The sequence below is a fragment of the Caulobacter sp. GW822-FHT07D08 genome (assembly GCF_058798735.1).
Genome location: NZ_JBXAKU010000001.1, coordinates 787613 through 841711 on the forward strand (window position 1 = coordinate 787613; position 54099 = coordinate 841711).

At 67.8% G+C, this 54099-nt stretch carries 55 protein-coding genes and 1 riboswitch (2 of these 56 only partly in view); of the genes, 35 read left to right on the forward strand and 20 right to left on the reverse strand.

Going from position 1 to position 54099, the window contains the following annotated elements:
- From AC1RJ9_RS03545 to AC1RJ9_RS03560, 4 genes are all read left to right on the forward strand, one after another.
- Window positions 1-1116: the final stretch of an ATP-dependent DNA helicase gene (locus tag AC1RJ9_RS03545; RefSeq protein ID WP_492834655.1), read on the forward strand. 1713 nt of this gene lie to the left of the window's left edge; the window shows 1116 of its 2829 coding nt (coding positions 1714-2829); its start codon lies off the left edge, out of view; it ends in the stop codon at window positions 1114-1116.
- Between the two features lie 88 nt (window positions 1117-1204).
- Window positions 1205-1468: a helix-turn-helix domain-containing protein gene (locus AC1RJ9_RS03550; RefSeq protein WP_492834653.1), complete on the forward strand. Its 264-nt coding sequence runs from the start codon at window positions 1205-1207 to the stop codon at window positions 1466-1468.
- 50 nt (window positions 1469-1518) lie between these two features.
- Window positions 1519-2094, forward strand: a complete 576-nt coding sequence (locus AC1RJ9_RS03555) for an SRPBCC family protein (RefSeq protein ID WP_492834651.1) — start codon at window positions 1519-1521, stop codon at window positions 2092-2094.
- 203 nt (window positions 2095-2297) lie between these two features.
- Window positions 2298-3047, forward strand: a complete 750-nt coding sequence (locus AC1RJ9_RS03560) for a hypothetical protein (RefSeq protein ID WP_492834649.1) — start codon at window positions 2298-2300, stop codon at window positions 3045-3047.
- Here the strand turns inward: AC1RJ9_RS03560 and AC1RJ9_RS03565 are convergent.
- Window positions 3044-4687 carry a pectate lyase gene (locus AC1RJ9_RS03565; RefSeq protein WP_492834647.1) on the reverse strand — a complete coding sequence of 548 codons (1644 nt, stop codon included), beginning with the start codon at window positions 4685-4687 and terminating at the stop codon, window positions 3044-3046. The genes AC1RJ9_RS03560 and AC1RJ9_RS03565 overlap by 4 nt on opposite strands.
- Window positions 4688-5311: 624 nt before the next feature.
- On the opposite strand from AC1RJ9_RS03565, the gene AC1RJ9_RS03570 reads away from it, so the two are divergent.
- Window positions 5312-5494 (forward strand): hypothetical protein, encoded by a 183-nt coding sequence (locus tag AC1RJ9_RS03570; protein WP_492834645.1) that lies wholly within the window; start codon window positions 5312-5314, stop codon window positions 5492-5494.
- Here the strand turns inward: AC1RJ9_RS03570 and cuyB are convergent.
- A complete protein-coding gene (cuyB, locus tag AC1RJ9_RS03575; protein ID WP_492834643.1) occupies window positions 5484-6176 on the reverse strand; it encodes a cysteate racemase in 693 nt (230 codons plus the stop codon). The genes AC1RJ9_RS03570 and cuyB overlap by 11 nt on opposite strands.
- Entirely contained in the window at window positions 6176-7174 is a 999-nt protein-coding gene (gene cuyA, locus AC1RJ9_RS03580; protein ID WP_492834641.1) for a D-cysteate sulfo-lyase, read from the reverse strand. The genes cuyB and cuyA overlap by 1 nt, the downstream gene beginning before the upstream one ends.
- Window positions 7175-7319: 145 nt before the next feature.
- Here cuyA and AC1RJ9_RS03585 point away from each other — a divergent pair, with 145 nt between their 5' ends.
- The 3 genes from AC1RJ9_RS03585 to ypfJ are packed head-to-tail and all read left to right on the forward strand — an operon-like array spanning window position 7320 to window position 9148.
- Window positions 7320-7877 carry a tetratricopeptide repeat protein gene (locus tag AC1RJ9_RS03585; RefSeq protein ID WP_492834639.1) on the forward strand — a complete coding sequence of 186 codons (558 nt, stop codon included), beginning with the start codon at window positions 7320-7322 and terminating at the stop codon, window positions 7875-7877.
- A 45-nt stretch (window positions 7878-7922) separates the two neighbouring features.
- On the forward strand, window positions 7923-8288 hold the full coding sequence (locus tag AC1RJ9_RS03590; protein WP_492834637.1) for a hypothetical protein: 366 nt from the start codon (window positions 7923-7925) through the stop codon (window positions 8286-8288).
- A gap of 11 nt (window positions 8289-8299) precedes the next feature.
- Window positions 8300-9148: a KPN_02809 family neutral zinc metallopeptidase gene (ypfJ, locus tag AC1RJ9_RS03595; RefSeq protein WP_492834635.1), complete on the forward strand. Its 849-nt coding sequence runs from the start codon at window positions 8300-8302 to the stop codon at window positions 9146-9148.
- On the opposite strand, the gene AC1RJ9_RS03600 is transcribed toward ypfJ, so the two are convergent.
- On the reverse strand, window positions 9145-9675 hold the full coding sequence (locus tag AC1RJ9_RS03600) for a RidA family protein (RefSeq protein WP_492834633.1): 531 nt from the start codon (window positions 9673-9675) through the stop codon (window positions 9145-9147). The genes ypfJ and AC1RJ9_RS03600 overlap by 4 nt on opposite strands.
- 69 nt (window positions 9676-9744) lie before the next feature.
- Window positions 9745-10497: an alpha/beta fold hydrolase gene (locus tag AC1RJ9_RS03605; RefSeq protein WP_492834631.1), complete on the reverse strand. Its 753-nt coding sequence runs from the start codon at window positions 10495-10497 to the stop codon at window positions 9745-9747.
- Window positions 10498-10637: 140 nt separating this feature from the next.
- Window positions 10638-10743, forward strand: a riboswitch (TPP riboswitch).
- Window positions 10744-10814: 71 nt separating this feature from the next.
- On the opposite strand from AC1RJ9_RS03605, the gene thiC reads away from it, so the two are divergent.
- The 8 genes from thiC (at window position 10815) to AC1RJ9_RS03645 (ending at window position 20252) form a co-directional block, all read left to right on the forward strand.
- Complete coding sequence (gene thiC, locus AC1RJ9_RS03610; protein ID WP_492834629.1) at window positions 10815-12653, forward strand: phosphomethylpyrimidine synthase ThiC; 1839 nt, start codon at window positions 10815-10817, stop codon at window positions 12651-12653.
- A 70-nt stretch (window positions 12654-12723) separates the two neighbouring features.
- Complete coding sequence (locus AC1RJ9_RS03615) at window positions 12724-13794, forward strand: Acg family FMN-binding oxidoreductase (protein WP_492834626.1); 1071 nt, start codon at window positions 12724-12726, stop codon at window positions 13792-13794.
- Between the two features lie 60 nt (window positions 13795-13854).
- Window positions 13855-15243 (forward strand): S41 family peptidase, encoded by a 1389-nt coding sequence (locus AC1RJ9_RS03620; protein ID WP_492834624.1) that lies wholly within the window; start codon window positions 13855-13857, stop codon window positions 15241-15243.
- Window positions 15244-15287: 44 nt separating this feature from the next.
- Window positions 15288-15641, forward strand: coding sequence for a DUF1428 domain-containing protein (locus tag AC1RJ9_RS03625; protein WP_492834622.1), 354 nt, complete (start codon window positions 15288-15290; stop codon window positions 15639-15641).
- Between the two features lie 331 nt (window positions 15642-15972).
- The gene (locus AC1RJ9_RS03630) at window positions 15973-18714 is read left to right on the forward strand and encodes a TonB-dependent receptor (protein WP_492834620.1); all 2742 of its coding nucleotides are present in this window, start codon (window positions 15973-15975) and stop codon (window positions 18712-18714) included.
- A 176-nt stretch (window positions 18715-18890) separates the two neighbouring features.
- Window positions 18891-19277, forward strand: coding sequence for a hypothetical protein (locus tag AC1RJ9_RS03635; protein ID WP_492834618.1), 387 nt, complete (start codon window positions 18891-18893; stop codon window positions 19275-19277).
- 76 nt (window positions 19278-19353) lie between these two features.
- Window positions 19354-19689, forward strand: coding sequence for a GIY-YIG nuclease family protein (locus AC1RJ9_RS03640; protein WP_492834616.1), 336 nt, complete (start codon window positions 19354-19356; stop codon window positions 19687-19689).
- Window positions 19689-20252: a DUF2239 family protein gene (locus AC1RJ9_RS03645; protein WP_492834614.1), complete on the forward strand. Its 564-nt coding sequence runs from the start codon at window positions 19689-19691 to the stop codon at window positions 20250-20252. The genes AC1RJ9_RS03640 and AC1RJ9_RS03645 overlap by 1 nt, the downstream gene beginning before the upstream one ends.
- Here the strand turns inward: AC1RJ9_RS03645 and AC1RJ9_RS03650 are convergent.
- From AC1RJ9_RS03650 to AC1RJ9_RS03660, 3 genes are all read right to left on the reverse strand, one after another.
- Window positions 20241-21182, reverse strand: a complete 942-nt coding sequence (locus AC1RJ9_RS03650; RefSeq protein WP_492834612.1) for a ThuA domain-containing protein — start codon at window positions 21180-21182, stop codon at window positions 20241-20243. The two genes, AC1RJ9_RS03645 and AC1RJ9_RS03650, sit on opposite strands and share 12 nt — an antisense overlap.
- Window positions 21183-21315: 133 nt before the next feature.
- The gene (locus AC1RJ9_RS03655) at window positions 21316-21702 is read right to left on the reverse strand and encodes a VOC family protein (RefSeq protein ID WP_492834610.1); all 387 of its coding nucleotides are present in this window, start codon (window positions 21700-21702) and stop codon (window positions 21316-21318) included.
- A 148-nt stretch (window positions 21703-21850) separates the two neighbouring features.
- The gene (locus AC1RJ9_RS03660; RefSeq protein WP_492834608.1) at window positions 21851-22870 is read right to left on the reverse strand and encodes an SDR family oxidoreductase; all 1020 of its coding nucleotides are present in this window, start codon (window positions 22868-22870) and stop codon (window positions 21851-21853) included.
- Between the two features lie 148 nt (window positions 22871-23018).
- Between AC1RJ9_RS03660 and AC1RJ9_RS03665 the strand changes: the two genes are divergently transcribed.
- On the forward strand, window positions 23019-24413 hold the full coding sequence (locus AC1RJ9_RS03665; protein WP_492834606.1) for an MATE family efflux transporter: 1395 nt from the start codon (window positions 23019-23021) through the stop codon (window positions 24411-24413).
- A gap of 121 nt (window positions 24414-24534) precedes the next feature.
- Here the strand turns inward: AC1RJ9_RS03665 and AC1RJ9_RS03670 are convergent, their stop codons facing one another.
- The 4 genes from AC1RJ9_RS03670 to AC1RJ9_RS03685 form a co-directional block, all read right to left on the reverse strand.
- On the reverse strand, window positions 24535-25431 hold the full coding sequence (locus AC1RJ9_RS03670; RefSeq protein WP_492834604.1) for a cobalamin biosynthesis protein CbiG: 897 nt from the start codon (window positions 25429-25431) through the stop codon (window positions 24535-24537).
- Window positions 25432-25564: 133 nt separating this feature from the next.
- Window positions 25565-27556, reverse strand: coding sequence for a glucans biosynthesis glucosyltransferase MdoH (gene mdoH / locus AC1RJ9_RS03675; protein WP_492834602.1), 1992 nt, complete (start codon window positions 27554-27556; stop codon window positions 25565-25567).
- 369 nt (window positions 27557-27925) lie between these two features.
- Window positions 27926-28777 (reverse strand): 3-deoxy-8-phosphooctulonate synthase, encoded by an 852-nt coding sequence (kdsA, locus tag AC1RJ9_RS03680; RefSeq protein ID WP_492834600.1) that lies wholly within the window; start codon window positions 28775-28777, stop codon window positions 27926-27928.
- Between the two features lie 53 nt (window positions 28778-28830).
- Entirely contained in the window at window positions 28831-29856 is a 1026-nt protein-coding gene (locus AC1RJ9_RS03685; protein WP_492834598.1) for an NADP-dependent oxidoreductase, read from the reverse strand.
- A 115-nt stretch (window positions 29857-29971) separates the two neighbouring features.
- On the opposite strand from AC1RJ9_RS03685, the gene AC1RJ9_RS03690 reads away from it, so the two are divergent.
- Entirely contained in the window at window positions 29972-30907 is a 936-nt protein-coding gene (locus tag AC1RJ9_RS03690; protein WP_492834596.1) for a Gfo/Idh/MocA family protein, read from the forward strand.
- Window positions 30908-30916: 9 nt separating this feature from the next.
- Here AC1RJ9_RS03690 and AC1RJ9_RS03695 read toward each other — a convergent pair whose 3' ends face one another.
- From AC1RJ9_RS03695 to xth, 3 genes are all read right to left on the reverse strand, one after another.
- Window positions 30917-32884, reverse strand: a complete 1968-nt coding sequence (locus tag AC1RJ9_RS03695; protein WP_492834594.1) for a potassium transporter Kup — start codon at window positions 32882-32884, stop codon at window positions 30917-30919.
- A gap of 115 nt (window positions 32885-32999) precedes the next feature.
- On the reverse strand, window positions 33000-33926 hold the full coding sequence (locus AC1RJ9_RS03700; RefSeq protein ID WP_492834592.1) for a hypothetical protein: 927 nt from the start codon (window positions 33924-33926) through the stop codon (window positions 33000-33002).
- A 55-nt stretch (window positions 33927-33981) separates the two neighbouring features.
- Window positions 33982-34770, reverse strand: a complete 789-nt coding sequence (gene xth / locus AC1RJ9_RS03705; protein ID WP_492834590.1) for an exodeoxyribonuclease III — start codon at window positions 34768-34770, stop codon at window positions 33982-33984.
- Here xth and AC1RJ9_RS03710 point away from each other — a divergent pair.
- Complete coding sequence (locus tag AC1RJ9_RS03710) at window positions 34770-35144, forward strand: hypothetical protein (protein WP_492834588.1); 375 nt, start codon at window positions 34770-34772, stop codon at window positions 35142-35144. The two genes, xth and AC1RJ9_RS03710, sit on opposite strands and share 1 nt — an antisense overlap.
- On the opposite strand, the gene erpA is transcribed toward AC1RJ9_RS03710, so the two are convergent.
- Window positions 35141-35473: an iron-sulfur cluster insertion protein ErpA gene (erpA, locus tag AC1RJ9_RS03715; RefSeq protein WP_125156543.1), complete on the reverse strand. Its 333-nt coding sequence runs from the start codon at window positions 35471-35473 to the stop codon at window positions 35141-35143. The genes AC1RJ9_RS03710 and erpA overlap by 4 nt on opposite strands.
- 88 nt (window positions 35474-35561) lie before the next feature.
- On the opposite strand from erpA, the gene AC1RJ9_RS03720 reads away from it, so the two are divergent.
- The 5 genes from AC1RJ9_RS03720 (at window position 35562) to scpB (ending at window position 40400) form a co-directional block, all read left to right on the forward strand.
- Complete coding sequence (locus tag AC1RJ9_RS03720; protein WP_492834586.1) at window positions 35562-36746, forward strand: deoxyguanosinetriphosphate triphosphohydrolase; 1185 nt, start codon at window positions 35562-35564, stop codon at window positions 36744-36746.
- Between the two features lie 180 nt (window positions 36747-36926).
- On the forward strand, window positions 36927-37712 hold the full coding sequence (gene ftsN, locus AC1RJ9_RS03725) for a cell division protein FtsN (protein ID WP_492834584.1): 786 nt from the start codon (window positions 36927-36929) through the stop codon (window positions 37710-37712).
- Window positions 37713-37724: 12 nt separating this feature from the next.
- Window positions 37725-38750 (forward strand): beta-N-acetylhexosaminidase, encoded by a 1026-nt coding sequence (gene nagZ, locus AC1RJ9_RS03730; RefSeq protein WP_492834583.1) that lies wholly within the window; start codon window positions 37725-37727, stop codon window positions 38748-38750.
- Window positions 38747-39571: a segregation and condensation protein A gene (locus AC1RJ9_RS03735; protein WP_492834581.1), complete on the forward strand. Its 825-nt coding sequence runs from the start codon at window positions 38747-38749 to the stop codon at window positions 39569-39571. Before nagZ ends, AC1RJ9_RS03735 begins: the two co-directional genes overlap by 4 nt.
- A 157-nt stretch (window positions 39572-39728) precedes the next feature.
- Window positions 39729-40400 carry an SMC-Scp complex subunit ScpB gene (gene scpB, locus AC1RJ9_RS03740; RefSeq protein ID WP_492834579.1) on the forward strand — a complete coding sequence of 224 codons (672 nt, stop codon included), beginning with the start codon at window positions 39729-39731 and terminating at the stop codon, window positions 40398-40400.
- 99 nt (window positions 40401-40499) lie between these two features.
- Here the strand turns inward: scpB and AC1RJ9_RS03745 are convergent, their stop codons facing one another.
- Entirely contained in the window at window positions 40500-40811 is a 312-nt protein-coding gene (locus AC1RJ9_RS03745) for a hypothetical protein (RefSeq protein ID WP_492834577.1), read from the reverse strand.
- 280 nt (window positions 40812-41091) lie between these two features.
- Between AC1RJ9_RS03745 and tatA the strand changes: the two genes are divergently transcribed.
- The 3 genes from tatA to tatC all read left to right on the forward strand — a co-directional run bounded on the left by tatA (window position 41092) and on the right by tatC (window position 42913).
- Window positions 41092-41316 (forward strand): twin-arginine translocase TatA/TatE family subunit, encoded by a 225-nt coding sequence (gene tatA / locus AC1RJ9_RS03750; RefSeq protein WP_099579690.1) that lies wholly within the window; start codon window positions 41092-41094, stop codon window positions 41314-41316.
- Window positions 41317-41405: 89 nt separating this feature from the next.
- Window positions 41406-41996, forward strand: a complete 591-nt coding sequence (tatB, locus tag AC1RJ9_RS03755; RefSeq protein WP_492834575.1) for a Sec-independent protein translocase protein TatB — start codon at window positions 41406-41408, stop codon at window positions 41994-41996.
- Window positions 41993-42913: a twin-arginine translocase subunit TatC gene (gene tatC, locus AC1RJ9_RS03760; protein WP_492834573.1), complete on the forward strand. Its 921-nt coding sequence runs from the start codon at window positions 41993-41995 to the stop codon at window positions 42911-42913. The genes tatB and tatC overlap by 4 nt, the downstream gene beginning before the upstream one ends.
- Before the next feature lie 204 nt (window positions 42914-43117).
- On the opposite strand, the gene AC1RJ9_RS03765 is transcribed toward tatC, so the two are convergent.
- Entirely contained in the window at window positions 43118-43573 is a 456-nt protein-coding gene (locus AC1RJ9_RS03765) for a UrcA family protein (RefSeq protein ID WP_492834571.1), read from the reverse strand.
- Window positions 43574-43943: 370 nt separating this feature from the next.
- On the opposite strand from AC1RJ9_RS03765, the gene serS reads away from it, so the two are divergent.
- From serS to dipM, 4 genes are all read left to right on the forward strand, one after another.
- The gene (serS, locus tag AC1RJ9_RS03770; RefSeq protein WP_492834569.1) at window positions 43944-45512 is read left to right on the forward strand and encodes a serine--tRNA ligase; all 1569 of its coding nucleotides are present in this window, start codon (window positions 43944-43946) and stop codon (window positions 45510-45512) included.
- Window positions 45513-45673: 161 nt separating this feature from the next.
- Window positions 45674-46468 carry a 5'/3'-nucleotidase SurE gene (gene surE / locus AC1RJ9_RS03775; RefSeq protein WP_492834567.1) on the forward strand — a complete coding sequence of 265 codons (795 nt, stop codon included), beginning with the start codon at window positions 45674-45676 and terminating at the stop codon, window positions 46466-46468.
- Complete coding sequence (locus tag AC1RJ9_RS03780) at window positions 46465-47133, forward strand: protein-L-isoaspartate(D-aspartate) O-methyltransferase (RefSeq protein ID WP_395443123.1); 669 nt, start codon at window positions 46465-46467, stop codon at window positions 47131-47133. The genes surE and AC1RJ9_RS03780 overlap by 4 nt, the downstream gene beginning before the upstream one ends.
- Before the next feature lie 94 nt (window positions 47134-47227).
- Entirely contained in the window at window positions 47228-49105 is a 1878-nt protein-coding gene (gene dipM / locus AC1RJ9_RS03785) for a cell division endopeptidase DipM (RefSeq protein ID WP_492834565.1), read from the forward strand.
- Window positions 49106-49166: 61 nt separating this feature from the next.
- Here dipM and AC1RJ9_RS03790 read toward each other — a convergent pair whose 3' ends face one another.
- On the reverse strand, window positions 49167-50018 hold the full coding sequence (locus AC1RJ9_RS03790; RefSeq protein ID WP_492834563.1) for an ATP-binding protein: 852 nt from the start codon (window positions 50016-50018) through the stop codon (window positions 49167-49169).
- 132 nt (window positions 50019-50150) lie between these two features.
- On the opposite strand from AC1RJ9_RS03790, the gene yajC reads away from it, so the two are divergent.
- The 4 genes from yajC to AC1RJ9_RS03810 are packed head-to-tail and all read left to right on the forward strand — an operon-like array spanning window position 50151 to window position 53426.
- Window positions 50151-50456 carry a preprotein translocase subunit YajC gene (gene yajC, locus AC1RJ9_RS03795; protein WP_492834561.1) on the forward strand — a complete coding sequence of 102 codons (306 nt, stop codon included), beginning with the start codon at window positions 50151-50153 and terminating at the stop codon, window positions 50454-50456.
- Between the two features lie 59 nt (window positions 50457-50515).
- Window positions 50516-52114: a protein translocase subunit SecD gene (gene secD / locus AC1RJ9_RS03800; RefSeq protein ID WP_492834559.1), complete on the forward strand. Its 1599-nt coding sequence runs from the start codon at window positions 50516-50518 to the stop codon at window positions 52112-52114.
- A gap of 11 nt (window positions 52115-52125) precedes the next feature.
- Entirely contained in the window at window positions 52126-53073 is a 948-nt protein-coding gene (gene secF / locus AC1RJ9_RS03805; protein ID WP_492834557.1) for a protein translocase subunit SecF, read from the forward strand.
- Window positions 53073-53426, forward strand: a complete 354-nt coding sequence (locus AC1RJ9_RS03810) for an Mth938-like domain-containing protein (protein WP_492834555.1) — start codon at window positions 53073-53075, stop codon at window positions 53424-53426. Before secF ends, AC1RJ9_RS03810 begins: the two co-directional genes overlap by 1 nt.
- Here AC1RJ9_RS03810 and AC1RJ9_RS03815 read toward each other — a convergent pair.
- On the reverse strand, window positions 53423-54099 hold the 3' portion of the coding sequence (locus AC1RJ9_RS03815; RefSeq protein ID WP_492834553.1) for a hypothetical protein. Its footprint extends 31 nt past the window's final position; 677 of the gene's 708 nt are visible here — the last part of the coding sequence; its start codon lies beyond the right edge, outside the window — the gene reads right to left on this strand; the stop codon is at window positions 53423-53425. The two genes, AC1RJ9_RS03810 and AC1RJ9_RS03815, sit on opposite strands and share 4 nt — an antisense overlap.

Consider the following 54099-nt stretch of genomic DNA (forward strand, 5'->3'; position numbering starts at 1 on the left):
GATCTCGTCCGCGAGCGCGCGCCGGAAGCCGCCAAGGCCCTGGCCGCCATCGAAGCGCCTTTGCTCGCCCTGGCCCGCGCCCTGGAAGACGTTCTGGACGAGGACGCCGAACACCTGGGCCCGTCCGAACGCGCCCGGATCGAAGGCGCGCTGCGGGGCCTGGACCGTCGCGCCCGCATGACCCTGCCGGCCTGGCGCTCGATCCTGAAGGCGATCGAGGATGACGACGTCGAGCCCAGCGAGACCGATCCGGACTTCGTCGACTGGTTCGAGGCGACGTTCCTGTATGGACGGGTCGTCGACGCCGCCTGCCGCCGCCACTGGGTGGACCCGACCGAGCCGCTGCGCGCGGCGGTGCTGTCGCCAGCCCACGGGGTGCTGGTGACCAGCGCCACCCTGGTCGATCCGGCGCTGGAGGATCCGTTCGCCCTGGCCGAGATGCGCACCGGCGCCGCGCGCCTGCCGACCGCGCCCAAGGTGCTGCGGCTGGTCTCGCCGTTCGACTATGAGCACAACGCCAAGGCCTATGTCGTCACCGACGTGAACAAGGAGGACCCGCGCCAGGTCTCGGCCGCCATGCGCGAGCTGTTCCTGGCGTCCGGGGGCGGGGGGCTTGGCCTGTTCACCGCCATCCGCCGGCTGAAGGCCGTGCACGAGCGCATCGCCGCGCCCCTGGCCGACCAGGGCTTGGCTCTGTACGCCCAGCACGTCGATCCGCTGGAGGTGGGGGCGCTGGTCGACATCTTCCGGGCCGAGGAGGACGCCTGCCTGCTGGGCACCGACGCCATCCGCGACGGTGTCGACGTGCCGGGCCGGTCCCTGCGCCTGCTGGTCTTCGACCGGGTGCCGTGGCCGCGTCCGGACGTGCTGCACAAGGCCCGCCGCCTGCGTTTCGGCGGCAAGGGCTACGACGACGCCGTGGCGCGGGCCCGCATCAGCCAGGCCTTCGGCCGCCTGATCCGCCGCGCTGACGACCGGGGCGTGTTCGTCATGCTGGACGCCGCCGCGCCGACCCGGCTGTTCTCCAGCCTGCCCGAGGGCGTGACCCTGGAGCGGGTCAGCCTGGTCGAAGCCATCGAGGCCACGGGAGCGTTCCTCGCCAAACAAGGCGCCTGAAGACTTCGCCCTGACTCAAAGCCGTCGAATTTCTGCAATCGACGGAGCCTAGAAGCTCTCCTTGGGGATAGGCCGTAGGAGCGTAACGATGATCAGACCCGCCGACCCCGCGATCGATGAAGCCGCCGCTCCGTCGCGTTCGCGTTCCGCCCGCGCCCTGGTTCAGGCCGTGCGCTGGCGCACGGGGCTCAGCCAGGCGGACTTCGCCCGCGTCTTCCACATCGACCGGACGCTGCTGGAAGACCTGGAGCACGGCGACGCCCGCCCCGACGCCGCCCTGACCGCTTACCTCCGCGTGATCGATCATGCCCCCGATGTGGTGCGCGAAGCGCTGGCCGTAGCGCGACCGTAGCGTCCAGAGGCCCGTCGCCGCCGTAGCTGCTGCAGGCAAGGAGCGGACGCATGCGGCGATGGATGGTGGCGGCGACGATGGTGTGGGCCCTGAGCGGGTCCGCCCACGCCTTCGAATTGACGGCCAAGGCCCAGGCGGCCCTGGCCAGGGGCGAGGCCTATGCCGAGGTCTCGCCTGATCCCGACGGCGTCTCCGGCCGCGTTCGGGCGGTGGTCGACGTCGCCGCGCCGCCGGAAAGGGTCTGGGCGATCATGACCGACTGCGCCACGGCGGGGCGGATGATCAGCAACCTGGCCAGCTGCCGCATTCTGTCCGGAGATCAACGCAAAGGCTGGGACATCCGCGAGCACGTCACGCGGCGCACCTTCGTCTTTCCGAGCATGCGGATCGTGTTCCGATCGGACTACGAGCCGGTCAGTCGGATCCGCTTCCATCTCGTGGAGGGCGACCTGAAGGTCGAGCAGGGCGAGTGGCGGCTGCAGCCGCTGGACGGCGGGCGCGGCACGCGGGTGTTTTACGACAACCGCCTGGCGGTCGACTGGCCTGTTCCCAAGGCCATGATGCGCGAAGCGCTGCGCAAGGACACGCCGAAGGTGCTGATGAACCTCCGGCGCGCCTGTGAATGACAGACCGTCTGGCTGCGGAATTTCTTCGCCAAAATTCCGCTAATCTTTCATGGGCTTGTCGACAACGTCTCGAAGTCGCAATATCATCCCTGGATTGAATTGAACGTTTCTGCAACTCTTCCAGCCAAAACGACGACGGAAAGTTGAAGCCTGTTCGTGTGAGCAGCGTAGCGACGGTCGTCTTGGCGGGGTCGGAGCCTGTTGTGTTCGGGAAGCTCTTCTTCTTCCATAATCCTAAGGCGGGCGGGACCTCCGTCGTCGATGCGCTGAGCCGCCTGTTTCCGGAGGAGCGCCGTTGTCCGCGAATCGAGAACGACGCGACCGAACACGCCGAGCGCGCTGGGCGCTACGAGGCGTTCCGGGGTCACGACTTCTATGCCGGCCACTATGGCTATGACATCTACCGCGCGGTGGACCCGCAAATCCCGGCAGCCACCAATTTCCGCTGGCCGGTGGACCGGGTGGTCTCGGTCTATCGCTACTTCCGGCATGTCGTGGCGCTGACGGGCGATCAGGCGCGCGATCCGCGGTTCCGGGCGGTCAGCCTGGCCAAGCGACTGTCGCTCGACGATTTCGTCACCTGCGACGACCCGGCGGTGGTGCTGCACACCTACGACCACCATTACCGGCAACTGACTGGCTCGGGCTGGTCGCCCCTGTACGAGCAGGACGTGGCCGCCGCGCAGGCGCTGATCGAGCGCATGGTCTGGTTCTATGTCTGCGAGCATCCCTTCGAGTCGATGGCGTGGGCCGAAAGCGCGTTCGAAGGCCGCGTGGCGAGCGTGCAGCGTCTGAACGTGACGCGGGCCGAGGACACGGCCGAGGCGATGCTGGGCGCGAAGGCCTACCGCCAACTGGTCTCGCAAAACCAGAAGGACGTCGCCCTCTATCAGCATGCGCTCGGCCGGTTGCTGGCCGCGGTGACCCCGGCCGAAGCGCGTCTGATCGCTTAAGTCGCGAGGCTGTCGACGTACTTGATCAGCGTCGCCATGTTGGCGATGAAGGCGCCGGTCGAGACGCCGATCTTCGGGTTGGGATCGGGGTAGGGCGAGGTGTCGTACTTGTCGCCGACCTTGGTCTCCGAGAAGTCGCCGGGAGTCGGCTCGGCCGGAGGCTCGCCGGCATAGGGCTGGCTGGTGGAGGTCAGGGGCGTGGGCCACCAGCCTTCGGCGTTGAGCTCCAGGGTCAGCTTGGCGACCTTGTCGGCGTCGGCCGACACGGCCTTGGGGGCCGAACTGGACAGGTCGCCGCCGACCGACAGGTCCTCGACCGAGATGTCCTTGACCATGAAATACTTGGGCAGCGGACGCTGGCCCTTCAGTGGCGAGTGCCTGCTGGCCTCTTCCGGCGGCGTGGCCTTCAGCGTCTCGTAGCGGGCGCGCAGGCCTTTGACGTCCACGTTCCGGAACGACGAGTAGTGGGTGACCGTGTTGTGCGGGTTCTCGTCGGTGAAGTAGCGGCCGCTGACCACGTTCGAGCCGGTGCGGTGGACGTACAGCGGACGGCCGTTGCCGATCTGGATGAAGGTCGGATAGCGCGGCTTGCCGGGCATGACCTCGTCGGGCAGGCGCACCGAGTCCAGCCAGGCCAGGGCCTCGGGCAAGCGGGCCAGGTACTTCGGATCGCCGGTCAGCTGGTAGAAGGTCATCATCTGCGACAGGCAGCTGGCCGTGGCGTGGGTGGCGAAGGCCTTGGGCTCGTAGGTGCGGGCGCCGGCCGGCTTCAGGTCGGCCACGGTGTGCTGCAGGCCCCAGGCCGGCTGAGGCTGCGGCTGCTGGCAGGCGACGTAGCAGTCCATGGCGCGGCGGATCGGCTCCAGGACGCTCTTATCGCCCAGGGCCTGGTAGACCATGATCAGGAACTCGATGTTCTCACCGATCACGTCGTCATTGAAGGTGATGAAGCTCGTGTAGTCCGGGTTGCCGTGGTGGTGGAACTCGTCTTTCAGCGGATAGCGCTGCGGCCAGCCGCCAACCGGATACTGGCTTTCCAGCACGAACTTCAGGGCCTTCTCGAAGGCGGCCTTATACTTCGGATCCTTCTTTTCGACGTACATGCGCAGCATGAACTTGCAACACTCGGCGGTGCCTTCGTCGTCGAAGGTGCAGTTGCCGTAGTAGTGCTGGAATTCCTCGAGGCGCCAGCCGTTCTTGCCGATGGTGTCGTACCATTTCTTGAGCGAGGCCTCGCCGGCCATGTCGCCCAGATAGTTCCAGCCGCCGGCCGGGTTCTGGATGGCGATCAGCGCGTCGGCGGCTTTGCACGCGGCGTCGTAGTAATATTCGTCCCGGGTGGCGTGGTAGGCGTCCAGGAACAGGTGGCCGACCGTGCCGGTGCCGGGCGGCTGCACCCAGATCATCGTCGGAAAGGCTTCCATCTCGCCCCAGCGGCGCGTCAGGTCTGCCGAGTAGGACCAGACGTAGCCGCCCTTGTAGGCGGCTTTCTCGACCATGAACCTGGCCGCCTTCTTCATGGTCCCCAGGGCGTCCGCCTTGGTCGGCGCGGCCAGGGCCTTGAGCGGCAGGCCGGCGCCGGCGAAGGCGGCGGCCGTGGTGGCCATCAGGCGGCGACGGGAGAGGGCGACGAGGGGCATGCGGGACTCCGGATGAGGCGGAGCCGTCAACGAACGGGAAGCCGCTAGAGCCTGTCTGGACAGGCGCTATCTCAAAGCTTGGAGCATGACGGGCGCCGAAATCGGCATCCAATATCGGCTGTCGCGCTCGACGGCTTTTGGCGTTCCTCCCGGCCCTGACGGCCCCGTCGTCTGATGCAACGGTTTCAGTTACCATGCTACCGGTGTCATAGCTTTGGCTACCCACTTTTTGCGACGAGTTTCCTCATTCTGGGATGGCTGCGTCAGCGCGCCGCAGCCGGGACGAGGCCCTTGTATGCAAAGGATTTCAGCGCTGCGGCGTCCTCAAAATGGGGGGCTGCGACAGGGCGACGCGTTGCTTAAGGATCCGCGTTCGGCGAAAGCAGGGTCACCAGTTTAAGAGGCGACGCCGCAGCGCTCGATGCTAGCGCAGCCGACGCCGTCCTGTTGGGGAACAGGACGACACCCCCAGGCCTTCCAGGTCCGGGGGTGTTTTCATTTATGCGCCATGCTTGCGATTTAACATTCTGTGACAATTTGGCGCGCGCGAAACGATGGTTAATGAACGGTGTGCGTCCAGCGGTCGCATGGTGGCGCCGTTTAGGTCCTGTAGACGTTTGCGTCATGGGAAGCAGAAACGATCATCTCAGCGAAGCCGAGCGTCTCGAGCGACAAGCCGAGAGCGCCGACACCACCCAAGCCCGGGCGGCGTTGCTACGCATGGCCCAGGCCTCGCGCGGCGCGGCGGCCCTGCTGGGGCTGTTCGAGGCGTCGCGCGAAGACGGTCAGCCCTCGGCTATGCGCTGACGTCCTCAAGGCAGACCGCCACGCAGCGCCTGGCCAACTCTTCCGTCGCATCAAGAAATGGGACCGACAGGTCCGTCGCGCTCAGCACCAGCGGCACTTCCGTACAGCCCGCCACCACGCTTTGCGCGCCCTTGCCGACCAGGCGGTGGGCAAGGGCGGCCATGGACTCGCGGGAGTCGGGGCCGACGTGACCCTGCTTGATGCGATAGAGCAGGGCCATGAACTCGACCTGCTCGTGGTCGTCTAGCATCACCACTTCCAGGCCCATGTGCGAGAAGCGATCGCGATAGAGGCCGAGCGCAAGGCCGGTGCCTAGCACGCCGACGACGCTGGCGCCCTTGGCCTGGGCGGCCAGTCCCGCCGTCTCCAGCATGTCGACCAGCGGCAGACCCGAGGCGCGGACCTCCTCTGCATAGGCATGGGCGGTGTTGCAGGCGATGGCCAGCACCTGGGCCCCGCCATCGCGCAGTCCAGCGGCCATGGCCGCCAGCACCGGACCAGGATCGGATGTCGAGATGTTGCGGTCCGGGACCTTGGGATTGATGTCGACCAGCACCCGCAAGTGATCCTGCTCGCGCTTGACCGGCGTGGCGGCCTGCAGCTTGGCGAGGAAGTCCAGGGTCGCCGCCGGACCCATGCCGCCCAGAACGCCCAGAACCTTGCTTTGGGTGACCTTGCTCATCACAGAGCGGGCTCCAGCACCGACTGATAGCCGAACAGGCCTTGCGCGCCGCCGGTGTGCAGGAACACCACGCGCTCCCCCTTGAACGCGCCCTTGCCCGCCTGGTCGATCAGCCCCTTCAGGGCCTTGCCCGAATAGACCGGATCGAACAGCAGGCCCTCGGTTCGGGCCGCCAGGGCCAGGGCGTCGATCACGCCCTGGTCGACCAGGCCATAGCCTTCGCCGACATAGTCGCAGTCGGCCACCACCATCTCGCGTTTGACGCGGCCGGCCGCGCCGATCTTCTCGGCGGTGGCGAGCGCCAAGTTGAAGACGTTCTCTTCCTGCTTGGGCTTGGGCGCGCGAACGCCAAAGCCCAGGATCGGAATGTCGACCGACAAGGCCGCGAAGCCCGCGACTAGGCCGGCATGGGTGCCGGCGCTGCCCGTGGCGGTCACGAAGCGGTCGATCTTCAGATCCATCTGGTCGGCCTGGACCACCAGCTCGCGGGCGCAGTCGACATAGCCCAGCGCGCCGACGGTGTTCGAGCCGCCGCCGGGAATGACATAGGGCTTGCCGCCGCGCTGACGGACGCTCTCGGCCGTGCTCTCCAGCTCGGCGACCATGTCCGTGCCGCCCGGGACGTAGCGGATCGCCGCGCCCATCAGCTTGTCGAGCAGGACGTTGCCGTTGCCCATGTAGTCGCTGGCCTTGGAGCCGGTGCGTTCCTCCAGGATCACTTCGGTCCTGAGGCCAAAGCGGGCGCCAGCGGCGATGGTCTGGCGCACGTGATTGGACTGCACCGCGCCTTGAGTGACGAGCGTGTCGGCGCCCTGGGCCAGGGCCTCGCCCAGCAGGAACTCCAGCTTGCGGGTCTTGTTGCCGCCGCCGGCCAGGCCGGTGCAGTCGTCGCGCTTGACCCAGAGGTCGACGCCCAGCGCCGCGCCCAGGCGGGGCAGGGGCTCCAGCGGGGTCGGCAGGTGGGCGAAGCGGGCGCGGGGAAAGCGGGCGAGGTGCATCGGTAAGGTCCCTGACGGAGTCGCCGCCTCTGTTAGCACGACCCGCGCGCGATGCGAGGGCGAGGCTTCGACGGACCGCGCGACGGTGCTATGATCACCTCATAAACGGCCGGCCATAGAGACCGGCCCCATGGGAGGAAGACACATGCGAGCGATCCCTCTCGCCGCGCTCTGCGCCACGGCCGTCCTGGCCGCCGCCGGAGCCGCCGGCGCTTCGGACCTGATCATCGGCGGCGGCTCTGCCCAGGAGTGTTCCGACGCGGCCGAGAAGGGCCGGACCGACAACCGCGCCGTCCTGGCCTGCACCACGGCCCTCGAGGTCGAGACCCTGAACTTCCGCGACCGCGCCCGGACCTTCGTGAACCGTGGCGTGCTGCAGATGCGCCAGCGTCAGTTCGGCGCCGCCCGCGCCGACTTCGATCAGGCCTCGACCATCGACCCGAACCTGGGCGAGGCCTATGTGAATCGCGGCGCGACCTTCGTCGGCGAGGAGCGCTATCGTGAAGGCGTCGAGCAGATCGACAAGGGCCTGGGCATGGGCGTGAGGGCGCCGGAAAAGGCCTTCTTCAATCGCGGCCTGGCCCATGAGGGGCTGGGCGACCTGACAGCCGCCTACAAGGACTATACGCGGGCGGCGGAATTGAAGCCGGGCTGGCTGGCGCCGAAGACCGAACTCGCGCGTTTCACGGTCAAGCGGCCCTGACGCGCGGCGCGTCGTCGGCTCGCTCCGGCTGGTAGGAGTATCCCGATGGCGCGTACGGTTCTTTTGCTCACGGTTGGCTTGGTGGCGCTGGGCGGCGCGGCCCAGGCCCAGACGACCTTGCGTGACATCCAGACGCGGAACGCCGCCGCTCAAGCGGTGGACGACGTAAGACGCGACGCGTTGGCCAACCAGATCGAGACCTCGAACGCCAACGAGCGGGCCAGGACCCAGGTGATCCTGCGCGACCTCAGCGATCAGCGGAACGGGACAATCCCGCCGCGTGACGAGGCCGCGCGGCGCGACGCCGAGCTCGCGGCCTCCGCGAACCGCATGGAACGCTTGACGCAGGACGCGCTGGACCAGAGCAATGCGCGCATGAGGGCGATCAAGCCCGCCAGCCAACCGAACTGAGCGAGGACTGTATGGAGTGGGAAGGCGGTCGCCGATCCGGCAATATCGAGGATCGGCGTGGTCTGGGGCCTGTCGGTATCGCCGGCGGCGGCATCGGCGCGGTGGTGCTGGCCGCCATCGGTTATTTCGTGTTCGGCATCGATCCGCGCACGACCATGGAGGCGACGCAGGGCCTGCAGCAGCCCGCCCAGCAGGAGGGGACGCGCGGTGAGGTCTCCGACCGCGAGGGCCAGTTCATCGACGTGATCGAGGCGTCCAACCAGGATGTCTGGACGCCGATCTTCCGCAACGAGGGCGTCGACTACCGGCCGCCCGAGGCGATCGTGCTTTACAATCAAGCCACGGGCACCGGCTGCGGCACGGGCCAGTCGGCCATGGGGCCGTTCTACTGCCCGGCCGACCAGAAGGTCTATCTGGACCTGTCGTTCTGGCAGGAACTGGAAAGCCGCTTCGGGGCCAAGGGCGAGTTCGCCCGCGCCTATGTCGTCAGCCACGAGATCGGCCACCACGTGCAGCACCTTCTGGGCGCCGATCAGCAGGCCCGCCGCCTGGGCGCGCGGGGCGAGGAAAGCGGCTCGGTGCGGCTGGAGCTGCAGGCCGACTGCTATGCCGGCGTCTGGGCGGCCCATGCGGGCGAGGCCTCCGGCGGCAAGATCGTCATCAACCGCGCCGACATCCAGGATGGCCTGGGCGCCGCCGCCGCGGTGGGCGACGACACCATCCAGAAGCAGACCCAAGGCCAGGTCGTGCCCGACAGCTTCACCCACGGCAGCAGTGCCCAGCGGATGCGCTGGTTCACGCGCGGCTATGACCAGGGTGACCCGTCGGCCTGCGATACGTTCAAGGCCAGCCGGCTCTAGGGTTGCTTCTTCTTCGGGGCGTAGGCGATCAGCTGGATCTCGACGATGCCGCCGGCGGGCAGCAGGCCGCTGGTCCCGACGGCGGTCCAGGCCGGATGGGCGCCCTTGATGAACTCGCTCTTGACGGCGTTGATCATGGCCAGCTGCTCCCATCGCGGGGCGGGCTGATCGGGCCCTTCCCAGACGTGGAAGCTGTTGATCATCACCACGTCGTCGAAGGTGGCGCCCGAGGCCTTCAGCGTGTTGTCCAGGGCGACGAAAGCGCGGCGGACCTGCCGCTTGAACGACTCCGGATCCGTGCCTTCGTCCTTGCCCCGGCCGGCGACCGCGCCCGAGACGTAGAGCATGTCGCCGGCCCGGCGGGCGGGGGCGTACTTGAACTCGTCATAGGCCTTCTGATTGCGCTCGGAGGGGATGATCACCTCGCCGCCCGAGGACGGGATCGTCTTCGGATAGGTCTCCTGCGCCAGGACGGGCGTGGCGATCAGGGCGCAGAGGACGGGCAGGGCGAGGCGGCGGAAGGTCATGGGCGGATCTCCATAGAACGCGGGTCACCCGATCGCGTGGCCGGCCGCCGGCCGCAAGTGAATTAACCGTCACCCGGCGGCGCGGATGATCAGATCCGTGATCGCCTTGGGATGCGAGATCATCGACACGTGGCTGGACGGCAGCTCGATGGTCGTCGCTTTCATGCGCTTGGCCAGGAACCGCTCGAGGTCCGGGTTGGTCGTCTGGTCGTTGGCCGAAACGGCGTAGAAGCTGGGCTTGTCCTGCCAAGCGGCCACGGTGGTTCGACCGGAGAACAGGCTGGCGGCGATCGGCTGCTGGGTCGCGAAGAGCGCCAGAGCGCGGGCCGGTTCGACGTCGCCGGCGAAAAAGCGGATGAAGGCGTCCTGGGTCAGCCACGAATAGCCGTCGGTCGTCACGACTCCGGCCCGCACCGGCATGGTCGGATAGGTCGCCGCCAGGGCGTTGAAGTCCTCGCCGGCGTCCGGCGCGCGGGCGGCGACATAGACCAGGGCCGTGACCTTCGGGTCGACGCCGGCCTCGGTGATCGGTACGCCGCCCCACGAATGGCCGACCAGCACGGTCGGGCCGTCCTGCCGCGCGAGGACCCGCCGGGTGGCCGCCACGTCGTCGGCCAGCGAGGTGAGGGGGTTCTGCACCGCCGTGACGTTGAATCCCTTGGCCTGCAGCGAAGGGATCACCTCGTTCCAGCACGAGCCATCGGCCCAGGCTCCGTGGACCAGGACAATGTTTTTCGCCGGTGTTCGAGCCAGGGCCGGCGTGGCGAGGCCTGCGGCGAGCGCGCCCAGCAGGACGGCGCGGCGATTGGGGATGGCGTTCATGGATATGCCCTCGGCGGTGGTGACCAGAGGCGGTCACGCTCCATTCGCGCCGGCAAGGCCAAGGGTAACGAGGTTGACGACTTCGTGATCGCCAGGGCACGCGACGCTTGACCTCAGCGTCAACGCGCCTAGTGTCCAGCCGTTGTTCACCGGGGGGTCGCTCGCGCGGCTGAGATTGGGCTCTGGCCCTGACCCGTAGAACCTGATCCGGGTCATGCCGGCGAAGGGAGGGAACGCGGTCGGCGCTCGCAGCCCGTCCGTAAACCGACTCAAGCGCGACACGTCCGGGTCTCCTCGAAGCCGAAGGAGCGCCCGAAATGAACATCCAGACCACCATCAAGTCCGTGGCCGAGACCATCTCGATCGGCCCCATCCCCGGCTCGCGCAAGGTCTACCAGGCCGGCCAGCTGTTCCCGGACATCCGCGTGCCGTTCCGCGAGGTGGCCGTCCACCCGTCGGCCAACGAACCGCCGGTGACGATCTATGACCCGTCCGGTCCCTACAGCGACCCGACCGCGACCATCGACATCGAGAAGGGCCTGGAGCGCACCCGCGAAGCCTTCGTCGTCGCCCGCGGCGACGTCGAGGTCGTCGCCGAGCCTCGCGCCGTGAAGCCCGAGGACAACGGCTTCGCCCAAGGCAAGCACCTGGCTCCGCAGTTCCCCGCCATTGGCCGCACCATCTATCGCGGCAAGCCGGGCGCGCTGATCACCCAGTACGAATACGCCAACGCCGGCAAGATCACGGCCGAGATGGAATATGTCGCCATCCGCGAGAACCTGCGCCGCGAGCAGGACCGTCCGTGCGTTCGCGACGGCGAGGACTTCGGCGCCTCGATCCCGGACTTCGTGACGCCCGAGTTCGTGCGCCAGGAAGTGGCCCGCGGCCGCGCCATCATCCCGGCCAACATCAACCACGGCGAGCTGGAGCCGATGGCGATCGGCCGCAACTTCCTGGTCAAGATCAACGCCAATATCGGCAATTCGGCGGTGCTCTCCACCGTCGCCGACGAGGTCGACAAGCTGGTCTGGGCCACGCGCTGGGGCGCCGACACGGTCATGGACCTGTCGACGGGCCGCAACATCCACAACATCCGCGACTGGATCATCCGCAACAGCAGCGTCCCGATCGGCACGGTGCCGATCTACCAGGCCCTGGAGAAGGTCAACGGCGTGGCCGAGGACCTGAACTGGGAGGTCTTCCGCGACACCCTGATCGAGCAGTGCGAGCAGGGCGTCGACTACTTCACCATCCACGCCGGCGTGCGCCTGCCGTTCATTCCGATGACCGCCAAGCGGGTCACCGGCATTGTCAGCCGCGGCGGCTCGATCATGGCCAAGTGGTGCCTGGCCCACCACAAGGAGAACTTCCTCTACGAGCGCTTCGAGGACATCTGCGAGATCATGCGCGCCTATGACGTGTCGTTCTCGCTGGGCGACGGCCTGCGTCCGGGCTCGACCGCCGACGCCAATGACGAGGCTCAGTTCTCGGAGCTGCGCACCCTGGGCGAGCTGACCAAGGTGGCCTGGAACCACGGCGTCCAGGTGATGATCGAAGGGCCGGGCCACGTGGCCATGCACAAGATCAAGGCCAACATGGACGAGCAGCTGAAGCACTGCCACGAAGCTCCGTTCTACACCTTGGGCCCGTTGACCACGGACATCGCGCCTGGCTACGACCACATCACCTCGGCGATCGGCGCGGCGATGATCGGCTGGTTCGGCACGGCGATGCTCTGCTACGTCACGCCCAAAGAGCACCTGGGCCTGCCGGACCGCGACGACGTCAAAACCGGCGTCATCACCTACAAACTGGCCGCCCACGCCGCCGACCTCGCCAAGGGTCACCCGGGCGCGGCCATGTGGGACGACGCGATCAGCCGCGCGCGGTTCGAATTCCGCTGGGAAGACCAGTTCAACCTGGGCCTCGATCCGGAAACGGCCCGCAAGTTCCACGACGAGACCCTGCCGAAGGAGGCGCACAAGACCGCCCACTTCTGCTCGATGTGCGGTCCCAAGTTCTGTTCGATGAAGATCAGCCACGAAGTCCGCGACTTCGCGGCCGGCATCGCGCCGAACGACGCGGCGCTGGGGATGGCCGAGATGAGCGAGAAGTTCAAGGAACAGGGCTCGGAGATCTATCTGAAGACCGAATAGGGCGGGTTTGACCCACCGCAAGGTGAGGCGAGAGGCGGCGGCTACAGCTTGGGTTTTCGGAGCCGCCGCCATGCCCACTCGTCGCGCCCTGATCGCCGCCATGCCGCTGCTGGTCGCGGGATGTTCCGGCGGTGAAAGCCCCTACGACCGCGCGGTCCGGGATCTCTGGCGGCTGCCGGACTTGGGTGGCGGCGGCGTTCCGATGACCGCCCTGATCCATGCGGCGACTCTGGCCGCGAATGGACACAACACCCAGCCCTGGCGCTTTCGGATCGAGCCTCGCGCGATCGAGATTCTGCCGGACTTTTCACGGCGGACCCCGGTGGTGGATCCGGACGACCATCACTTGTTCGTCAGCCTCGGCTGCGCCCTGGAGACCCTGCTGCAGGCGGGGCTCGGCTATGGCTGGGTGGGCGAGCCGGAGATTCTGCCGGGAGGGGGCGTCCGTGTGGCGTTCTCCAGCGCGCCGGCTCGCCCGGACGCCCTGTTCCAGGCCATACCTCGTCGCGCATCGACGCGGACCAAGTATGACGGAAGACCCGCGGACGCTGCCACGCTCCGTCGGCTTGAAGCCGCCGTCGGACAGGATGTGGCGCTTCGATGGGGGCTGGAGCCCGACGAGCGGTCTCGCCTGACGGACATGATCGTCGCCGGGAATAACGCTCAGCTCGCCGATCCCGCCTTCATGCGTGAACTCACAGACTGGATCCGCTTCGACGCCAGGGAGGCCTTGGCGCATCGGGACGGCCTGTTCGCGGCCGCCTCCGGCAACCTCACGACGCCACGTTGGCTGGGCGAGCGCCTGCTGCCCATGGTCATGACGAAGAACGGCGAGGCCGATCGGCTCGCGGGCTGGATGAGGAGCTCGGCGGGCGCGGCGATCTTCACTGGTCCGGCCGAGACGCCCGCCGGCTGGATCGCCGTGGGGCGCGCCTTCACCCGGTTCGCGCTGACGGCGACCGCCGCGGGCTTGAAGCTGGCCTTCCTCAACCAGCCGGTCGAGGATCCGTCGACGCGCCGCCGGATGGCCGCGTGGCTGGGTGAGCCGGCCAAACGCCCGGATCTTGTCGTCCGCTTCGGCTACGGACCCGAATTGCCGCGCTCCCTGCGCCGTGGCCCTCAGGCCGTTCTGCTCCGTTAGCGTCGGGCGTCGCGGCGATTTCACTGGCGCGGCGGCGGAGACGCCTCCACCGTCGCGCCCATGAAACGCTTGAGTCTTCTGGCGGCCGCCGCCGTTCTCGCCTTCGCCGCGCCGGCGCTCGCCGAAAGCCCGTTCTGGCCGGTGCAGGCCAAGGGCGCGCCGGTCGCGGCCGAGCTGCGCGGCGCCTGGAAATCGCGCGGCTACGGCTGGATCGTGCTGTTCGGGCCCGACGGCGCCCAGCTGTTCCAGACCGCTGGCGAGGCCTGCTATCCGGACCCGCGTCGGGAGCCTGATCCCGACGGGGTCCTGTCCCTCTGGCGCGCCGAGGGGCAGGGGACGATCACCCTGACCGGCGGTCAGGACGGCACGCGCTACCTGTTCGACAAGCTGCCCAACCTGCCAACGCCCTGCATCGCGGCGGCGGCCTGGACGCCGGACCGCATCGTCGCCTTCGCCGCCGACACCTTCGCCGCCTACTATCCGCGTTCGGTCGAGCGCAAGCTGGACTGGCCGACGCGCAAGGCCGCGGCCCTGGCCCAGGTAAGCCCAACCGCGACCGACGCTCAGCTGTGGACGGCGCTGTCGGGCCTGATGGCGGGCCTCGACGACCCGCATGTCGAGCTGCACGGCATGGTCGCCGGTTCCCGCCGCGACCTGGAGCCCGGCGAGTCTCCGACCCTGAACCGCGTCCACGCCGCCGACCCGCAGGGCGAGGAGAAGACGTGGCTGCAGGCCTATCGCGAGGGGATCCTGACGGGGATTCTGCAAGGACGCGGGCGACAGGCGGCCAACAACCGCGTCTTCTGGGGTCGGGTCGACGACGTCGGCTATCTGAACATCGTGACCATGGGCGCCTTCGCCCGCAACGCCGCGCCGGATGATCCCCGGCCGCTGGATCCCGTGCTCGACGAGGCCATGGCCGCCTTCGCCGGGGCCAAGGCGGTCATTGTCGACGTCAGCAACAACCGCGGCGGCTACGACACCATCGGCCAGCGCATCGCCGCTCGCTTCGCCGCCCAGCCACGCGCGGCCTACGCCAAGATCCCGGTCGGGGCCAAGGCGCCGCCGCAGCCGGTCAAGGTCGAGCCCGCCAGCGCGGTCCGCTTCACCGGGCCGGTCTATCTGGTCACCAGCGACATCACCGTCAGCGCCGGCGAGACCTTCACCCTGATGATGAAGGCCCTGCCCAACGTCACCCAGGTGGGCGGGACGACGCGCGGCGCGTTCTCCGACCAATTGCCCAAGCCGCTGCCGAACGGCTGGACGATGGCGTTGCCGGCCGAGCTCTACAAGGGACCGGAGGGCCAGGACCTGGAGGGCCGGGGGCTGGTTCCCGACGTCCCCATGGCCGTGTTCCCTGATGACGACCTCTCCAACGGCCACGCCAAGGCCATCACCAGCCTGATCGCGAAAATTCGAGAAGGGACTGTCGGAACCGCGGGTCGCTGAACGTCCTTGTCTCCGACAACGCCATTTGAAGCGGAGGAAACGTCATGGCCTATGTGGATGGTTTCGTGCTCGCCGTGCCGAAGGACAAGCTGGACGACTACAAGGAGATGGCCCGGCTCGGGGCCGAGGTCTGGATGGAATACGGCGCGTTGTCATATGTCGAGTGCATCGGCGACGATGTGCCCTATGGCGAGCTGACTTCGTTTCCGCGCGCTGTCCAGGCCAAGGAAGACGAGATCGTGATCTTCTCGTGGATCACCTACAAGGACCGCGCCAGCCGCGATGAGATTAACGCCAAGGTCATGGCCGACGAGCGTCTGAAGGCGGGCATGACCAACATGCCGTTCGACGGCAAGCGGATGATCTATGGCGGCTTCCAGGCGTTCCTAGAGAGGTAGCACGCTCAGGTTGCGTCACCATGGTGAGGCTCCGCCGGGCGACGCCTCGAATCCGCCCGGCAAGCCCCCGTGCGACATGGCGGCGCGGTTTATTGCCAAGCTGCAATATCGTTTCCACGGCAACATGGCGCGACCGAAAATGTGACGATATTTCAATGGCTGAGTGCTCTTTGAGCGTCGGAAGACACACGAGTGTGCGCTTTATGGCGCATTGCCTTTTCTTAACGCCGGGGGGCGTTGCGGAGGGCGTCGCACCCCCGTAAGGAGCGGCAACCCAGCGTTGGCGCGGCCGAGCGTCGACGTTCCTGTCACTCGTGTTTTCGTGGGCCTAATGACCCTTTCGACCATCCTCCTGTATGGGCTGGCCTCGGCCGCGCTCGACCCCATGACCGCCGCCTCGGCCGGGCCGGCGTTCCCCGTCTCCTCCCCGCCCGAGGCGGTCGCCGAGGCTGACCCGAAGAAGCCGCAGGTCAAGGACGACGGTCCCAATGAGGTCGAGGGCCTGGTCATCCAGGCCGATCCGCGCGGCAAGGTCGAGGGCAATATCGAGCCCGAGCTCGAGCTGAACGAGGAAGAGATCAAGAGCTTCGGCGCGGGCAGCATCGGCGAACTGCTGACCATGCTGACGCCCCAGACCACCAGCACGCGCGGCCGAGACGGCGGCGGCGGGCCGGTGCTGCTGATCAACGGCCGCCGCATCTCGGGCTTCCAGGAGATCCAGGGCATCCCGCCGGAAGCCATCGAGCGCTTCCAGGTGCTGCCCGAGGAGGTCGCGCTGAACTACGGCTACAAGGCCGACCAGCGGGTCGTGAACATCATCCTCAAGAAGAACTACAGCGCCCTGCAGACGCAGGCGGCGGCGACGGTCGCCACCGACGGCGGCCGGGTCTCCGGCGGCGGTGGCGGCAACCGCGTGAACATCAATGGCGACAAGCGCTGGAACGTCGACGTCCAGCTGTCGCACGACCCCTATCTGCTGGAAACCGAACGAAATATCGTCCGGACGCCGAACGGTCAGCCGTTCGATCTGGTCGGCAATGTCGCCAGCCTGAACGGCGCGGCCCTCGACCCGACGATTTCCGCCAGTTTCGCGGGCGTGCCGGACTCGGCGGTGAGCGGCCGCGCGCCGCTGGCCGACTTCGGTCCGCTGGCCGGCCGCTACAACACCGGCGACCTGACCGCCAGCCGCTCGCTGATCTCCAAGTCCGACAAGGGCACCTTCCGGGGCTCGATCAGCCGCGACCTCAACAAGCAGACCCAGCTGACCCTCAGCGGCAATCTGGAAGACTCCAGCACCCACGCCCTGCTGGGCCTGCCGGGCGTGGCCTTCACCCTGCCGGGCGGCAGCCCGTTCTCGCCGTTCTCGCAGGCCGTGACCGGCTATCGCTACATCGACGCGCCGGGCGCCCTGTCGCGCGACGTCGACACCCTGCGCACCCAGGTCAGCATGGCCGCCAACGGCCGGGTCAAGGACTGGCGCTGGAACGTCACCGGCGACTTCGACCGCACCAAGACCGACACCGAGACCGGCCGGGGCCTCGACGCCTCGGCGTTCCAGGCGGCGGTGGCGGCGGGCGATCCGACGGTCAATCCGTTCGGCGTGATCGCGTCCAGCCTGTACAAGGCCGTGGCCCCGGACACGGCCCACTCGATCTCGACCGCGGCCAGCGCCGAGCTGGTCCTGAACGGCAACCTCTTCATGCTGCCGGCCGGCGGCCTGCAGACGACGTTCAAGGTCGGGGCCAACAGCAAGGGCCTGAACGCCGAGACCGTCCGTTCGGGCGTCACCACCAAGCGCGACATCACCCGCACGACGGAGAGCTTCCAGAGCAGCTTCAACCTGCCGATCACCAGCACGCGCAACAACGTTCTGGCCAAGCTGGGCGACCTCTCGGCCAACGTCAACGCCGGCTATGACAACCTGTCGGACCTGGGCGGACTGACGACCCTGGGCGGCGGCTTCAACTGGTCGCCGATCAAGCCGATCAGCTTCATCGCCAGCTACACCGACGAAGAGGGCGCGCCCACGACCAACCAGATCAACGATCCGCTGGTGGTCACACCGAACGTCTCGGTGTTCGACTTCACGACCGGCCAGACGGTGATCATCAGCCGCACCGACGGCGGCAACGCCAACCTGCTGAACGACAATCGCCGGGTCAGCAAGTTCGGCGTCAACTACAAGCCGTTCACCAGCATCGAGCTGACCTTCAACGCCACCTATACCCGCGCCGAGACCAAGAATGCGATCGCCTCGTTCCCGGCGATCACCCCGGACCTGGAGCGCGCCTTCCCGGACCGTTTCGTGCGTGACGCCTCGGGCCGCCTGCTGTCGATCGACGCCCGTCCGGTGAACTTCGCCAGCGCCCAGAACGAGAACATCCGCTGGGGCTTCAACCTGTTCAAGGCGGTCGGCAAGCCGGCGCCAGGCGCGGCCGGTGGTCCCGGAGCGCGCTTCGGCGGACCGGGCGGCGGCGGCGCGCCCGCCGGCGGCACGATGCGCAGGGGCGGCGGTGGTCCTCCGGGCGGCGGCGGTCCCGGCGGCGGTATGATGGGCCCGCCCCCCGGCATGATGCGTCCGGGCCAGGGCCTGTTCCAGCTGTCGGTCTACCATACCTGGCGCCTCAGCGACGAGATCACCGTCCGCAAGGGCATGCCGGTGCTGGACCAGTTGGACGGCGCGGCGATCAGCGCGCGCAACGGCCAGGCGCGCCACGAGGTCTCTATCCAGGGCGGCTACTTCAAGGACGGCCTGGGCTTCCGCTTCAACGGCGCCTGGAAGGCCTCGACCTGGGTCGACGGCGGCTCGACCGGCGGCCAGACCCTGTACTTCTCCGACCTGGCGACGCTGGGGGTGAACCTGTTCGCCAATTTCAGCGCGCCCGCGCGCAAGCCGATGGTCGACAAGTTCCCCCTCCTGAAGGGCGCTCAGCTGTCGCTGAACTTCGAGAACCTGTTCGACTCCAAGCAGTCGGTGCGCGACCAGAGCGGCGCGACGCCCCAGGCCTATCAGCGAGACTATCTGGACCCGCTGGGCCGGACGGTGCGCCTGGGCTTCCGCAAGCTGCTCTAGACCCTACGGCTTGACCGGGGCGGCGTCGCCGTCCTTGGCCTTGTCGCCGGTGACCTAGCCAGTGCGATCAACCTGCGCGTCAGTCGATAGGTCGCATCGTGGTTCAACGCGTCATTAAACTCTCAAGCGCACGCTTCCGGCTAGAACGGCCGCCCTCGGCCGGATCGGAGGCCGTCATGGCGACCATGACTTCCAGCACGCGCCGCACCGGCGACCACTTCGAGCCCACCGACACCGATCCCCTGGTTCAGCGCCGCCTGCGCGGCTATCTGGAGCAGATCGACTACACCGCCTACGCCTCGAACAGGGCGGTGCTGGGGGCGACCGTGCCGAACGCCGACGCCGGCCGCTTCCAGCGTCTGGCCGTGGCCACCGCGACGGCTCGCGCCAAGTGGGTGGCCGAAGCCGCGTCGATGGCCGAGGCCAGCGCGTCGCTGTCCGAGGCCCAGGTCGCGCGCCTGGTCCACCTGAGATCGGCGTATGAGGAGCTGGTGGCGGTCTACGAGGCGACCCGGCGCCTGGTCGAGCGGGGCTACGTGCCCTTCCGCGCTCCCGAGGTATAATTATCCGGGCAATATTGACTTAACATTTTATCCGGGTAAAAGGCGCGCAAGGCGGTTCGCCTCCGGAGAAGATTGCATGTCCGACCGCAAGGCGCTGCTGCGCGAATACAAGGAACGCAAGGTCGAGGCCGGTGTCTACGCCGTGCGCTGCGTCCCGACGGGCGAGGTCTGGATCGGCGTCGCCCCGGACCTGTCCAACCGTCAGAACGGCGTCTGGTTCTCGCTGCGGCTGGGCTCGCATCGCGAGAAAAGCCTGCAGGCCGCCTGGAACGCCCATGGCGCGGACGCCTTCGTGTTCGAAGCAGTCGAGGCGGTGGACACCGAGGGCCTGGAGGGCTCCATGCGGGCCTCTAAGCTCAAGGACCGTCGCGCCCACTGGATCGCGACGCTGAACGCCACGGGGCTGAACTGATGCCTGTCGCCGCGGGCGAAGAGCCCTATGTCGTGTTCCATGGCCAAACGCGCGTGGCGGTCGGCTCGCGCCTCGACGCGGCCCTGGCGGCCCAGAGGCTGATCGGCGAGGCGGGGGTGCTGATCTTCGACCCCACGGGCCGGTCGGTGGACTTCGATCTCAGCGGCGGGTCGGACGCCCTGGCCGCGCGTCTCGCGCCGCCGGAGGAGGCCCCGCGCGGCCGTGGCCGGCCCAAGCTGGGCGTGGTGGCGCGCGAGGTGACCCTGCTGCCCCGGCACTGGGACTGGCTGGCCGCGCAGCCCGGCGGGGCTTCGGTGGCGCTGCGCAAACTGGTCGAGGCCGCGCGGCGGGCCAGCGAGGGGCCAGACCGCATCCGCGCCGCCCGCGAAGCGGCCTACCGCTTCGCCTCGGCGATCGGCGGCGACCTGCCGCACTTCGAAGAGGCCATGCGGGCCCTGTTCGCTGGCGACGGCGCCGGCTTCGAAGCCCGGATCAAGGCGTGGCCGGTCGACATCGCCGCTCAGTTGCGGACCTATGCGGCGGAGGCGTTCTTAGCCGCCTGACTTCGCCACGACCTCGTCCAGAACCGCCTTGTAGGCGGCGTCGAACGGGGCCTTGTCGCTGTCGGGCTTGGCTGGCCACAGCGGTCGCAGGGCGGCCGTGCGGGCGGCGGCGTCGCGCAGCCAGGCCGGATCGGCCTTGGCCAGCCTGGTCAGGCGCGCCTCGATCTCCGCCTTGGGACGACCGTCATAGGCCAGCAGCGAGCGAAGCGCCCACAGCGCCTGCTCGTCCGGATTGGGCTTGGCCGCGCCCGGCTTGCGGTGGGCGGTCCAGCGCACGGCGTCCAGGATCTGGGCGCGATAGAGCGGGTCGTTCCAGGTGCTGGGCGTATGACCCAGGCTGGTGTGGAACAGGCGGCCCTGGCCGATCTGGCGCGTCCAGGTGACCGGCACGAACCATGGGCGCTTCAGGGCCATGTCGGTGAAGTCCAGCGCCTGCAGGGCGCGGACCTTGGCTGGGTCATAGTCCGAGTACTGATAGATCTCCTCGACATAGGGGAAGCGGGCCGGCCAGGCGGTGTTGACGGGGTCCTTGCCGCCCCCCGCCTTCTGACCGAGCGCCTGGACGGTGATCGGCGTGCCCTGGGTCCAGGGATGGCCGGCGAACTTGCCGTTGATGAAGGCGGTATAGGTCTGGCCGGGGCCGCTATAGTCCCAATGGGTGTCGGTGGCGCTGTGCAGGCCCACGAAGCCGCCCTTGCCGCTCTCGACCCACCGCTGCACGGCGGCCCAGTTCTCGGCGGAGATCGGCAACTCGCCGGTCGTGTAGAAGATCAGGACGTCGACCTCCTTCAGCTTTTCGGGCGTGATCACGCGGGCGTCCTGGGTGGACTCGACGGTGAAAACGCCGGTCCTGGCCCCGATCTCGGCCAGGGCGATCTCGGATTGGGTCGGGCCGTTGCTGTTGGCGGGACGCGTGACCGGCTTGTGCACGAACCCGACAGACTAATCGAGATAGAGCACCCGGATCTTGGCCGGCGCCGCGTGGACGGCGATAGGGGCGGCCATCGAGACAGAGAGCGCGGCGACCGCCGCGAACAGAGGCAGCAATCGGCGCATCGTCGTTTCAGTCCTTGGGTTGCAACAGGTCCCAGCGATTGCCGGAAAGATCCTCGAACACCGCCACCGTGCCGTAGGCCTCGTGGCGGGGCTCCTCCAGGAAGGTGACGCCGGCGGCGCTCATGCGGGCGTGGTCGCCGGCGAAGTCGTCCGTGTGCAGAAAGAGCCATACGCGCCCGCCGCCCTGGCGGCCGATCGCCTCGGCCTGGTCGCCGGTGGCGCGGGCCAGCAGGAAGTTCGTGCCGTCGCTGCCGGGCGAGACCACGACCCAGCGCTTGCCGTGGCCCATGTCGGTGTTCTCGACCAGGGTGAAGCCCAGCTTGCCGACATAGAAGGCGATGGCCTCGTCGTAGTCGGCGACCAGCAGGGAGACGAGGGCGACGCGGCGGGCCATTTGCGACTCCATTTTGGGAGCCAAGCCATAGCACGGTCGGCGGGGCAGTCCTCTTCCTTCGACAGGCTCAGGATGAGGACTGGCTGCTACGGCGGTTCACGAGAACCTCATCCTGAGCCTGTCGAAGGAAGAGGTTCGGTTGCGAGGCCTAGCCGCCCGCATAACCGCCGATGATCGGCAGGATCTCGCCGGTGATATAACTGGCCGTCTGGGGCGAGGCCAGGAACACATAGGCCGGCGCGATCTCTTCCGGCTGGGCGGCCCGCCTCATCGGGGTCTTGGCGCCGAACTGGGCGACATCGGGTCCCAGCTTGTCGGCCGGGTTCAGCGGGGTCCAGACGGGGCCGGGCGCGACGGCGTTCACGCGGACGCCCTTGTCGATCAGATGCGTGGCCAGTGAGCGGGTGAAGGCGTGGATGCCGCCCTTGGTCATCGAGTAGTCCAGCAGGTCCTTGTTGCCCAACAGGCCGGTCACCGAGCCGGTGTTGATGATCGAGCCGCCATTGGGCAGATGCTTCACCGCCGCCTTGGCCATGTGGAAATAGCCGTAGAGGTTGGTGCGCAGGGTGCGGTCGAAGTGCTCCTCGGTCAGGTCCTCGAAGTCGAGCACATGCTCCTGGAAAGCGGCGTTGTTGACCAGGATGTCGAGGCGGCCGAACGCGGCCACCGTCCTTTCCACGGCCGCCTTGGCGTAGGCCGGGTCGGCGACGTCGCCGGGCAGCAGGATGGCGCGGCGGCCTTCCTGCTCGACGGCCATGCGGGTCAGGTTGGCGTCGTCGTCCTCATTGAGGTAGCCGATGGCGACGTCCGCGCCCTCGCGGGCGAACAGCACCGCCACGGCGCGGCCGATGCCGCTGTCGGCGCCGGTGATCAGGGCCACCTTGCCCTCCAGCTTGCCGGAGCCCTTGTAGAACGGGGCGTCGTACATCGGGGCAGGATCCAGCGCGGACTCGTCGCCGGGCTTGGTCTGGTGCTGTTCGGGGTACGGCGGAGCGGGGTAAGGGCGAGCTCCGGCCTGCATGGCGTCGCTACGCTTTTTGTCCTTCGCATCGTCCTTGGACTGGAAGGAACGTTCCTCCTCGGCGTCCAGCGGGGCCTGGATCTCGCGATAGGCTTTGGCGACCTGCTCGCTGGTGTGCTCGAACTCGGGGGTCTGGGTCTCGGCCATGGCGCGTTCCTCAAGGGCTGAGCCCGAAGAACCGTTGGCCGCGTCCGATGTTCCAAGCCTTGCCGAAAGCGGGTTGCCCACAAATCGGGCATGAGCCACTTTGCGCGCCTTTCTTTGACACCCACCTTTTTGATTTGGGGTGACGACCATGCCGCGCGACGCGGCCGGAACGGCGCTCTTCTCGGAGCGCCCGCGCGGCCCCATCCTGACAGACCTGCTCGAACTGCTCCGCCTGGCGGGGCCGGTGGTGCTGTCGCGCCTGGGCATCATGGTCATGGGCCTGACCGACGCCATCGTCGTCGGCCATTTCTCTGCGAGGCAACTGGGCTTCCACGCCATGGCCTGGGCCCCGACCTCGGTGTTCGTGACCGCCACTGTTGGCCTGCTGGTCGGCGTGCAGGTGATGACCGCCCGCGCGATCGGCGCCGGCCGCCGACACGAGACCGGCGCGGTGCTGCGGCGCGGTCTCAGCTACGGCGCGTGGCTGGGCGTCGGCTCGGCGGCGCTGCTGGCCCTGTTCGGGCCTTTGTTCCTGCACGCCATGGGCCTCAAGGATGGCCTGGCCGACGGGGCGACCGCGCCGCTGATCGTCTTCTCGCTGTCGCTGCCGGTCTATGCGATCTCGGTGGTGCTGACCTTCTGGCTGGAGGGCCTGGCGCGGCCGACGCCGGGGGCGGTGATGATGTGGCTGGCCAATGTCGTGAACCTGGCCGCCAACCTGCTGTTCGTGCCCGGGACCTTCGGCCTGCCGGCCATGGGCGCGGTCGGCGGCGCCTGGTCGACCTTCGTGGCTCGCACCGCCCTGGCGATCGCCCTGGCGATCTACGTCCTGCGCATGAAGGACTCCCGCGAACTGGGCGTCTTCGACAAGCCGGCCCACAACAAGGCCGCCGAGATCGAGCAGCGCAAGATTGGCTACGGCGCCGGGGCGTCCAATTTCTTCGAGGTCTCGGCCTTCGCCGGCATGAACCTCATCTGCGGCTGGATCGGCAGCCTTGCCGTGGCCGCCTACACCGTGGTGCTGAACGTCTCGGCCATCGTCTTCATGGTCCCGCTGGGCGTGGCGACGGCCACCGCCGTACAGGTCGGCCGGGCCTATGGCGCGCGCGACCCGGAAGGCATGAAGCGGGCCGGCTGGATCGCCTTCGCTGTTATCGCGGTGATCGGGACGCTGTTTGGCCTTCTGCTCTATCCGGCCAAGCACTGGGTGGCGCTGGCCTACACCACCGACCCGGCGGCCATGACGCTGATCCTGCCGGCGATGGCGTTGGCCTGCCTGTTCTTCGCGCCCGACGCGGTGCAGGTAGTGGCCGCCCAGGCGCTACGGGCGCGCGGCGAGGTGTGGATCCCGACCGTGACCCACCTGATCAGCTACGCGCTGGTCATGGGCCCGCTGGCCTGGTGGCTGGCGATCCCGCGCGGCATGGGCCTGAACGGGGTGCTGATCTCGATTATTATCACCAGCTTCCTGGCCGCCGGCTTCCTGCTCTTCAGGTTCCGGATGCTGGACTGGCGGGATCGGAGGTTGGCGGAGACCTCATAGTTCTTGTCATCCCGGCCGCGGCGAAGCGGAGAGCCGGGACCCAGGGGCCAATGGCAGGGCGGTTGCCCCTGGGGCCCGGACAGCCTCTTCGAGGCTTCCGGGATGACAAGTTTAGGGCGGCTTAGGCCCCGAGGATCCAGCCTTCTTCGGTCGAGGCGGCTTCCAGCGCGTTCTCGGAGAGGCCCTTCGGCGCGTCGAACAGCGCTCCCAGCTTGCCGGCTTCGTCCAGCTTGGCGAAGTGTTCGGCCAGGGTGCGCACCTGGGTCAGGTCCTTGACCTCGCCCGCCGTGGCCGTGATCTTCAGCAGCGACGGATAGACCTCGGCCGCCACCACGGCGACGCCCTCGAGGTCGGCCTCGGTCAGGGGCTTGAAGCCGGTCTCGAACGGCCACACCCGCACGGCCTCGCCGCGCGCGTCCTTCAGGCGGCGCACGGCCGGGATGCCCATGATCGCCTGACCGCCGACCGAGCCGTTGTAGTAGAGCTTCCAGATCGAGTGAGCCCCTTTGGCGGCTTCGTCGGCATGGCGGAACTCCGGCAGGTCGCCTTCGCCGTGCTCGCGCGGGCGCTTGGGCTGCAGGGTGGTCAGGGCGTCCTTGGGCGGGCAGCCCCAGAACGGGAAGGGGCCGCCGGTCAGGCGACGGTTGATCTCCGAGCCGACGCCGAAACGGTTGTTGGTATTGTCGGCCTTGTCCTTGACCATCTTGGCCAGCTGGTCCCAGACCGCGCGCCAGGGCGTTTCGCCCGGCAGCGAGAGCGCCTTGGAAAGCCCGCGCGGGAAGCCCAGCGGGAAGTCAAAGCCCACCAGGGCCCGCTCGCCGCGCTTCTTCAGGTCGTCCAGGACGGCGGCCAGGCGTGTCTCGGCCTCGCCGCGCGTGGCGGGGTTGTAGCTCTCGAAGATGAGGCGGAAGCGCACGTCGCGCTTGAGCACGCCGATCCAGATGGAGTCCGCGCCCGTCGTCGGCTTGGCCGCGGCGCTCCAGTCGACGATCACATAGGCGCTGAACAGACGCGACACGATACGCGGCTCCCCGGGAAGGACAGGAGCCGCGCTTCTACTCCGGCGCGAACCCCACGGCCAGCCCGCCGCTAAGCCCAAAAGAAAAAGAGCCTGTCCTTTCGGACAGGCTCTCGGGTGTTTGAGCGGCGGATCAGGCCGCGTCGCGGATCCGGGTGGTCGGGCCGATCGGGCGACCGTCGCGGGCGAACCAGCGGATCGGCGGCTCGCAGGCGCTGCCCAGGGCCGCGCGGACAATGGCCGGCGGACGGCGCTCCTCCGGGGTCATGAACAGGCCGTTGGTCTTCACTTTCAGGCCGGCGACCTTGTGGGCGCCCAGCATGGTCAGCGGTACGGCCAGGACCAGACCCAGCAGGATCGGGGCGGTCGAGGTGAACAGGTCCGGCGTGAACCAGAATACGCCGCCCAGAACCAGGCCCGTGACGCTGATCCAGCCCATGGCGGCGGTGGCCTCCTTGAAGGCGACCTTGTCGGCGTCGCGGCGCTGGGTGGCCCAGCCGCCGACCTTGCCGGCCATGATTTCCACGATGGCGCGGGTCTGGGTGAACATCAGCATCGGGGCGACGAGCGCCGAGAGCAGCATCTCGACGGCCAGGCCGGCGGCGACGCGGCGCTTGCCGCCAAAGCCCTTGATCTCGGCCTTGCGGCTGAAGACCAGGATCGAGCCCATGATCTTGGGTCCGAACAGCAGCAGGAAGGTGATGATCATGGCCCAGGCGGTGGCCTGGATCTCGCGCCAGTCAATCAGGGCGTGCGCCGCGGCCTGCAGGTCGGCCATGGTGAAGGCGGCCTTCTTCAGCTCGGGCATCAGGGCGCGCGAGGTAATGCCGGCCGTCAGGGCGATGAACCACAGCGGCGACAGGGCGTAGCTCAGCACGCCGATCACCAGGTGCAGGCGGCTCATCCAGTGCAGGCCGGGCAGGGCGACCAGCGGCACGTGCTGGACGTTGCCCCGGCACCAGCGGCGGTCGCGGGTGGCGAAGTCCAGCAGGTTCGAGGGGCTCTCCTCGTACGAGCCTTCCAGATAGGGGGCCAGATGGACGCTCCAGCCGCCGCGGCGCAGCAGGGCGCTTTCCAGGGCGTCATGGCTCATCACCTCGCCGCCGAAGGGCTTGGGGCCGTTGAGATGCGGCAGGCCGCAGGTCTCGGCGAAGGCGCGGGTGCGGACGATGGCGTTGTGGCCCCAGAAGGAGCTCTCCGACCCCGACCACCAGGCCAGGCCCGTCCAGGCGACGCGGCCGTACAGGCGCGTGGCGAACTGCAGGGTGCGGGCGAAGATCGTCTGGCCGTTGATGATCATCGGCATGGTCTGGATCAGGCCGGCGCCGGGGTGACGCTCCATGGCGTCGGCCAGGCGGACCATGGCCTCGCCGGTCATCAGGCTGTCGGCGTCCAGCACCAGCATGTGCTCGTAGGCGCTGCCCCAGCGGCGCACCCAGTCGGCGACGTTGCCGGCCTTGCGGCCGGTGTTTTCCTTGCGGACGCGATAGAAGACGTTGCTGTGGGCCTCGCGGCGGAAGCGGGCGAAGCAGGCCTGCTCGGCCAGGGCCACCTGAGCGTCGCGGGTGTCGCTGAGCACGAAGATGTCGAAGTGACGGCTCATGCCGGTCTCGGCGATCGAGGCGTCCATGGCGCGCAGGCGGGCGAAGACGGCGGCGGCGTCCTCGTTGTGCACCGGCATCAGGATGGCCGTGCGCGTGTGCAGCTTGGGCATCGGGGCCTCGCCGTCGATGCCGAGCGGATCCTTGGGCTTGCCCAGCAGGATCACGAAGCCGGCCACGGCGGTGCAGAACCATAGCGACAGGGCCAGGAACAGCGGGGCCAGCAGGGTCAGGACCACGCCTTCCAGGCGGGTGACGCCGCCCAGGGCGATGGTGTCGAAGGTGGCCTTCCAGCCGGCGAAGCCCATGGCGATCGTCGCCAGCGCCACGATCCAGCGGCGGAAGGTCATGTCGGCGACCAGGGCGGCGGCGCGGCGCGAACCGCCCTGCCAGAAGCCCAGCGGCTGAACCGGCATGGCTAGCGGCGCCTCGGCGGGGATTTCCACCGTCTCACGGCGAACGACCTGATCGAGGGTCACGCTCGTCGAGGAGCGCACGTCGAAGAGGCTGGAGCGATCGCTCATGTCTTGGAACTCGGGCTGTTTCGGCGTGGAGAGCCGCCGACTTCCCTTAGAGTAAAACCTCGATCACAAATTCGCTACCGGAAATCACGCGAATTTCGCAGTTGCGAGAAAAAACATCCTCAACGGCTTGGATGGGAGATGCTCGCTTGTTTGGGGATTTTCAATAAGCCATTGAATTTAAGACGTTCCGATGGCGATATGTAAGCTTGGCCATTCAAAATCCGGTTGAAAGCTCGGCCACACGGCTCATCACGTTAACGCCTCACGGGAATGCTTTCGAGCGCCGATTTGCCGCCAAACGGCGCATCGCCACGCGGGATTTCGGACCCTGGGCTCCGGATTCTCACGGGCGATCACGGAGCCGCGAGGTCAGGCCCGCACGACCTCGCGCAGAACCTTCAGCGTCTTCAGCAGCGCCGCCGCGCCGTCCAGCGGCAGGCAGCTGGGGCCGTCGCAGAGGGCCTTGTCCGGATCGGGGTGGAACTCCAGGAACACCGCGTCGGCGCCGGCCGCCACCGCGGCCTTGGCGATGATCGGCACGCCGGAGCGGCGGCCGCCCGTCGAGGCGCCGCCCGTGCGGGGGTCCGCGCCCGGCAGCTGCACGGCGTGGGTGGCGTCGATCGAGACCGGCACGCCCAGGGCCTGCATCTCGGCGATGCCCAGCATGTCGACCACCAGGTTGTTGTAGCCGAACGAGGCGCCGCGCTCGCACAGCACGATCTCCAGGTCCGGCGCGGCCTCGCGGGCCTTGCTGATGATGTTCTTGCAGTCCCAGGGCGCGATGAACTGCGCCTTCTTGGCGTGCATGATCCCTTGCTGGGCGGCCGTGGCCTTGGCGGCGGCGACGATCAGGTCGGTCTGGCGCACCAGGAAGGCGGGGATCTGGACCAGGTCGGCGACGGCGGCGACCGGTTCGGCCTGTTCGACCTCGTGCAGGTCGGTGGCGATCGGTACGTTCAGCTGACGCTTGACCTCGGCCAGGATCTTGAGGCCCTCGGTCAGGCCCGGACCGCGATAGCTCTTGATCGACGAGCGGTTGGCCTTGTCGAAGCTGGCCTTGAAAATATAGGGCAGGCCCAGCTCGGTCGTGACCGCCTTCAGTTCGCGGCCGACCTCCAGCGCCAGGTCCAGGTTCTCCAGCACGTTCAGGCCCGCGATCACGGCCAGCGGCTGGCCGTCGCCGATCGCGATGTTCCAGCGCTTGAGATGGGCGACGGGCATGGGAATCTCCTGGGAGTAGATGGCGACATCTACCCCCAGGAGCGGGGCGGGAACTAGCCCAGTTTCACCAGCATCTTGCCCATGTTCTCGCCCGAGAACAGCTTGATGAAGGCGTCCGGCGCGCGCTCGACGCCCTCTTCGACGGTCTCCTTCCAGGTGATTTTCCCGGCCTTGATCCACTCGCCCATGTCCTTGGCGAACTGCGGATAGAGGTCGTAATGGTTGGAGACGATGAAGCCTTCCAGCCGCAGGCTCTTGCCGACGGCCAGGATGATGTTGGACGGACCTTCGGCCTTACCGGTCTCGTTGTATTGCGAGATCATCCCGCACAGGGCGAAGCGGGCGAACGGGCGGGCCGAGTTGATGGCCGCCTCGAGGTGGACGCCGCCGACGTTCTCGAAATAGACGTCGATCCCCTTGGGGGCGACCTTGGCCAGCTCGGCGACGACGTCGGGGGTGGCCTTGTAGTCGATGACGTGATCGACGCCGATGGACTTCAGGAACGCGACCTTCTCCGGGCCGCCCGCCGAGCCGATGACGGTGTGGCCCTTCAGCTTGGCGATCTGGCAGACCACCGAGCCCACCGCGCCGGCGGCGGCCGAGACGAACACCACGTCGCCGTCTTTCAGCGCCGCGACGCGCAGCAGGCCGACATAGGCGGTCAGGCCGGGCATGCCGGCCACGCCGAGGAAGGCCTGCGGCGGCACGCCGTGGGTGTCGATCTTGGTGATCGCGCCCATGCCGGCGGCGGCCAGCGCCTTGGGGTTGGCGTTGAACGCCTCGCGCCAGCCGAACATCGAGTTGACGATATCGCCCGGCTTGAAATCCGGATCGTTGGAGACGACGACCTCGCCGATCGCGCCGCCCTGCAGGGCCTGGCCGATCTGGAACGGCGGCACATAGCTGGGACGATCATACATGCGGCCGCGCATATAGGGATCGACCGACATCCAGAGGTTCCTGACCTGGACCTCGCCGTCGCCCGGCGCGGGCAGCTCGACGGTGGCCAGGTCGAAGTCGGAGACCTTGGGCACGCCCACGGGACGGCTCTTCAGGCGAATTTCGCGCGACGTGGTCATGGTCTTCCTCCAGCGGCTCTTGGCGAGCGTTGCTAATTTAAACGGATGTTTAGCGCGTCCTTACGGAAGGCTCCAGTGCTTCTAAGCGTCGCCGAAGCGGAGTAGACAGCGGGCCATGACCCAGACTCTGCCTCCTTCCTCTTCCCTCCGGGCGGGCGTCGTCGGCGCCGGAGTGTTCGGCGGCTATCACGCCAAGAAGTACGTCGAGCTGGACGGCGTGACCCTGGTCGGCGTGTTCGACATCGACCTGGCGCGCGCTCAGGCGCTGGCCGAGCCGCTGGGCGCCCAGGGCTTCGACGACATGGACGCCTTCCTGGCCGCCGTCGACGTGGTCACGGTCGCCGCGCCCGCCGTCCACCACGCCGAAGCGGCGCTGAAGGCGCTGAAAGCGGGCAAGCCGGTCTATTGTGAAAAGCCCCTGGCCGTGACGCCGGAGGACGCCGACCGGATGGTCGCCGCCGCCGCCAAGGCCGGGGTCCCGCTGGCCTGCGGTCACCAGGAACGGGTGGTGTTCCAGGCCATGGGCCTGCTGGACATTCCCGAGCAGCCGCTGCGCCTGGAAGCCGTGCGACGGGGCGTGCCTTCGGACCGCAATCTCGACGTCTCGGTGGTGCTGGACCTGATGATCCACGACATCGATCTCGCCCTGGCCCTGTGCGAGGCCCAGCCCATGACCGTGGACGGCGAAGGGGGGATCACCCGCTCGACCTCGCTCGATTGGGTGAAGGTCGAGGCGATGTTCGAGAACGGCTTCATCGCCGTGTTCGACAGCTCCCGCGTCGCCGAGGCCCGCGAGCGGACCATGAAGGTCGTCTACCCGTCGGGCGAGGTCGAGATCGACTTCCTCACCCGCGCCTTCCGCAACACCACCCCGTTCCCGCTGATCGAGAACTTCACCGAGACCCCGGCCGGCAAGGACCCCCTGGGCCTGTCGGTCGCCGGCTTCCTCGCGGCCGTGCGCGGCGAGGCCTCGCGTCCGGTCGTGACGGGCGAAGAGGCCGCCCGGGCGCTGGACCTGGCGCTGGCGGTGGAGCAGGCGGCCGAGGGCTGACCCGCCCCGCTACAGGCTGACCTGAGCCCCCAGCTCCACCACCCGTCCCGGCGGCAGGTGGAAGAAGGTGGTGGGGTCGGCCGCGTTGCGGGTCAGGAAAGTGAAGAGCTTGCGCTTCCAGGCGGGCAGGGCGTCGGCGGCCACCGACGGCACGATCGTGCGGCGGCTGACGAAGAACGACGTGCTCATGATGTCGAACTTCAGGCCCTGCTTGCGGCAGGCCGCCAGGGCCTGCGGGATGTTCGGGCTCTCCATGTAGCCGTAGCGCACGGTGACCAGCGAGAAGCGGTCGTCGAGGGTCTTGATCTCGATGCGCTGGTCGTCAGGCACATAGGGCGTGGTCTCGTTGACGACCTTCAGCAGCACGTTGCGCTCGTGCAGGACCTTGAAGTGCTTGAGGCTGTGCATCAGGGCCGGCGGCGTCGTCTCCGGGTCCGAGGTCAGATAGACGGCCGTGCCCGGCGTCGCGGCGGCCGGACGGCGGGCGATCATCTCGCGGAAGTCGGCGAAGGGCAGGCCGTCCTTGTTGAGCTTCCTGCGCAGGCGCTCGGTGGCGCTGACGAAGATCGACATCAGCAGGCACAGGCCCGCGCCCAGGGCCAGGGGCGCCCAGCCGCCCGTCAGCACCTTCAGCAGATTGGCGACGAAGAAGGTCAGGTCCAGGGCGAACAGCGGCACGATCAGGGCCAGGGCCGCCAGCAGGCTCCAGTTCCAGACGTGGCGCACGACGATGTAGGCCAGCAGGGTGGTCACCACCATCGTGCCGGTCACCGAGATGCCGTAGGCGTGCGACAGGGCGCTGGACGAGCGGAACGACAGCACCACCAGGACGACGCCGACGAACAGCAGCCAGTTGATCGGCGCGACATAGATCTGGCCGGCCTCGGTGGTCGAGGTGATCTTGATGTCCATGCGCGGCAGGAGGCCCAGCTGGATCGCCTGCTGGGTCAGCGAGAAGGCGCCCGTGATCACCGCCTGGCTGGCGATGACCGTGGCGACGCCCGAGAACAGCACCAGGGCCAGCCGCCACTGATGCGGGGCCAGCTGGAAGAACCAGTCGGCGTTCGGCAGGGCCGTTCCCGCGGCCTCGGCGGCGGTCAGGGCCTGTGAGGCCAGGGCGGCCTGGCCGAAATAGTTCAGGGCCAGCATCGGCAGGGCCAGGCCGAACCACGACATCTGGATCGGGCCACGGCCGAAATGGCCCATGTCGGCGGTCAGGGCCTCGGCCCCGGTGACGGTCAGGAACACCGCGCCCATGACCAGGAAGCCGGTCAGTCCGTGATGGGTCAGGAAATAGATGGCGTAGGTCGGCGAGATCGCCGTCAGCACGCTGGGATCGTCCTTGATGTGCCAGACGCCCAGGGCGCCCAGGCACAGGAACCAGCACACCATGATCGGACCGAAGACGCCGGCCACCTTGGCCGTGCCCTTGGCCTGGAAGGCGAAGAGGGCGGTCAGGATCACCAGGCTGGTGACGATCACCTCCTGGGCGCCGAACCAGCCGGAGAAGCCGCGCACCGACTTCAGGCCCTCGACCGCCGACAGCACCGAGATGGCCGGGGTGATCACCCCGTCGCCGTAGAACAGCGCCGCGCCGATGGCGCCGAGGGCGAAGATCAGGCCCGTGCGACCTTTCGCGCCTTGCTGGGCCAGGGCCATCAGCGACAGCACGCCGCCTTCGCCCTTGTTGGAGGCGCGCATCAGGAACAGGACGTACTTGACCGTCACGACCAGGATCAGCGCCCACAGGGCCAGGGACAGCACGCCCATGATCTCGGGTCGCACCAGGCCGTCGCGGGCGGCCTCCTCCAGCGCGTCGCGGAAGGCATAGAGGGGGCTGGTGCCGATGTCGCCGAACACGACGCCCACGCTGCCCAGCGCCAACGGCCAGAAACGCGACGCCGCGTGGCCGTGGTTGGGAGCTTGAGTTGTCGGGGTGGCAGAGTCGGACGCGGCGAGGGGGTCTTTACCCGCCATGCAAGCTCGAAGCTCCAAAGCGCCAGCTCACGGCCGGCGGCGGCGATTTACGCGCGTCGCCGCGTCGCAGCAATCGAAATTCGACGGATCGGCGTTTCCGTTGCCGTAAGCGTGATCAGTCGTCGAGATCGAAGGGCAGTTCATCCTGATCGACGGCGGTGTCGCGGCGGGCCTTGGAGACGGGCTTGTAGGTCGGCGTCGCCGGCGGGGCGAGGACGTCGTCGTCCGCGTCGTCCCACGGCGGATCCTCGAACATGTCGGGTTCGGCCACCGGCTTCGGCGCGGGAGCCGGGACCGGAGCCATCGGCCGCGAGACCGGACGCGCCGGCGCGGCGCGCGGCGCGCCGTCGAACGACGAGCGTCGGGCCAGCGGCGGCGGGGTGTCGGGTAGGGGCGGGGGGGCGCGGAAATCGTCCTCGTCGTCCTCGTCGTAATCCAAGGACTCGGGCGGTTCGGGCGGCGGCGCGGGGCGGGCGGCGACCACCGGGGCGGGCTCCGGCTTCATGGGGCGCGGCGGCAGCGGCCGGCGGACGATGGCCTCGCAACGGGCCAGCCAGCGGTTAGCCTCCTGCATCAGCTCGCCGGGCGAGCGGCTCTCACGGCGCTGTTCGTCGCCGGGGGCCCAGAGCTCGAGGGCGAAGTCCGGATGGCGCGGATCATCGAAGACCAGGCGCAGGGTGACCGACTGGGCCTGGGGCGCGACATGGTCGATGGCCCGCCGGCCTTCGCCCCGGAAGACGCGACCCATGACCTGGCCGTCGACCAGCAACTCGGCCCCCATCAGCTCGTCCAGGCGATAGATCAGGCACCAGGCGCCCCGGTCCCAGGCCACCGCCAGCAGGTTGGTCGAGAACGAGAAGCCCGCGCCCCGGCCCCGGCCGCGCGCCACGATGAAGCCTTCCGGATCGCTCTTCAGCACGTTGCGCAGGGCCCGGCGCAGACGCCGGTCCTCGTCGCCGTACCAGATGGCCAGGCTGCCCAGGAACGTCACCGCCGAGCCGGCGATGGCCACGAACAGCAAAAGACGCGCGAGTTCGCTCATAGTGAGGTCAGGCTAGCGGGAGTCCTGATTCCGCGACAGAGGGGCTATGGGGCCCTTAGTCGCGGAAGTGGCCGACGACCGGCACGTGGTCGGACGGCTTTTCCTTGTCGCGCTCGTCGCGGTGGATGACGACGTCCGTCAGGCGGTCGACGGCCTGGGGCGAGCACAGCAGGTGATCGATGCGAATCCCGAGGTTCCGGGGCCAGGCGCCGGCCTGGTAGTCCCAGAAGGTGTAGCCGCCCGGCGCCCCGTCGACCTGCATGTAGGCGTCGGTGAAGCCCAGGTTCTTCAGCGCCCGGAACGCGCCGCGGCTCTCGGGCTGGAACAGGGCGTCGCCAAGCCAGGCCTCGGGATTGGCCACGTCCTCGGCCTCGGGGATGACGTTGTAGTCGCCCAGGATGACCAGCGGCTCCTCGAAGGCCAGCAGGCCTTGGGCGTGAGCGTGCAGGCGGCGCATCCAGGCCAGCTTGTAGTCGAACTTCTCGGTCCCGATCGGATTGCCGTTGGGCAGGTAGATGCCGACCACGCGGAACGGGACCGGCGCGGCGATCACCGCCTCGACATAGCGCGACTGCTCGTCGACTTCGTCTTCCGACAGGAAGGGCAGCCCCTTACGGACGTCCTCGATCGGGAACTTCGAAAGCAGGGCGACGCCGTTATAGGTCTTCTGGCCGTGGACGACGACATTGTAGCCCAGCCGCTCGAAGGCTTCGGTGGGGAACTTCTCGTCGACGCACTTGATCTCCTGCAGCACGGCCACGTCCGGGGTTTCCGATTCGAACCAAGCCAGCACGCCTTCCAGGCGAGCGTTGATCGAATTGACGTTCCAAGTGGCGATACGCATTGACGGCTCCAGACTGCGGCGGGAGGCTAGGGCTCATGAAGGTCGCGCTCAAGTCAGCTGGCAAGCCAATCGATCGAAGACAGCTCGCGCTCATGGTGCTGGCTACCGGCGCGTGCCTGGCCTTCGCAGCGATCGGCGCGATCCTGGCCATCTTCACGCCGCTGGTCTTCGACCGGGCGGGCAACATGCTGAACCCGATCGCCTGGCTGGGCTTCGTGTTCGGCGCGTTGTTCTGGGCGGTGTGCCTGCTGTCGCCGCTGGCCGGCTGGATCCTGTGGCGCAAGGGCCATATGACCTTCGCCTGGGCCGCCATGGCCGCGCCGCTGGCCTGGGGCGCGCTGACGCTGACGCTGCTGCAGTTCGTGCCGGCTTAAATAGAGAAACTGACCCCGCAGCCGCAGCTGGACTTGGCGTTCGGGTTGCGAACGCGGAACTCCGCCCCGGCCAGTTCGTCGACGAAGTCGATCTCCGAACCCTTCAACAGGGCCAAGGAGACGACATCGACCAGGGCCACGGCGTCGTCGCGCTCGACCTTCAGGTCATCGTCTTCGACGGCGTCGACCAGGTCGAAGCGGTACTGGAAGCCGGAGCATCCGCCGCCATCGACGGCGACGCGCAGCATCAGGGGGCGGCCCTCGCTGGCGGCGATGGCCTTGATCCGACGCGCGGCGTTTTCGGAAAGCGTTAAGTCTACTTGGGTCATGGCTGTGGAAAACTCACCTCAGGCCTATATGAGGGTGACGCGGCCTCTACGGAAGGGGCCAAATCGTCCAACGCGATAAAGGCGGTTCATGACCTCGACCCCGTACTTCGTCCCGCGCGCGCCCTACGCCGAAGATCCGTTCAAGTCTCGGGGCCGTCGGTTCAAGGAGGACGAGAGCCGCACGCGCACGCCGTTCGCGCGCGATCGCGACCGCATCATTCACACCTCGGCCTTCCGCCGGCTGAAGGAAAAGACCCAGGTCTTCGTGGCGCACGAGGGCGACAATTTCCGCACGCGCCTGACCCACTCGCTGGAAGTGGCGCAGGTGGCGCGCTCGCTGGCCACGGCCCTGGGCCTCGACAGTGACCTGGCCGAGACCATCGCCCTGGGGCACGACATCGGCCACCCGCCGTTCGGCCACGCCGGCGAGGACGAGCTTGAGCAGCAGATGAAGGATTTCGGCGGCTTCGACCACAACGTCCAGACCTTCCGGGTGGTGACCGAGCTCGAGCACCGCTATCCGGACTTTCTAGGCCTGAACCTGACCTGGGAGACCCTGGAAGGGATCATCAAGCACAACGGCCCGGTCACGAATAAGCTGGGCAAGCCCTCCTGGAAGGCGATCCAGAAGTACGACGCTGAGTACGACCTCGGCTTGAACACCTGGGCGTCGGCCGAAGCGCAGGTCGCGGCCCTGGCCGACGACATCGCGTATAACAATCACGACGTCGACGACGGCGTCACCGCGGGCCTGTTCACCCTGGACGAGCTGATGGACGTGCCGCTGATCGGCCCGATCCTGGCGGCCGTGAAGAGCGAACGTCCCGACCTCGACCCGCGCCTGACCCACCTGGAAGCCATTCGCCGCATGATCGGCGCGATGATCGACGACGTGATGGGCGAGACCCTGCAGCGCGCGGCGGCCACCGGCGTTGGTTCGGCCGACGACGTCCGGGCCCTGGACCACGCCCTGGTCGCCTTCTCGCCGGACATGGCCGAGGACCTGGCTCGCCTGCGCGCCTTCCTGCACGAGCGCATGTACCGCCACTGGCGCGTCAACCGCACGCGCAGCCAGGCTCGCCGTATTCTGGGCGAAATGTTCGCGCTATTCCTGAAGGAGCCGGAGGTCCTGCCGACCATCTGGTTCGCCAAGTCGCAGAACCGCGACGAAGCCGGCCGCGCCCGCGTGGTATGTGATTACATCGCGGGCATGACCGACCGCTTCGCGATAGAAGAACACCGCAAGCTGTTCCACCTGGACGTCTGGAACTAGGCCTTCGGGCCAGGGATCCGGAACGTGGGCGCGAGCGGCCGATCGTCTGCCACCTGAGCGGGGCGGACGCTTCTTGGACGGGCCGCCGTTGGGTAACCTAGGGTCGCGCGCGTCTGATTCGATGCGTTCGACCTGTGCGCCCTTGTTTGGACGCCCGAGAGTATCTGGAGCCTAGCCGAGATGTCCGATCCGCACCGCGGGGCCTATACGCCGCCCACCGACGCGCCGCTGTCGTTCGATGCGCGTCAGCCCGTGCGAGGCGCGCGCCCGCTGCCCATGACCCTGATCATCAGCGCGGTGGTGCTGGTGACCCTCGTTGTCGGGGTGATCCTGGTCTATCGCGGCGGCGTGCGGAACCCGAACGATCCGCCGCAGGCCGTCGGGACCGAAGTGGCCCAGATGAAGACCCCGCCGCCGGCCGGCAGCCAGCCGCAGGATCCGGCCGCGGGTCTGCAAATCTATCACAACGAGGATCCGCAGCCGTCGACCACCTTCGCCGCGCCGCCCGAGGCGCCGCAGGCCCGTCCGGCCGCGCCGGTCGCCAGCGCCCCGGTGCAGACCGCCGCCCTGCCGGCCGCCAAGCCCGCGCAGACCGCACGGCAGCCGGCCCCAACCATCGAATCCCTGGCGACCGCCGCCGCCCAGAAGCCGGCGCCCAAGCCTGTGCAACTGGCCGCCGCCGCGCCCGCCAAGCCGGTCGCCGCGACCCCGGCCGCCGCATCGGGCGGCCCCGCCATGGTGCAGATCGGCGCCCTGTCGTCTCCGGCCCTGGCCGACAAGGCCTGGACCGACGCGACCCGCCTGGCCCCGGGCCTGGCCGCCGGCAAGGGCAAGAAGGTCGAGGCGATCGACAAGAACGGCACGACGCTCTACCGCACCTCGGTGACCGGCTTCGCCTCGCGTGAAGCGGCCAAGGCCTTCTGCGAGGCGATCTCGGCCTCGGGCAAGTCCTGCTTCGTGAAGTAAGGAGTTACCCCTTTGAGCACCTCTTCCGCCGCTATCCTCGGCTGCGCCGGGACCACGCTGACGGCCGAAGAGGTCGCTTTCTTCCGGGACGTGAAGCCGTGGGGCTTCATCCTGTTCAAGCGTAACATCGCTGATCCGGAGCAGGTGAGGGCGCTGACCGCCGCCCTGCGCGCCACGGTCGGCCGTGACGACGCCCCCATCCTGATCGACCAGGAGGGCGGCCGCGTCGCCCGTCTGCAGCCGCCGCACTGGCGCATCTATCCGCCCGGCCGGGCCTACGGCGAGCTGGTGGCGAACGATCCGTTGACGGCGCGCGAAATCACCCGCCTGGGCTCGCGGCTGATCGCCCATGACCTGCGCTCGATCGGGATCAATGTCGACTGCGTGCCGGTGCTGGACGTGCCGGACCCCCAGGGCCATGAGATTATCGGCGACCGCGCCTATGGCGACACGCCCGAGCAGGTGGCGACCCTGGGCCGCGCCGCGGCCGAAGGCCTGCTGGCCGGCGGCGTCCTGCCGATCATCAAGCACATCCCCGGCCACGGCCGCGCGCTGAGCGACAGCCACCTGGAGCTGCCGGTGGTCAAGGCCAAGCTGCTCGAGCTGGACATCCGCGACTTCGCGCCGTTCCGGGTGCTGTCCGACATGCCAATGGCGATGACCGCCCACGTCGTCTACTCGGCCATCGACCGCAACCGTCCGGCCACGACGTCGAAGAAGGTGATCAAGAAGATCATTCGTGAATCCATCGGCTTCGACGGACTTCTGATGAGCGACGACCTGTCGATGAAGGCGCTGAGCGGCGACTTCAAGCAGCGGGCCAAGGACAGCCTGTCGGCCGGCTGCGACGTCGTCCTGCACTGCAACGGCGACATGGCCGAGATGAAGGCCGTGATGTCCGGCGTCGGCCGGCTGGGCAAGGAGGCCCGCCGCCGGGCCCAGGCCGTCATGGGCCGCCTGGTCAAGGTCCCCGAGCCCTTCGACGTGGCCGAGGCCCGCGCCCGCTTCGACGCCGCGTTTGACGGCAAATACGCTTGAGCACGGGCTTCCAGCCGACCTTCGACTTCGCGGCCGCCAACGAGGCGGCCGAGGACGGCGCGGCGCTGGTCATCGACATCGACGGCTATGAAGGCCCGCTGCACGTGCTGCTAGCCCTGGCGCGCAGCCAGAAGGTCGACCTGCTGCAGCTGTCGATCACCAAGCTGGCCGAGCAGTACCTGGCCTTCGTGCAGCAGGCTCGCCGCGTGCGTTTCGCCCTGGCGGCCGACTACCTCGTCATGGCCGCCTGGCTGGCCTACCTCAAGTCCCGCCTGCTGCTACCCAAGCCCGAGCGCGCCAAGGCCGAGGAGCCGCCGGCCGAGGAAATGGCCGCCCAGCTGGCCTTCCGCCTCGCCAAGCTGGACGTGATGCGCAAGGCCGTCGAGGCGCTGAAGGACCGCCCGATCCTGGGCCGCGACGTCTTCATGCGTGGCGATCCCGAGGCGGTGAAGATCGTCTCCTCGACCCGGCTGGAGGGCGATCTCTACGGCCTGATGAGCGCCTACATCACCCAGCGCAAGCGCGAGCACAGCCGCCACTACGCCCCGCGTCCGCCGACCGCCTATCCGCTGGAAGACGCCCGCGACCGCCTGCGTAGCCTGCTGCCGAAGATGGACGACTGGACGGTCCTCTCCACCGTCGCTCCGATCGAGCGGGCGCTGGAGGAGGAGGACGGCCCCACGCCCGCCTCCTACCTGGCCTCGACCCTGTCGGCCTCGCTGGAGCTGGTGAAGGAGGGCATTCTGGAGGCGCGGCAGATGGGGGCGTTCGAGGACATCTACTTGCGGACCAGGGCGGAGCCGCTGGAGGCATTGGAGTGAGCCTTTCCCTCCATCCGATCTCCCCGGCGAAAGTCGGGGCCCAGGTCGAACCCTCCAGCCTCCGACAATCCGACAGGGCGCATCTCGGATCATCGAAAGCCGCTCAAGCTGACTCTGGGCCCCGGCTTTCGCCGGGGAAATCGGTTATGGGGTGGGCATGAGCACCGAACTCGAACCCCTCTTCGTCGAGCGCTGCATCGAGGCCCTGCTGTTCGCGGCGGCCGAGCCGCTCAGCGACGTCGACCTGGCCAAGCGCCTGCCGGCGGGAGCCGACATCGCCGCGGGCCTGGCGGGCCTGAGGACGCGCTACCAGGGCCGGGGGATCGAACTGGTCTGCGTGGCCGATCGCTGGCGCTTCCAGACGGCGACCGACCTGTCGTTCCTGATGACGGAAGAGCGCGAGGAGCCGCGCCGCCTGTCCAAGGCCGCCCAGGAGACCCTGGCCATCGTCGCCTATCACCAGCCCGTCACCCGGGCCGAGATCGAGGCCGTGCGCGGGGTGCAGGCCAGCCGGGGCACGCTGGACGTTCTGCTGGAACTGGGTCTGATCCGCATGCGCGGCCGCCGGCGCACGCCGGGCCGGCCGGTGACCTTCGGAACGACGGACGCTTTCCTCGAGCATTACGGCCTGGCCGCGCTGTCGGACCTGCCGGGCGTCGCCGAGATGAAGGCCGCGGGCCTGCTGGAAATGAACCTGCCACCAGGCTTCACCGTGCCCGATCCGCTGGGCCTGCGCACCGATGAGGAGGATCCGCTGGATCTGGACGACGGCGAAACGCCGGAATTCGCCCAGGACTTCCTGGGCGAGCCGGAGAAGGCGGAAAGCTAGAGTATTTTCCGACGAAGTGGATACCGGTTCGTCGTCAGAAAATGCGTCAAAACAAAACGCTAGAGCGTTTCACCGATCCAGTTGGATCGGAGAAATGCTCTAGGCGAGGACGTCGGCGATCTGGCCGGTCTTGTCCTTCTTGTCCGGATCGTTCTGGACCTGCTGTTTGATCATTTCCTTGAGCTTTTGCTCGATCTTGGCCCGATCCTCGGGGCTCATCGCCTTCACCTGCTCCTCGGTGACGCCCAGCTTGGCCAGTATCATGGCTCGCATCTTCTGGGCCGGCGTCATCGCCTGGTACTTCAGGAACTCGTCCTTGGCGGACGTTTCGCCGATGGGCGACGAGGTGCTGGCGGTCATGCCGCTATAGGCGCCGGCGTAGCTGGACGAACCGATGGACGAAATGGACATGACGCGCTCTCGAACTTGAGGGTGCGACACTCTGTGCAAGGCGTGGGCCACGGCCGGGAAGCTAGACTTTACAAATCCTTGGCAGGCAAGGGCGCGCTGAAAGCGTGGCCGGTCGGTCAACTCCGCCGAGCAGAACTTGCCCAGGAGTCGCGCCAGGCCCCGCGACCTCGCGTCTCTCGGGCGAACCATGGTCTCCGGCCCCGCGAGCGCCTATATTCTTCGGCATGTTGTAACGACGCGTCGCAGCGGCTATCTGGCGCTGTCGCAAGGAGTCTCGATTATGGGAAGTCTAGGTCCGATTCACTGGATCATCGTCGCCGTCGTGGTGCTGCTGCTGTTCGGCGGCCGCGGCAAGCTGTCGGGCATCATGGGCGACGCGGCCAAGGGCATTCGCGCGTTCAAGGACGGCCTGAAGGACGACACCAGCAGCGAAGTCGCGGACAACAAGTCCAAGGGCGCCCTGCCGCGCACCGAGCAGGAAGCCGAAGAGCTTCGCAAGTCGTAAGACCCTGAAGCGCGCGGGGAGGGGTTCTTCGCGCGCGTCTGTCCAATTCACGCGGGGAGCCATCGGCTCCGCCGTTCTAAGGCGCGTCCATGCTTCCTGATATCGGCGGCACAGAACTCCTGGTCATCGCCGCCGTCGCTTTGATCGTGGTCGGTCCCAAGGATTTGCCCGCGCTGCTTCGCAAACTGGGCCAGTTCGTGGGTCGGATGCGAGGCATGGCGTCGGAATTCCGCGCCAGCTTCGACGAGATGGCGCGCCAGTCCGAACTGGACGAACTGCGCCGCGAAGTGCAGGCCATGCGTTCGGGCCAGTTCACCACGCCGACGCCGACCGCCGACCCGCACGTCGATCAGGTCTTCGCCGACATCGACGCCTCGCTGTCCAGCGGCGCGACCCAGATGCACCCCTATGCCGGGGCCGAGATCCACAATCCGGCCCTGAGCGCCGACAATTCGGTTCCTGCCCCGGCGGCCCAGATCGTCGAGAAGCCCAAGCGCGCGCCGCGCAAGAAGGCCGTCGCGGTGGCCGAGCCGGCGCCGGTTGAAACCGCGAAAGCTCCGCGCAAGCGCGCCGCCGCGCCCAAGAAGGACATCACGGTCGAGGCCCCCAAGGCCGTCCGCGCGCCGCGTAAGCGCGCGGCCAAGGCCGGCGGCTCCACCGCTTCGGACATCGTCTCGTGAACGACAAGGCCATCGGATACGACCCCCAAGATGCGCATGAGGACGAGATCGAGTCCTCGCGCGCGCCGCTTCTGGATCACCTGATCGAGCTGCGCACCCGCCTGATCGTCTGCGTCGGCGCGATCGCCGTCGCCTTCGGCGTCTGCTTCGCGTTCGTGAAGCCGATCTTCCTGTTCCTGGTCCGCCCCTTCACCGTGGCCGAGGGCCTGAAGGCCGTGCAGGACGCGGGCGGCCACCACGGCTCGTTCGACCTGATCCTGGCCCTGGTCGGCATCAAGCACGTGCCGCCCGCCGCCCTGAAGGACATCACCCTGCAGGCCACCGCGCCGCTGGAGCAGTTCTTCACCAACATCAAGCTGTCGGCGTTCGCGGCCATCGTCGTGGCCTTCCCGATCATCGCCTGGCAGCTCTACCGCTTCGTCGCGCCCGGTCTCTACAAAAAGGAGCGCAACGCGTTCCTGCCGTTCCTGATCGCCTCGCCGGTGCTGTTCCTGATGGGCTCGGCGCTGGTCTACTACGTCATGCTGCCGTTCGTGCTGTGGTTCTCGCTGAGCCAGCAGATCGTCGGCGACGGCGTGAAGGTCGTCCTGCAGACGCGGGTCTCGGAATACCTGACCCTGGTCACGACCTTGCTCCTGGCCTTCGGCCTCAGCTTCCAGCTTCCCGTGGTGCTGTCGCTGGGCGGCCTGGCGGGTCTGGTCACGTCGGATATGCTGCGGACGGGCCGTCGCTACGCCATCGTCGCCGTCTTCGTGGTCGCCGCCATCGTCACCCCGCCGGACCCGATCAGCCAGATCACCCTCGCGGTGCCGCTGTGCCTGCTCTACGAGATCTCGATCTGGTGCGTGTGGCTGATCGAACGTCGCCGCAAGCGGGAAGACGACGAGGAAGCCGGCAAGGATATAGTTTCGGTCTAAGATATTCTCCTTCCCCCTTAATGGGGGAAGGCCGGGATGGGGGTGAATGCTGCGCTGGATGCAGCGCCCGGCGTCAACCGCCCCATTCACCCCACCCCTACCCCTCCCCATCAAGGGGAGGGGATTTTCAAAATAAAAAGGGCCCCGCGACTGAGCCGCGGAGCCCTTCTTTTCAGCTCAGATAAGCGAGCGAAACTTGAACCCTTAGGCGGCGGCGCCGACGCGGGCTTGCAGTTGGGCCTTGGCGGCGCGGACGGTGTCGGCCACGCACGACGAGTAGCTCACGACGCTGAAGTTCGGGCCCTGAACCTTGCAGACCGTCTGGGCGGCCGTGCGGATCTCGGCGTGGATCTGGTCCTGGGTCTTGCCCTTCAGCGAGATGCGGACGACCGAGACGGTCTCGACGGCGGCCGGCTTGCCGGTGTCGCGCGCGCGCATGATCGAGGCCAGCTGGCGGTGAGCGTTCATCAGGGCGTTGTCGACGCAGGTCGCATCGCCGGCGCCGCAGACCGAAGCGGCGGCGGTCTTGATCTCGTTTTCGATCTGGACCGAATTCTTGCCGGCCAGCGACACGCGGACTTCGGTGACGGTCTTGGCGCCGGCCGGAGCGGCGAGGGCGGCGGCGATGGCGAGGGCGGCGAAAGCGGCGAACGTCTTCATGATTTCAAATTCCTAGGAATGATCGGGCGGCCGGGGAGGGCCGAAAAAGCACGCGTACTGAATTGGCGCGGCTTGTCGGCGATCTGGATTAAGTCCGTGTGACAAAGTCCGGCTAATTTCCGTTAGCGGTTGGATTTTTCGTGCCTAGGTACCGGTATCGTGCGCGAGAACCGGCTTTTCGACCTTCCTCAGAAGGGGCGTATGTTTCTCGGATCCGGGTTTTCGCGCAATGCGGGGTTGTCCTGGCCGCCCTGGCCCGGGATCACGAAGCCGTGGACAGGACGCCCGCCCGTCCGGAAAGCTTGGCGCCCCCGCCGACGCGCCTTAGAGAGGGCGTTTCTCCATCGCCCATCTCCCGAGCTTGCGTCCGATGCACGACATCAAGGCCATCCGCGAAAACCCCGAAGCCTTCGAAGCCGCATGGTCGGCCAAGGGGCGGTCGGGCGAGGCCGCGCAGGCGGTCAAGCTGGACGCCCAACTGCGCGCGGCCCAGACGGCGCTGCAAGAGGCCCAGGCCAAGCGCAATGAGAGCTCCAAGCTGATCGGCATGGCCAAGGCCAAGAAGGACGAGGCCGAGGCCGCGCGCCTGATGGCCGAGGTGGAGGCGCTGAAGGGCGTCATGGCCGCCGCGTCCGAAGAAGAGGCCCTGGTCGGCGGCAAGCTCAAGGACCTGCTGGCCAGCCTGCCCAATATCCCGGCCGCCGAGGTGCCCGCGGGCGAGGACGAGCACGGCAATGTCGAGGCGCGCCGCTGGGGCGACGCCGCCAAGCTGCCGGCCGGCCGCCTGAACGCGCCCAAGGACCACGTCGACCTGGGCGCGGCCCTGGGCGGCATGGACTTCGAAGCCGCCGCCCGCATGAGCGGCGCGCGCTTCGTGGTCCTGAAGAAAGAGATCGCCCGCCTGGAGCGCGCCATCGGCCAGTTCATGCTGGACCTGCAGACGGTCGAGCATGGCTACACCGAGATCAGCCCGCCGTTGCTAGTGCGCGGACATGCGATGTTTGGTACGGGGCAACTTCCAAAATTTGAAGAAGATCTTTTTGAAGTTCTAACTGAGTTTAGAAAACTAGATGTAGAATTTCGAGCTAAGCAAAATAGCTTCGATGCTAGAGATGAGCGAGATGTAGTTTTTAAGAGGGTTTTCGAATCTCTAGACACTGCGATGCACTCTGCAATTGCGTCGGGTGTTGATGTTTCCTGGGTTTCTGGAACCTTCCAGAAAATATCGAACGAATTCCGTGCTTCTAGCGCCATTTCTTCGGAGGATGCCGAAGAATTCAGAATCTATGCCCAAAAATTCAATGACATGGCGTCTCGCGGAGAGGGTAAGACGTTCCTCATCCCCACCGCCGAAGTCTCCCTAACCAATATCGTCCGCGAGCAGATCCTGGCCGAGGAAGAGCTGCCGATGCGCCTGACGGCCCTGACGCCGTCGTTCCGCGCCGAGGCCGGGTCGGCCGGCCGCGACACGCGCGGCATGATCCGCCAGCACCAGTTCTACAAGGTCGAGCTCGTTTCGATCACCACGCCCGACCAGTCCGAGGCCGAACACCAGCGCATGGTCGAGTGCGCGGAAGCCGTGCTGAAGAAGCTGGAGCTGCCGTTCCGCACCATGCTGCTGTGCACCGGCGACATGGGTTTCGGCGCCAGGAAGACCTACGACCTGGAAGTCTGGCTGCCGTCGCAGAACATGTATCGCGAGATCAGCTCGTGCTCGAACTGCGGCGACTTCCAGGCCCGCCGCATGGAGGCCCGCTATCGCAAGACCGGCGAGAAGGGCGGTCACTTCGTCCACACCCTGAACGGCTCGGGCCTGGCCGTCGGCCGCACCCTGGTGGCCGTTCTGGAGAACTACCAGGACGAGGCCGGCCGCATCCACATCCCGGCGGCGCTGCAACCCTATATGGGCGGGTTGACCCACATCGGAGGCGCGGCGTGAGGAGCGCTTCAAACACGTCCTTCCCCCTTGATGGGGGAAGGGTAGGGATGGGGGTGTCTCGGCGTCTCAGCGTGGTTGGGGCTGGCCTGTTGTCGTCGTTGATCGACCACGGCCGCATCACCCCCACCCAACCCTCCCCCATCGAGGGGGAGGGCTAGATCATGCGCATCCTCCTCACCAACGACGACGGCATCAACGCGCCGGGCCTTGTGAGCCTGGAGAGGATCGCCCGCGCCCTGACCGACGACGTCTGGATCTGCGCGCCGGAATACGAGCAGTCGGGCGCCAGCCGGGCTCTGACTCTCTCGGACCCGATCCGCGTCCGCAAGCTCGATGATCGCCGCTTCGCCGTCGAGGGCACGCCGACCGACTGCGTGATGATGGCCGTGCAGCAGCTGATCGACGGTCCCGCGCCGGATCTGGTGCTGTCGGGCGTCAACCGCGGCCAGAACCTGGCCGAGGACGTCACCCTGTCGGGCACGGTGGCGGGCGCGATCGAGGGCATGGCCCACGGCATCCGCTCGATCGCCCTGTCGCAGACCATGAACTTCTTTCACGACGAGGTCGTCGCCCACTGGGAGACGGCCGAGCACTTCGGCCCGGGCGTCGTCCAGCGCCTGCTGGAGGTGGGCTGGCCGGACGACGTGATCATGAACGTCAACTTCCCGGCCGTGACGCCGGACGAAGTGACCGAGGTCGAAGTCACCCGCCAGGGCTTCCGCGACGGCCTGCTGCGCAACATGGAAAAGCGCACCGACCTGCGCGGTCGCGACTATTACTGGATGGGCTTCTCGGCCAAGGCGTCGGAGCCCGTCGACGGCACCGACCTGAAGGCGATCTATTCGGGCCGCATTTCGGTCACGCCGCTGCACATCGACCTGACGCACAACGAGACCGTCCACAAGCTGAAGGGCGTGCTGGGCGGCGCTCCGCCAAAGCTGAAGGCGGCTCCATGAGCGGAGGGACGTCCAAGGCCGCCGAGAACGCCAAGGCCGACCTGCCGCGCCTGATGCAGGCCCTGCGCGACCAGGGGGTCACCGATCCACAGGTGCTGAAGGCCATCGAGACCACGCCGCGCGACCTGTTCACGCCGGACCTGTTCAAGGACCGCTCGTGGGAGGATTCGGCCCTGCCGATCGCCTGCGGCCAGACGATCAGCCAGCCCTATATCGTCGGTCTGATGACCCAGGCCCTGACGATCGAGCCGCGATGCCGGGTGCTGGAGATCGGCACGGGCTCGGGCTACCAGACCACGATCCTCAGCAAGGTCTCGCGCCTCGTCTATACGATCGAGCGCTATCGCACCCTGATGAAGGAGGCGGAAGGTCGCTTCCACAAGCTGGGCCTGACCAACGTCATCACCAAGTTCGGCGATGGCGGCGAGGGGTGGGCCGAACAGGCGCCGTTCGACCGCATTATGGTCACGGCGGCGGCCGAAGATGATCCGAAGCGGCTGCTTTCGCAGCTGAAGCCCAACGGCGTGCTGGTCGCGCCGGTGGGGAAGGGGCCAGTTCAAAGCCTTCGCCGCTATGCCGGCGACGGCAAGGGGGGCTTCCGGGTCGAGATTCTCTGCGACGTGCGTTTCGTGCCCCTGCTGGCCGGCGTCGCGAAGGATCAGTGAAGGTTGGGGGACGCGGCGTTTCGCGGCCTCTGGTGTTAAAGGTTGATTTACCCTGGCGGCGCCCTTTGGTGGCTCCGGCGGGAAAGGAGAGGCTATGAGGCAGTTGTGGACGCGCGCGGCGGTGATCGCCCTGACGGCTGGAACGCTCGGCGCCCATGCGGAGGACGCGCGGGCCGCGGGCCAGCGCTTCACGCCGAACTTCCCGATCACCCAGCCCCCCGCCGCCCAGCCGGCTGCGCCCACGTCTGAGGCCGTCTCGACCGCGCCCAGCGAGGCCGAGACCCTGCCGCGTCCGACGCCGATCTCGACCCCGGCCGCGCCGTCGGTCACCCAGTCCGAGCTGCCGCCCCCCGCGCGCGCCATGACCTCCGCGCCCGCGCCGCAACTGCGCGCCGCCCCGCCCAGGACCGTGGTCACCACCACCGTCACCGGTCCCGTGGTCAATGTTCCCGGCAAGCCGCAAGTGCGCGTCGTCCAATCCGGCGACGCCCTGGACGCCATCGCCCGCGGCTTCGGCGCGACCCGCGCCGAGCTGGTCGAACTGAACGATCTGAAGGCCCCGTACCGCCTGAAGCTGGGCCAGAAGATCAAGGGCCCGGCCAAGGACGACCAGAAGGCTTACGTAGTCCAGACCGGCGACACGATCTTCGCCATCGCCAAGCGCTTCAGCGTCACCGCCGCGGCCCTGGCCGACGAGAACGACCTGAAGGCCTCCTCGGCGATCAAGAAGGGCCAGAAGCTGGTCCTTCCGGACGGCTACAAGGACAAGGGGCCGATCAAGACGACCACGGTGCTGGCCGGCGCGCCCGCCGCGCAACCGGCCGTCGCCGAGGCCCAGCCGAGCCGCCCCGCGCCGAGCCGGCCGACGGCCTCGCGTCCGACCTACACGCCGCCCGCCGTGAGCGAGCCGGACACCACCCCCGCCACGACCTCGACGACGACGCTCAGCGTCACCGGCTCGGTCACGACCGTCGCCGGTCCGCGCCAGATCCACACGGTGAAATCGGGCGACACCCTGACCGCCATCGCCCGCAAGTTCGACATCAGCGTCAGCGACCTGGCCGACGACAACAAGCTGAAGGCCGACAAGCCGCTGAAGCTGGGCGCCAAGATCAAGGGGCCGGCGACCACACAGAAGGCCTATGTCGCCGTGAGCGGCGATACGCTGGCGGGCATCGCCAAGCGCTTCAATGTCAGCGTCAAGGGACTGGCCGCCGAGAACAACCTGCGCTCCACGGCCTCGGTGAAGAAGGGCCAGAAGATCCTGCTGCCCGACGGCTACAAGGACAAGGGCCCGATCCGGACCACGACCACCACGGTGGTGAAGCGTCCCGAGCCGACACGGGCGCCTTCGCCGTCGACGCCCTCGAACACCTACGCCCGCGTCGACAGCTCCGCGCCCACGGCCCCCGCGCCATCGACGCCCTCCAACCCGCAGCCCTATCAGCCCAGCGGCAACAGCTATTCGCGCCCCAGCGCGCCGGTCGCCGCCCAGCCGGTCAGCCCGACGCCGTCCGCGCGTCCGATCATCGAGAGCAGCGCCGCCCCGACCGAGGCCGAGATCATCGCCTCGGGCAAGGGCAAGTTCGCCTGGCCGGTGCGGGGCGAGATCATCTCGACCTTCGGCGTCAAGGGCACGGGCCAGCGCAATGACGGCCTGGACATCCGCGCCGCGCAAGGCACGCCGGTGCTGTCCGCCGCTGACGGCGAAGTGGCCTATGCCGGCAATCAGGTCCCGACCTTCGGCAATCTGGTGCTGGTCAAGCACGCCGACGGCTGGGTCACGGCCTACGCCCACCTTTCCAGCATCAACGTCAAGATGCGCCAGCAGGTGCGGCAGGGCGAGCAACTGGGCGCGGTCGGCGCCACGGGCGGCACCAACGAGTCCAAGCTGCACTTCGAGATGCGCTACGCGCCCACGGTCAAGGACAAGGCCAAGCCGGTAGACCCGGCCCTGGTGCTGCCGCGCTAAGACGACGCCTTCACTGAACCCTGGCACGGCCCGCTTCGAAAGAGGCGGGCCGTTCTGCTGTTCAGCTGGGCAGCCTGACGCCCAGTTCGCCGGCCAGATCCCGCACGAACTGCCAGGCCACGCGGCCCGAGCGGGCCCCGCGCATCTGCGACCACTGCAGGGCGCGGCGGTCGAGATCGGGTGCGGTCAGGCCGAACTGCTCGGCATAGCCGCGGATGGCGGCCAGATAGGTGTCCTGGTCCATCGGCGGGAAGCCGATCCACAGGCCGAAGCGGTCGGAGACGCTCATCTCTTCTTCGGCGTTCTCGGCGGCGGCGATGGCGCCCTGGCTTTCGACGTGGTCGCGCGGCATCAGGTGGCGACGGTTGGAGGTGGCCACGAACAGCACGTTCTCGGGCGGGCCCGACACGCCGCCCTCCAGCGCCGACTTCAGCGCCTTGGCCGCGGCGGCCCCGTCCTCGAACGAAAGATCGTCGCACAGCACCACGAACCGCTCCGTACGTGCGCGGAGTTGATCGAACAGCGGCGGCAGGGCCGCGACCTCGTCACGATCGACCTCGATCAGTTTCAGGGCCGGGAATTCGTCGGCCAGGCTGACGAAGGCGGCCTTGGTCACCGAGCTCTTGCCGGTGCCGCGCACGCCCCACAGCAGCACGTGGTTGCAGGGCACGCCGAGCGCGAAGCGGCGCAGGTTGTCGACGAAACGGCCTTTCTGGCGGTCGATTCCCACCAGCAGGTCCAGCGACAGCGGATAGTCGGCCGCCGGGACGAAGGCGCCGTCCTTGGGCTCGTGCCGGAACAGGCGCGCGGACGAAAAGTCCGGCGCGGGCGGCGCGGGCGGCGCCAGGCGTTCCAGGGCTTCGGCGATGCGGGCGAGCAGGGGCGTAAGTGAGGGACTGGGCGCGTCGGTCATGGGCACGCTGCATACCGGGTGCGCTTGGATTGCAAAAGGGGAGGCGAACGCATAGCTTCCGCCGACTTGGCGCGACCCTATGAGCTTGTCTCTCTTTGGCTGGCGCGCCGCATCGGTTTTGTTGGAGACGTCATGTCCGGTCTGAACGCTCAATTCCTGCAGCTCGCGCCCATCCTTCTGATGGTCGTGCTGTTCTACTTCATGCTGATCCGTCCGCAGCAGAAGCGCGCCAAGGAGCATCAGGCGATGCTCACCAACCTGAAGCGCAACGACACGGTCGTCCTGTCCAGCGGCATGATCGGCAAGGTCGTCCGCGTCGAGGACAAGGAAGTCGGCGTCGAGATCGCCACCGGCGTGACCGTGAAGGTCATCAAGGGCATGATCACGGAAGTCCGCGCCAAGGGCGAGCCGGCCCCGGCCAACGACGCCAAGAACTAAGGCGATACCGAATCCGTCTCGAGGCGTCCGTCGCGGCGTCGCCTGAAAGTCACTGATCCATGCTGACCCTCTCCCGCTGGAAGATCATCGCCGTCACCCTGTCGGTGATCTTCGGCATCCTGTTCTCCCTGCCCAACGTCCTCCCTCAGAAGACGTTGGACGCCATGCCCGGCTGGCTGCCGCACCAGAAGCTGAATCTCGGCCTCGACCTGCAAGGCGGCTCGTATCTGCTCTATGAGGTCGACACCGACGCCCTGCACCGCGAGCGTCTGTCCGACCTGATGGAAGACACCCGCACTCAGCTGCGGAACGAGCAGATCCCGTTCGGCGAACTGGCTCAGCAGGGCGAGGTGATCAGCGTCCGCATCGGCGACGCCTCGCGCTACGAAGCGGCCCTGAATCTGCTGCGCAAGAATCTCGGCGCGCCTCTGGCCGGCGTGATCGGCGGCAAGGACGTCAGCGTCCAGGGCAAGGGCGACAACCGCATCGAAGTCACCTTCGTGCCGGAAGCCCAGCGCGCCGACGCCGCCAAGGCCGTCGACCAGTCGATCGAGACCATCCGTCGCCGTATCGACAGCCTGGGCACCAAGGAGCCCTCGATCAACCGCCAGGGCACCAACCGGATCATGATCCAGGCGGCCGGCGAGAGCGATCCCGAGAAGCTCAAGAGCGTCATCGGCAAGACCGCCAAGCTGACCTTCCAGATGGTCGACGAGACGGTGACGCCCGAAGACATCCAGGCCGGCCGCATCCCCCCCGGCTCGGAACTGCTGCAGAGCGAAGACCAGTACGCGCCGTATTACGTGGTCAAGAAGCGCGCCGTCGTTTCGGGCGACGAACTGACCAATGCTTCGCAAACCTTCGACCAGAATGGCCGGCCGGCCGTCGGCTTCGCGTTCAACGGTTCCGGCGCCAGGAAGTTCGGCGACATCACCCTGCGCAACCCCGGCAAGCGGTTCGCGATCGTCCTGGACAAGAAGGTGATCTCTGCCCCGGTGATCAACGATCCGATCACCAGCGGCAGCGGCATCATCACCGGCAGCTTCACCGTCGAAAGCGCCAACGAACTATCGCTGCTGCTGCGCTCGGGCGCCTTGCCGGCCCCGCTGAACGTGGAAGACCAGCGCACCGTGACCGCCGAGCTCGGCGCCGACGCCGTCAAGGCCGGCGCGATCTCGCTGGCCATCGGCGCCCTGTCGATGTTCGTGTTCGTGATCCTGGCCTATGGCCTGTTCGGCGGCTTCGCGGCCATCGCCCTGGTGGTCAACGTGCTGCTGATCGTCGGCATCATGTCGATGACCCAGGCGACCCTGACCTTCCCGGGCATCGCCGGCCTGATCCTGACCCTGGCCGTCGCCGTCGACGCCAACGTGCTGATCTACGAGCGCATGCGCGACGAGGCCAACGCCGGGCGCACGCCCATGGCCGCGGCCGACCACGGCTACAAGCTGGCCCTGACCTCGATCCTGGACGCCAACATCACCAGCCTGATCTCGGGCCTGATCATGTTCAGCTTCGGCTCGGGCCCGGTGAAGGGCTTCGCCTGGACTCTGGTGATCGGCGTGTTCACGTCGCTGTTCACCGCCATCTTCATCACCCAAGTGCTCATCGGCTGGTGGTTCAAGACCACCAAGCCGAAGAAGCTGCCGATCGCATAGGAGAACCGACCATGCGTTGGCCACTCATTCGCTACATCCCGCGTTCGACCCACTATCGGTTCGTGCGCTGGGCCCCGGTCGCGGCCGTCATCTCGGCGGTCCTGATCGCCGCCTCGATCGGCCTGCTGGTCTTCCAGGGCCTGAACCTGGGTATCGACTTCAAGGGCGGCGTCGCCCTGGAAGTGCAGATGTCGCGCCCGGCTCCCTTGGCCGAGCTGCGCACGACGCTGGACCAGATCGGCGCCCATGACGGCCAGGTGCAGGGCTTCGGTTCGCCGAACTCGGCCATGGTCAAGTTCCTGCCGGCCAAGGGCGAAAAGCCCAGCGACGCGTCCAAGCACGTCGAAACCGAACTGGTGAAGCGCTTCCCCGACCTGAAGGTGACCAGCCGTTCGGAAGTGGGCGCCAAGGTCTCGGGCGAGCTGCTGCTCTCGGGCTTCAAGGCCCTGGGCGTGGCCCTGCTGCTGACCCTGGGCTACATCTGGTTCCGCTTCGGCCTGTCGTACGGCACGGGCGCGGTCGTGGCCGTGATCCACGACATCGTTCTGACCCTGGGCCTGCTGTCGGTCATGCGCATCGAGTTCTCGATGACCGAGATCGCGGCCCTGCTGACGGTCATCGGCTATTCGATGAACGAGAAGGTCATCACCTTCGACCGACTGAAAGAGAACCTGCGCAAGTACAAGACCACCCCGCTGCGCGACATCATCGACCTGTCGGAAAACGAGCGTCTGTCGCGGACGATCATCACCGGCACCACGGCCCTGCTGGCCCTGGGCGGCACGATGATCTTCGGCGGGCCGGTCCTGTTCCCGCTGGTGTTCACGATGATCTTCGGGATCATCATCGGCACCTATTCGTCGATCTATATCGCCCTGCCGATGATCCTGATCTGGGGCGTCAAGCGGAACGACGAGGAAGCCACGCCGATCAAGCTCGGCGCGGCCTCGCGCCCCTGATGCGTCAGCCGCCGTCCATCGATGCCTGGGGCGGCGGCGGCTTCCGGGTCTCCGGCGACTGGCGGTCCGGCTCGCTGCTGATCCTCGACGATCAGCCCCGCGACTGGTCCGCCACGTCCCTGGCCGAGCTGACCCCCGAGGCCTTCGCCGAGGTGTTCGCCGCCGGCGGGGCGGTGGAGTTCGTTTTGCTGGGCACGGGCCTCAACAACGGCCTGCCGCCGCGCGCGGTCCGCGACGCCCTGAAGGCGGCGGGCGTGGGCCTCGAGTTCATGAGCACCGAAGCGGCGGCTCGGACGTATAACGTCCTGGCCAGCGAAGGCCGCAGGCTGGCGGCTGCGCTGATCGCGGTCTAGGCTGTCTGGTCGACGGTCGCGCCGGGTTCTTCGGCGCGATCCTTCTTCGCCTTGGCTTCGGCGCGTTCCTCGGCCGCCTTTCGCAGCATGCCCAGGGCCGCCTCGGCGACGCCGCCGACGCGGTTCTCGTCGGTCAGGGTGTCCAGGGCGGCCTTGGCGTCGTCCGACAACGAGACCTGCACGGCCGCGTCCTTGCCGGTCTTCTCGGCCTTTTCAGCCTTCTCCTCCGCCAGTTGCTGCTCGCGTCCATCGGCATTGGTTTGGAGGAAGGCCTTCCAGCTCTCCAGGGTCCCGGTCCGCTCAAGGCTGGCCGTCCCGGCGAAGATCATCTTCTGCTGCTGGGGCGACATCCGGTTCAGGGCGACGATCTGGTCGGCCATCACATTGCCTTCGCGCGGCGTGCGCATACCCCGGGCGTTGAAGTCATCGGCGGCCTGGCGGATTTGCTTGGCTATGGTCGAGTTGTTCCAGGCGGCGTTCAGCGCGTCGCGATCGGCCTGGGTGCTGGACTTGAACCAGTCGGCCCGACCTTGGTCCGAGGTGTACAGCGCCTTGCCGATGGCGACATAGGCGTCGATCTTCTGGTCATCCGAGGCGCCGGAGCCGTCGGCTAGGATCGCGGACTGGCGCAGAACCACGGCGACGACGCCGCCACCGCTGGCGGGCGGCGGGG

Excerpts from the sequence above, each read along its gene's own strand:
- secF (WP_492834557.1), top strand. The coding sequence starts at position 52,126 with ATGCGTTGGCCACTCATTCGCTACATCCCGCGTTCGACCCACTATCGG.
- dipM (WP_492834565.1), top strand. The coding sequence starts at position 47,228 with ATGAGGCAGTTGTGGACGCGCGCGGCGGTGATCGCCCTGACGGCTGGA.
- secD (WP_492834559.1), top strand. The coding sequence starts at position 50,516 with ATGCTGACCCTCTCCCGCTGGAAGATCATCGCCGTCACCCTGTCGGTG.
- AC1RJ9_RS03765 (WP_492834571.1), bottom strand. The coding sequence starts at position 43,573 with ATGAAGACGTTCGCCGCTTTCGCCGCCCTCGCCATCGCCGCCGCCCTC.
- AC1RJ9_RS03665 (WP_492834606.1), top strand. The coding sequence starts at position 23,019 with ATGCCGCGCGACGCGGCCGGAACGGCGCTCTTCTCGGAGCGCCCGCGC.
- AC1RJ9_RS03690 (WP_492834596.1), top strand. The coding sequence starts at position 29,972 with ATGACCCAGACTCTGCCTCCTTCCTCTTCCCTCCGGGCGGGCGTCGTC.
- AC1RJ9_RS03790 (WP_492834563.1), bottom strand. The coding sequence starts at position 50,018 with ATGACCGACGCGCCCAGTCCCTCACTTACGCCCCTGCTCGCCCGCATC.
- AC1RJ9_RS03635 (WP_492834618.1), top strand. The coding sequence starts at position 18,891 with ATGGCGACCATGACTTCCAGCACGCGCCGCACCGGCGACCACTTCGAG.
- AC1RJ9_RS03645 (WP_492834614.1), top strand. The coding sequence starts at position 19,689 with ATGCCTGTCGCCGCGGGCGAAGAGCCCTATGTCGTGTTCCATGGCCAA.
- kdsA (WP_492834600.1), bottom strand. The coding sequence starts at position 28,777 with ATGCCCGTCGCCCATCTCAAGCGCTGGAACATCGCGATCGGCGACGGC.
- AC1RJ9_RS03745 (WP_492834577.1), bottom strand. The coding sequence starts at position 40,811 with ATGTCCATTTCGTCCATCGGTTCGTCCAGCTACGCCGGCGCCTATAGC.
- AC1RJ9_RS03620 (WP_492834624.1), top strand. The coding sequence starts at position 13,855 with ATGAAACGCTTGAGTCTTCTGGCGGCCGCCGCCGTTCTCGCCTTCGCC.
- AC1RJ9_RS03625 (WP_492834622.1), top strand. The coding sequence starts at position 15,288 with ATGGCCTATGTGGATGGTTTCGTGCTCGCCGTGCCGAAGGACAAGCTG.
- AC1RJ9_RS03615 (WP_492834626.1), top strand. The coding sequence starts at position 12,724 with ATGCCCACTCGTCGCGCCCTGATCGCCGCCATGCCGCTGCTGGTCGCG.
- AC1RJ9_RS03585 (WP_492834639.1), top strand. The coding sequence starts at position 7,320 with ATGCGAGCGATCCCTCTCGCCGCGCTCTGCGCCACGGCCGTCCTGGCC.
- erpA (WP_125156543.1), bottom strand. The coding sequence starts at position 35,473 with ATGACCCAAGTAGACTTAACGCTTTCCGAAAACGCCGCGCGTCGGATC.
- AC1RJ9_RS03700 (WP_492834592.1), bottom strand. The coding sequence starts at position 33,926 with ATGAGCGAACTCGCGCGTCTTTTGCTGTTCGTGGCCATCGCCGGCTCG.
- serS (WP_492834569.1), top strand. The coding sequence starts at position 43,944 with ATGCACGACATCAAGGCCATCCGCGAAAACCCCGAAGCCTTCGAAGCC.
- cuyA (WP_492834641.1), bottom strand. The coding sequence starts at position 7,174 with ATGCACCTCGCCCGCTTTCCCCGCGCCCGCTTCGCCCACCTGCCGACC.
- xth (WP_492834590.1), bottom strand. The coding sequence starts at position 34,770 with ATGCGTATCGCCACTTGGAACGTCAATTCGATCAACGCTCGCCTGGAA.
- surE (WP_492834567.1), top strand. The coding sequence starts at position 45,674 with ATGCGCATCCTCCTCACCAACGACGACGGCATCAACGCGCCGGGCCTT.
- AC1RJ9_RS03810 (WP_492834555.1), top strand. The coding sequence starts at position 53,073 with ATGCGTCAGCCGCCGTCCATCGATGCCTGGGGCGGCGGCGGCTTCCGG.
- thiC (WP_492834629.1), top strand. The coding sequence starts at position 10,815 with ATGAACATCCAGACCACCATCAAGTCCGTGGCCGAGACCATCTCGATC.
- AC1RJ9_RS03550 (WP_492834653.1), top strand. The coding sequence starts at position 1,205 with ATGATCAGACCCGCCGACCCCGCGATCGATGAAGCCGCCGCTCCGTCG.
- scpB (WP_492834579.1), top strand. The coding sequence starts at position 39,729 with ATGAGCACCGAACTCGAACCCCTCTTCGTCGAGCGCTGCATCGAGGCC.
- AC1RJ9_RS03555 (WP_492834651.1), top strand. The coding sequence starts at position 1,519 with ATGCGGCGATGGATGGTGGCGGCGACGATGGTGTGGGCCCTGAGCGGG.
- tatB (WP_492834575.1), top strand. The coding sequence starts at position 41,406 with ATGCTTCCTGATATCGGCGGCACAGAACTCCTGGTCATCGCCGCCGTC.
- AC1RJ9_RS03590 (WP_492834637.1), top strand. The coding sequence starts at position 7,923 with ATGGCGCGTACGGTTCTTTTGCTCACGGTTGGCTTGGTGGCGCTGGGC.
- AC1RJ9_RS03720 (WP_492834586.1), top strand. The coding sequence starts at position 35,562 with ATGACCTCGACCCCGTACTTCGTCCCGCGCGCGCCCTACGCCGAAGAT.
- AC1RJ9_RS03685 (WP_492834598.1), bottom strand. The coding sequence starts at position 29,856 with ATGACCACGTCGCGCGAAATTCGCCTGAAGAGCCGTCCCGTGGGCGTG.
- AC1RJ9_RS03605 (WP_492834631.1), bottom strand. The coding sequence starts at position 10,497 with ATGAACGCCATCCCCAATCGCCGCGCCGTCCTGCTGGGCGCGCTCGCC.
- AC1RJ9_RS03780 (WP_395443123.1), top strand. The coding sequence starts at position 46,465 with ATGAGCGGAGGGACGTCCAAGGCCGCCGAGAACGCCAAGGCCGACCTG.
- tatA (WP_099579690.1), top strand. The coding sequence starts at position 41,092 with ATGGGAAGTCTAGGTCCGATTCACTGGATCATCGTCGCCGTCGTGGTG.
- ypfJ (WP_492834635.1), top strand. The coding sequence starts at position 8,300 with ATGGAGTGGGAAGGCGGTCGCCGATCCGGCAATATCGAGGATCGGCGT.
- AC1RJ9_RS03565 (WP_492834647.1), bottom strand. The coding sequence starts at position 4,687 with ATGCCCCTCGTCGCCCTCTCCCGTCGCCGCCTGATGGCCACCACGGCC.
- ftsN (WP_492834584.1), top strand. The coding sequence starts at position 36,927 with ATGTCCGATCCGCACCGCGGGGCCTATACGCCGCCCACCGACGCGCCG.
- AC1RJ9_RS03660 (WP_492834608.1), bottom strand. The coding sequence starts at position 22,870 with ATGGCCGAGACCCAGACCCCCGAGTTCGAGCACACCAGCGAGCAGGTC.
- AC1RJ9_RS03570 (WP_492834645.1), top strand. The coding sequence starts at position 5,312 with ATGGGAAGCAGAAACGATCATCTCAGCGAAGCCGAGCGTCTCGAGCGA.
- AC1RJ9_RS03695 (WP_492834594.1), bottom strand. The coding sequence starts at position 32,884 with ATGGCGGGTAAAGACCCCCTCGCCGCGTCCGACTCTGCCACCCCGACA.
- AC1RJ9_RS03630 (WP_492834620.1), top strand. The coding sequence starts at position 15,973 with ATGACCCTTTCGACCATCCTCCTGTATGGGCTGGCCTCGGCCGCGCTC.
- AC1RJ9_RS03655 (WP_492834610.1), bottom strand. The coding sequence starts at position 21,702 with ATGGCCCGCCGCGTCGCCCTCGTCTCCCTGCTGGTCGCCGACTACGAC.
- yajC (WP_492834561.1), top strand. The coding sequence starts at position 50,151 with ATGTCCGGTCTGAACGCTCAATTCCTGCAGCTCGCGCCCATCCTTCTG.
- cuyB (WP_492834643.1), bottom strand. The coding sequence starts at position 6,176 with ATGAGCAAGGTCACCCAAAGCAAGGTTCTGGGCGTTCTGGGCGGCATG.
- mdoH (WP_492834602.1), bottom strand. The coding sequence starts at position 27,556 with ATGAGCGATCGCTCCAGCCTCTTCGACGTGCGCTCCTCGACGAGCGTG.
- AC1RJ9_RS03640 (WP_492834616.1), top strand. The coding sequence starts at position 19,354 with ATGTCCGACCGCAAGGCGCTGCTGCGCGAATACAAGGAACGCAAGGTC.
- AC1RJ9_RS03600 (WP_492834633.1), bottom strand. The coding sequence starts at position 9,675 with ATGACCTTCCGCCGCCTCGCCCTGCCCGTCCTCTGCGCCCTGATCGCC.